The 42,202-nt window shown below is 60.4% G+C and carries 30 protein-coding genes and 1 tRNA gene; 14 read left to right on the top strand and 17 right to left on the bottom strand.

What is annotated here, in order from left to right:
• Positions 1-107: 107 nt before the first annotated feature.
• Positions 108-1,826, bottom strand: coding sequence for a S8 family peptidase (locus tag HMPREF2928_RS00580; protein WP_049327450.1), 1,719 nt, complete (start codon positions 1,824-1,826; stop codon positions 108-110).
• A gap of 606 nt (positions 1,827-2,432) precedes the next feature.
• Between HMPREF2928_RS00580 and HMPREF2928_RS00575 the strand changes: the two genes are divergently transcribed.
• On the top strand, positions 2,433-4,358 hold the full coding sequence (locus HMPREF2928_RS00575; protein WP_070686971.1) for a S8 family peptidase: 1,926 nt from the start codon (positions 2,433-2,435) through the stop codon (positions 4,356-4,358).
• Positions 4,359-4,454: 96 nt separating this feature from the next.
• Here HMPREF2928_RS00575 and HMPREF2928_RS00570 read toward each other — a convergent pair whose 3' ends face one another.
• The 5 genes from HMPREF2928_RS00570 to HMPREF2928_RS00550 form a co-directional block, all read right to left on the bottom strand.
• Entirely contained in the window at positions 4,455-6,386 is a 1,932-nt protein-coding gene (locus HMPREF2928_RS00570) for a S8 family peptidase (protein ID WP_070686969.1), read from the bottom strand.
• Between the two features lie 641 nt (positions 6,387-7,027).
• Entirely contained in the window at positions 7,028-8,173 is a 1,146-nt protein-coding gene (gene purM, locus HMPREF2928_RS00565) for a phosphoribosylformylglycinamidine cyclo-ligase (RefSeq protein ID WP_070665959.1), read from the bottom strand.
• Positions 8,173-9,924, bottom strand: a complete 1,752-nt coding sequence (gene purF, locus HMPREF2928_RS00560) for an amidophosphoribosyltransferase (protein WP_070686967.1) — start codon at positions 9,922-9,924, stop codon at positions 8,173-8,175. Before purF ends, purM begins: the two co-directional genes overlap by 1 nt.
• A 240-nt stretch (positions 9,925-10,164) precedes the next feature.
• Positions 10,165-10,581, bottom strand: coding sequence for a sterol carrier family protein (locus HMPREF2928_RS00555; protein ID WP_049349865.1), 417 nt, complete (start codon positions 10,579-10,581; stop codon positions 10,165-10,167).
• Positions 10,582-10,619: 38 nt separating this feature from the next.
• Positions 10,620-11,747: an asparaginase gene (locus HMPREF2928_RS00550; protein WP_070686965.1), complete on the bottom strand. Its 1,128-nt coding sequence runs from the start codon at positions 11,745-11,747 to the stop codon at positions 10,620-10,622.
• Positions 11,748-12,318: 571 nt separating this feature from the next.
• Between HMPREF2928_RS00550 and HMPREF2928_RS09210 the strand changes: the two genes are divergently transcribed.
• From HMPREF2928_RS09210 to HMPREF2928_RS00535, 3 genes are all read left to right on the top strand, one after another.
• Positions 12,319-12,660, top strand: coding sequence for a hypothetical protein (locus tag HMPREF2928_RS09210; protein WP_171840176.1), 342 nt, complete (start codon positions 12,319-12,321; stop codon positions 12,658-12,660).
• Positions 12,661-12,811: 151 nt separating this feature from the next.
• Positions 12,812-14,095 (top strand): phosphoribosylamine--glycine ligase, encoded by a 1,284-nt coding sequence (gene purD, locus HMPREF2928_RS00540; protein WP_049340963.1) that lies wholly within the window; start codon positions 12,812-12,814, stop codon positions 14,093-14,095.
• Between the two features lie 259 nt (positions 14,096-14,354).
• Entirely contained in the window at positions 14,355-15,281 is a 927-nt protein-coding gene (locus HMPREF2928_RS00535) for a phosphoribosylaminoimidazolesuccinocarboxamide synthase (protein ID WP_070686963.1), read from the top strand.
• 118 nt (positions 15,282-15,399) lie between these two features.
• Here the strand turns inward: HMPREF2928_RS00535 and HMPREF2928_RS00530 are convergent, their stop codons facing one another.
• Positions 15,400-16,248 (bottom strand): FadR/GntR family transcriptional regulator, encoded by an 849-nt coding sequence (locus HMPREF2928_RS00530; RefSeq protein WP_070686961.1) that lies wholly within the window; start codon positions 16,246-16,248, stop codon positions 15,400-15,402.
• Positions 16,249-16,469: 221 nt separating this feature from the next.
• Complete coding sequence (locus tag HMPREF2928_RS00525) at positions 16,470-18,143, bottom strand: L-lactate permease (RefSeq protein ID WP_070686959.1); 1,674 nt, start codon at positions 18,141-18,143, stop codon at positions 16,470-16,472.
• An 844-nt stretch (positions 18,144-18,987) separates the two neighbouring features.
• Here HMPREF2928_RS00525 and HMPREF2928_RS00520 point away from each other — a divergent pair.
• Genes HMPREF2928_RS00520 through HMPREF2928_RS00510 form a run of 3 tightly spaced genes read left to right on the top strand, consistent with a single transcriptional unit; the run spans position 18,988 to position 22,071 of the window.
• On the top strand, positions 18,988-19,782 hold the full coding sequence (locus tag HMPREF2928_RS00520) for a (Fe-S)-binding protein (protein WP_005504630.1): 795 nt from the start codon (positions 18,988-18,990) through the stop codon (positions 19,780-19,782).
• A gap of 16 nt (positions 19,783-19,798) precedes the next feature.
• Positions 19,799-21,427 (top strand): lactate utilization protein B, encoded by a 1,629-nt coding sequence (locus HMPREF2928_RS00515; protein ID WP_070593815.1) that lies wholly within the window; start codon positions 19,799-19,801, stop codon positions 21,425-21,427.
• Positions 21,427-22,071, top strand: coding sequence for a LutC/YkgG family protein (locus HMPREF2928_RS00510; protein WP_049347182.1), 645 nt, complete (start codon positions 21,427-21,429; stop codon positions 22,069-22,071). Before HMPREF2928_RS00515 ends, HMPREF2928_RS00510 begins: the two co-directional genes overlap by 1 nt.
• 214 nt (positions 22,072-22,285) lie before the next feature.
• Here the strand turns inward: HMPREF2928_RS00510 and HMPREF2928_RS00505 are convergent, their stop codons facing one another.
• Both HMPREF2928_RS00505 and HMPREF2928_RS00500 read right to left on the bottom strand, forming a co-directional pair.
• Positions 22,286-23,845 carry a molybdopterin-dependent oxidoreductase gene (locus HMPREF2928_RS00505; protein WP_070686956.1) on the bottom strand — a complete coding sequence of 520 codons (1,560 nt, stop codon included), beginning with the start codon at positions 23,843-23,845 and terminating at the stop codon, positions 22,286-22,288.
• Between the two features lie 609 nt (positions 23,846-24,454).
• Positions 24,455-26,038, bottom strand: coding sequence for a cation:proton antiporter (locus HMPREF2928_RS00500; protein ID WP_070686952.1), 1,584 nt, complete (start codon positions 26,036-26,038; stop codon positions 24,455-24,457).
• A 360-nt stretch (positions 26,039-26,398) separates the two neighbouring features.
• On the opposite strand from HMPREF2928_RS00500, the gene HMPREF2928_RS00495 reads away from it, so the two are divergent.
• A complete protein-coding gene (locus HMPREF2928_RS00495) occupies positions 26,399-27,532 on the top strand; it encodes a hypothetical protein (protein WP_070686950.1) in 1,134 nt (377 codons plus the stop codon).
• 139 nt (positions 27,533-27,671) lie between these two features.
• Here HMPREF2928_RS00495 and HMPREF2928_RS00490 read toward each other — a convergent pair.
• From HMPREF2928_RS00490 to HMPREF2928_RS00470, 5 genes are all read right to left on the bottom strand, one after another.
• A tRNA-Pro gene (locus tag HMPREF2928_RS00490) sits at positions 27,672-27,745 on the bottom strand.
• Positions 27,746-27,855: 110 nt separating this feature from the next.
• A complete protein-coding gene (locus HMPREF2928_RS00485; RefSeq protein WP_070686948.1) occupies positions 27,856-29,736 on the bottom strand; it encodes an ABC transporter ATP-binding protein in 1,881 nt (626 codons plus the stop codon).
• Positions 29,736-31,775, bottom strand: coding sequence for an ABC transporter ATP-binding protein (locus HMPREF2928_RS00480; protein WP_070686946.1), 2,040 nt, complete (start codon positions 31,773-31,775; stop codon positions 29,736-29,738). The genes HMPREF2928_RS00485 and HMPREF2928_RS00480 overlap by 1 nt, the downstream gene beginning before the upstream one ends.
• Complete coding sequence (locus HMPREF2928_RS00475; RefSeq protein WP_070686944.1) at positions 31,775-32,794, bottom strand: metallophosphoesterase; 1,020 nt, start codon at positions 32,792-32,794, stop codon at positions 31,775-31,777. Before HMPREF2928_RS00475 ends, HMPREF2928_RS00480 begins: the two co-directional genes overlap by 1 nt.
• 40 nt (positions 32,795-32,834) lie before the next feature.
• Complete coding sequence (locus HMPREF2928_RS00470; protein ID WP_070686941.1) at positions 32,835-34,979, bottom strand: transglycosylase domain-containing protein; 2,145 nt, start codon at positions 34,977-34,979, stop codon at positions 32,835-32,837.
• 166 nt (positions 34,980-35,145) lie between these two features.
• Between HMPREF2928_RS00470 and HMPREF2928_RS00465 the strand changes: the two genes are divergently transcribed.
• The 3 genes from HMPREF2928_RS00465 (at position 35,146) to HMPREF2928_RS00455 (ending at position 37,185) form a co-directional block, all read left to right on the top strand.
• Positions 35,146-35,349, top strand: coding sequence for a DUF4177 domain-containing protein (locus HMPREF2928_RS00465; RefSeq protein WP_070686939.1), 204 nt, complete (start codon positions 35,146-35,148; stop codon positions 35,347-35,349).
• Between the two features lie 185 nt (positions 35,350-35,534).
• Entirely contained in the window at positions 35,535-36,017 is a 483-nt protein-coding gene (locus HMPREF2928_RS00460; RefSeq protein ID WP_049340984.1) for a RidA family protein, read from the top strand.
• Complete coding sequence (locus HMPREF2928_RS00455; RefSeq protein WP_070686937.1) at positions 36,010-37,185, top strand: NUDIX hydrolase; 1,176 nt, start codon at positions 36,010-36,012, stop codon at positions 37,183-37,185. Before HMPREF2928_RS00460 ends, HMPREF2928_RS00455 begins: the two co-directional genes overlap by 8 nt.
• Positions 37,186-37,331: 146 nt before the next feature.
• On the opposite strand, the gene HMPREF2928_RS00450 is transcribed toward HMPREF2928_RS00455, so the two are convergent.
• Positions 37,332-38,009, bottom strand: a complete 678-nt coding sequence (locus tag HMPREF2928_RS00450) for a Crp/Fnr family transcriptional regulator (protein ID WP_005504653.1) — start codon at positions 38,007-38,009, stop codon at positions 37,332-37,334.
• 487 nt (positions 38,010-38,496) lie between these two features.
• Here HMPREF2928_RS00450 and HMPREF2928_RS00445 point away from each other — a divergent pair, with 487 nt between their 5' ends.
• On the top strand, positions 38,497-39,675 hold the full coding sequence (locus HMPREF2928_RS00445; protein ID WP_049340988.1) for a MarP family serine protease: 1,179 nt from the start codon (positions 38,497-38,499) through the stop codon (positions 39,673-39,675).
• Positions 39,676-39,755: 80 nt separating this feature from the next.
• Here the strand turns inward: HMPREF2928_RS00445 and aroQ are convergent, their stop codons facing one another.
• Positions 39,756-40,196 (bottom strand): type II 3-dehydroquinate dehydratase, encoded by a 441-nt coding sequence (aroQ, locus tag HMPREF2928_RS00440; protein ID WP_005504658.1) that lies wholly within the window; start codon positions 40,194-40,196, stop codon positions 39,756-39,758.
• Between the two features lie 130 nt (positions 40,197-40,326).
• Between aroQ and nth the strand changes: the two genes are divergently transcribed.
• Both nth and HMPREF2928_RS00430 read left to right on the top strand, forming a co-directional pair.
• Complete coding sequence (nth, locus tag HMPREF2928_RS00435) at positions 40,327-41,262, top strand: endonuclease III (protein WP_070686935.1); 936 nt, start codon at positions 40,327-40,329, stop codon at positions 41,260-41,262.
• A gap of 45 nt (positions 41,263-41,307) precedes the next feature.
• A complete protein-coding gene (locus HMPREF2928_RS00430; RefSeq protein WP_070686933.1) occupies positions 41,308-42,108 on the top strand; it encodes an NUDIX hydrolase in 801 nt (266 codons plus the stop codon).
• Positions 42,109-42,202 lie beyond the last annotated feature (94 nt).

Here is a 42,202-nt window from a genome sequence, read left to right as displayed (position 1 = left end):
TGCGTCCAAGTTTCGGGGCGCAGTTCAAAACTCAACGGGGGCTTTTTGTATGTGGCATCCTTCAGAAGCCTATTGGCTCACCGGCTTCCGAGCTGGCAACATGCCGATTACTGACCGGGAATCAGGCCGTGAGCAGTAATCAGGAACGGCGGGTTGTGGTTAACAGCCGGGTTAGTCACGTAACCAACACGAGCCGCACGGGTCGGGTGCTTGGGTGCACGCTTCGGCCAGGGCTTTGCCTGCGGGTTCGGGTCCTTCTTGCCCTGCACCATAGCCAGTGCGCTCGCGGCGTTCACAATGCCGGAACCGCAACCGTTCACATCGCAGGTGAGCGGCTTGGAGCTCTGCTTCAGAATCTGCTTTGCACGCTCAGCGTTCAGCGAGGGATCCACGGACTTCATCAGAGCAATCACGCCAGCAACCTGGGGTGCTGCCATGGAGGTGCCGTCGTACTCGGTGTAGCCTGCGCCGGTGGACACGGTGGTACCCAGATCCACGGTGGACATGATGTTGCTGCCGGGAGCGCTCACATCAACAATCTTGCCGTAGTTGGAGAAGTCGCTACGCTTACCGTTCTGGTCGGTAGCGCCCACCACGATCGAACCGCCGCAGTTAGCCGGAGCGACCTTGGAAGTGTCCTGACCATCGTTACCAGCAGCGACAACGAGAATCGCGCCGCGCTTGTTCACTTCAGCAATAGCCTTGGAGTAGGTTGCGGGGCAGGTGCCTTCGCCGCCGAGGGAGAGGTTAATGATCTTGGCGGGGTTGGAGTTCGCAGGAACGCCTTCAACGGTGCCGCCGGCTGCCCAAACCATTGCATCCGCAATGTCGGAGTCGTAGCCGCCGCACATGCCCAGGGCACGCACGGGCAGGATCTTGGTGGAGGGTGCCACGCCGACGATACCGCGCTTATTGTTCATAATCGCCGCGATGGAGCCGGCAACGTGGGTGCCGTGCCAGTTCGACTCGCTTGCCTCTGCATCAGCACCGCAGACGCCCGCTTCTTCCCAGTTGCCCTGGTCGGTCGGGTCGGAGTCGCGGCCGTTGCCGTCACGAGCAATGGAGGGCTCGGTGATGAAGTCGTAGCCGGGCAGGACGTTAGCGTCCAGGTCGGGGTGCTTGACGATGCCGGAGTCAATCACAGCAACGGTCACGCCGGCACCCTGGGTGGTCTTCCACGCTTCGGGGGTAGCCAGACCCTTGGTGCCGTGCAGGTTCCACTGCTGCGGGTAGAGGGTGTCGTTCGGCGCCACAACCTGGTTCGACGCCTGGGCAGCCTGGGCTACCTGAGCGACCTTGGAGTTTGCGGCGGTACGGGTGCGTGCGTTGGAGCGGCGCAGCAGGTCGGGCTCAACCGACGCGACGGAGGGGTTAGAGCTCAGCGCCGCCATGTACTTCTCTGCCTGCTCCGCGGTGAGCTTGGAGGAGAGAGTCACCACGGTTGCCTTCTGAGCGGTGGTGCGTACGTAGCTGGTCTTGATTTTGAAGAGGTCATCGACGCTCTTCACCTCGGAGGTGAGACCCTGGTAGAGGCCGTCGTTCCAGGTGGCAACCTGGGTGCCTGCGGGGCTTGCCCAGTTGATGCCACCTGCGTTCAGAGCGCTGTCGGTGTAGGTGATAACGAATCGGTTGAAGCCTGCCTTCTGCTGTGCGGAGCTTAGGGAGGAAATGGTGGTGTGCGCCTTGGCGCGCTCGGCTCCGTTAGCCTTGGCGGGTGCCGCGAAGGATGCGGGGGCGCCCAGGGTCGTGACGAGTGCTGCGGCGGTGCCCAGGCTCAGCGCGGTGCGTGCGACACCGCGCGCTGAGGGGTGAGTGGTAAAAGACATCGGGGTCCTTTGCGTATGTGAGTGCCGGAAGCGGCAAGTGGGTTGGTCATCCACTCACATAAATGCACCTTCGAGAAAATATTTGCATTCTTTTGCATATTTGCTTGTGAGGAGCGAATAGAAAAAGAAAATGCACATCACTGCATTGATGTGTATTTTTCTCTAAACCCCCGTGCGGGAGTTCATCGGAAGTAGTTTATGTGGTGAGATATCGCTATCCTAGCACCTTTTTCTATGTTTGGCGGGGCTAAAACTCGATAGTGTGGCGTAAATAATGAGATTTTTCTTTCATGTAAATGCAGATAAAGAAATGCCTAGTCGGAATATTCTCGCGACTTAAAGTAGTGATTTAAGTTTTACTCATCTATGCATAAAATGACCTGCATCACAAAGGTTATTTTATTCATAAAGTAACTGAAAAAGGGTGCTAGAGTATCTCACGGTGCGTACCCGTGCACGCACATTGTGGAACCACTTCACAGCACACACAATGCACCAACACCTCACTCTTCCGTATTCACTCGTACCGAGCACACGCCCTCAACGCGAGACGGCAACGCTACGCCGCATCGTGCGCACCCGGTACCACTCACCTCAAGGACGTCCATGCTTCGCATTGCTCGCCCCTCGCAGGCACGCTCCTCACAGCGTTCCCTGCTGAGCTTCGTCACCGCAACCTGCCTGCTCTCGGCAAGCGTGATCCCCGCCGTGGCGGCACCCACCGCGCAGGCTACCCACGCAACCCAGGCTTCTGTGGCGACACAGGCTTCTAACACCACCCAGTCCGCGCCCGTGGCATACAACCGCTTCATCATCACCTACACCGATGAAGCGAAGAACGCCGCCTCCGCTGACGCCACCGCAGACCAGATTGATTGGTCCGCAGCCGCCGGTACCCAGCAGGCAACCTGGAGCGACGCACTCTACGCGGGCATCAGCTCCGAGGTGCAGAGCATTGACGAGCTGCTGAACATTAAGACCAGCTACGTCCGCTCCACCGCGCTGGATGCCAGCGTGGTCACCACCTCCGCGGAGCTCACCCCCGCGCAGGCGCAGCAGTACATGAACGCCCTGAGCGCGAACTCCAAGGTCGCCTCCGTGTCGCCCGATATGCGCCGCTACGCCACCGTGGACAACACCTCGGAGACCGTCAAGATCAACGACCCGAAGATGAACCGCATGTGGTCCCTCACCGGTGAGAAGGGCGTCTCTGCGCTGGAGGCGTGGGGCACCACCCGCGGTAAGGGCGTAACCGTGGCGGTGCTGGACTCCGGCATTACCGCCCACCCGGACTTGGACGTTAACGTGCTGCCCGGCTACGACTTCATTGCCGAGTCGGCGTTCTCCAACGACGGTAACGGCCGCGACTCCGACCCGACCGATGCCGGCAACTGGACCGTAGACAACCAGTGCTTCACCGGTTCGAAGGCGACCGCCTCCGACTGGCACGGCACCCACGTGGCGGGCACCATTGCCGCTATCGCGAACAATAACGAGGGCATTGCCGGCGTGGCACCCGAGGCGAAGATCGTGCCCGTGCGCGTTCTGGGCGCCTGCGGCGGCTTCGACTCGGACATCACCGACGGCATTATTTGGGCTGCCGGTGGTAGTGTGCGCGGTGTCCCCGCAAACCAGAACCCCGCCCAGGTCATTAACATGTCCATCGGTAGCGAGGGCACCTGCACCACCCCGTACCGCCAGGCGATTGCTCAGGCGAATAAGCGTGGCTCCATCGTGGTCGTCGCAGCGGGTAACAACAACTTTGATGCCTCGAAGTCCAGCCCCGGCAACTGCGAGGACGTCATCAATGTGGGCGCAACCGATAAGAACGGCAAGCGCTCCTACTTCTCCAACTACGGCTCCCGCGTGGACGTGAGCGCACCCGGTGGCGACCGCCGCTACTGGGGTGGCGGTATTCTCTCCACCCTGAACGCCGGTAAGACTGCTCCCGGTAAGGCCGACTACGCCGAGTACCAGGGCACTTCCATGGCGGCACCGCATGTTGCCGGTATTGTGGCGCTCATGAAGTCGGTCGACCCGAAGCTGACGTATGCTCAGGCGAAGAAGGCTCTGCAATCCACCTCTCAGGGTGTTGAGTGCGACCAGTCCGCGTGCGGTTCCGGCATTGTGAATGCGGCGCGCGCGGTTCAGCAGGTCCGCTCCGACCGTGAGGCTGCCGATGCCGCCGCGGCTGAGGCGGCACGCAAGAAGGCTGAGGAGGAGGCCGCACGTAAGAAGGCGGCTGAAGAGGCGGCACGCAAGAAGGCTGAAGAGGACGCTAAGCGTCAGCAGGCCCCTGCACCGAAGGTAACCCCTGCACCGAAGGTGACCCCGGCTCCGAAGGCCAGGACCCGCCCGTCCCGCCCGGTGACTCGCCCCTCCTACCCGTCGCGTCCGCGTCACGGCCACACCCCGCGTTACCGCTCCTGGTACGGTGGTGCATCTGCGAACACCTACCCGAGCAGTACTTACCCGAACAATGGCTACCTGAACAATGGTTACTTGGGCTTCGCGACCGGTAATCACCGCTAGTCAAAACTGATTTTAGATACGAAAAGCCCCCGATGAGTTCTCTCATCGGGGGCTTCGCTCTGCCCGTGAACCGGGTCTGGCTACGCTATGGGTAGCTTAGTGCTGCTCGTCTGCCTCGCGGGGCTTCTGCGCGGGGTTGGTGACCAGCGGTTCGTCCTGGGTGACGGGCTCGGCGTCACCGTTCAAGTCGTAGACCTGGGCATCTTCGGGGATTTCCATGGCGGGCGCGCCGGGAATTCGGTCGTAGTCGCCGGTGAGGCTCTCGCCGTTGGCTCCTGCCGTGAGAGCTTCTGCTGTCGCCTCGGCTGCCTCGTCGGTGGCGGCCCTGTCTGCAATCTTGGTGTTGGACGCTCCGGCGCTCAGGCCCTTAGAAATAATCTTGCGCGGTCGCAGGTAGGTCACCCTACCGTTCGCGTCCAGGTTTCCAGCCTTTTTAGCCAGGTTGAAGCTGTTGATAATACCTCGGCTGCAGAAATACTTATCGCACTTGATGCGGTTTCCCCCCGCGAGGGTGAACGCCTCCTCGACCTGCTTAGTGGTCATGGAGGTGCCGTTGACCAGCTGCTGCGCCAGCAGGGCGGAGACGTGCGGTGCCGACATGGAGGTGCCGCTCTCATAGTCGTAGCTGAACTTAGTGTTATCAGGGCGGTCGAGGCTGTTCATGGACAGGGTGAGGATGTCCTCACCCGGTGCCGAGATGTTAACCCTCGTGCCGTAGTTCGAGAATGATGCTCGCGTGCCAGCCTTGGTGGTTGCACCAACCGTGATGACGCCCATGCAGTTGGCGGGCGCGTACTTGGACGCCTCCGTGTTGCCGTTACCTGCCGCGGCGACCACGATTGCGCCCTTGGAGCGTGCAATGTTGATGGCGCGCTGGTACGCGGCGGGGCATTGGGTTACGGTGCCGATGGACATATTGATGATCTTGGCGGGGTAGGCGTTGTCCGGTACTCCGTCAACGTGTCCGCCGGCAGCCCAGATGATGGCGTCGGCAATGTCTGAGGTGCGGCCACCGCATCGGCCCAGTACGCGCACGGGCTGCACGCGGGCGAGGTCGGCAACGCCGACGATGCCCATGCGGTTATTGCCGCGGGCACCGATAATGCCAGCAACGCTGGTGCCGTGCCAGGTGGAGGTGTGGGCGTTCGCCTGGTCCTTGCAGAGGTTGTAGGGTGCGTAGTCGCCTTCATCCCTGGGGTTGGGGTCGCGGCCGTCGCCGTCGCGGGCGCTGAGCGGGTCGCTGACGAAGTCGTAGCCGTTCGCCATGCCGGTAACCAGGTCGGGGTGCGGCACGTAGCCGGTGTCAAGTACGGCGACCTTCACGTTTGCGCCGCGGCGCAGGCGCGCGTTACCGGTGTTCTGAACGCCGGTGGTGGGGTTGGTGAGGTTCCACTGCTTGCTGTACTGCGGGTCGTTGAACTGGAAGGTGATGTCGCCCTCTGCGGCGGGGTAGTTGATGTAGTCGGGCTCGACGGAGGCTACGTCCGGGTCGGAGGCGACCTTCGCCATGAACTCCTTCGCCTCGTTTTTGTTGAGGGTTTTGGAGGTCTGGATGACGGCGTCATCGGTGGAGGTACTGCGCAGGATTTGAGTGTCAACGTTCAGAGATTCACTGGCAACATCAACGGTGTCTTTAACGTCATTAGCAATGTCTTGGATTGCATCCCGATTGCCTTCGTTCTGCTGCTTACGCTGCTTGGCTTCGTTGGTGTAGGTGACGATGAATCGGTCGAAGTTCTGCTGGGGGAGCGTGCCGGGTGCCGCCGCGGTGGGGGTGGTGGGGCGTGCTACGCCGTTGCGTGTGAGGGTGAGGGGGCTGACGGGGCCTTCAACCTGGGGCGCTGCCTGAGCTGCTGCCAGGATGGCTTCGTCGCTGGGTGCCTGCGCGAGGACGGCGGGCAGGTCGCCTCCGAAGAGGATGGCGCCGGCGGCGAGCAGGCTCATGGCTGCGCGTGCGGGGCGCTTGCGGCGGGTGCAGGGGCGAGGAGGTGTTTCGGTGCGCTGCGCGCCGATGTATGGAAGCCTCATCTGGTTCTCCTGATGTAGGTGGTATGCGGACTGTGTGATGTGTACTGGTGTTTCCGTCTGTAGGTGCGCGAGGTGCGTATAGGGTTTTTACGGGGCAGTAAAAGAGGCCTTTTTGGGCGCGCTGAAGTAATGAATGGGGTGAGGGAATAGCGTTTCTTTGACCCTTTTTCGTACCGAAAGAACTCTTTTTTGGACGGTGTGCAACGTACATTTCTAAGGTATCACTTCAAGGTGAACTTGAGGGATTTTTGAGGTGCTTTTCACGGGTTAATGTGCAGAAAATCAACCTCTGGAGGCTGAATAGTGCCCAATGGTTGAGGGTTTATGTAAGTAAAGCTTGAGGGTTGGAGTATACGAGGCAGGATATGCGGCACCTCTTGCTGACAGGGGAGAAAAATAAATGTTTTAACACTATGGTGTAAGCACTGAAATGCATTAAAAATGCAGTTGATAGCAAAAAATAAAAATAGCCCAAAATACGCGTGAAAATAAATAAAAAGCTGGCATCAAACACACGGGACAGCACGCCCCGCCGGTAGACACACAAAGACCGGGGCGGCCACCGCATGGGTGACCGCCCCGGTCTATAGAATCATCAGCACCAGCAAGCTGGCGCTCGCTACCTACTGGAGAAAGCGTCCTTAGGAAGCGTAGGAGCCCAGCAGGCGAACCGCGCCGCCGTCCACGCCCTTAGCGCCCTGCACGTAATCGGGGTTGTTAGCCTCGGGTTCACCGGCGGCAACAACGTCACCCATAATCCAGGAGGGGATACCGCGGTCGTTCAGACGCTTGGTAGCAGCCTCAGCCACGGAGGGGTCAACGATAGCAATCATGCCCACGCCCAGGTTCAGGGTGCGCTCCAGGTCGGCAAGGGGCACGTTGCCCAGCGAACCGATCAGGGAGAAGATGGCGGGAATCTGCCAGGTGGAGCGGTCCACACGACCCTCCAGGCCCTGGGGCAGAACGCGAGCCAGGTTAGCAGCCAGGCCGCCGCCGGTCACGTGCGAGAAGCCGCGTACACCGCTGCCGGTGGTGCCGTCTTCGCCGTTGACGGGGAATGCTGCCGCCAGGTCCAGGCAGTCTGCAGCGTACACGCGGGTGGGTTCGAGCAGCTCTTCACCGATGGTGCGGCCCAGCTCGTCCACCTGGCGCTCCAGACCCCAACCGGCAACGTTCAGGACCTTACGGACCAGGGAGTAGCCGTTGGAGTGAATACCGGAGGATGCCATAGCAATCAGTACGTCACCCTTACGCACGCGGTCCGGGCCGAGCAGCTCGTCAGCCTCAACCAGACCGGTTGCCGCGCCCGCAACGTCGTACTCGTCTTCTGCGAGCAGGCCGGGGTGCTCAGCGGTTTCGCCGCCAACCAGGGCGGTGCCAGCCTGTGCACATGCGCCAGCGATACCGCGCACAATGTCAGCGATACGCTCGGGAACGACCTTGCCGGTGGCAATGTAGTCGGTCATGAACAGCGGCTTAGCGCCGCAGACCACGATGTCGTCCACGACCATGCCGACCAGGTCGTAGCCGATGGTGTCGTGAATATCGAGTGCCTGCGCAATAGCGACCTTGGTGCCCACACCGTCGGTGGAGGTAGCCAGGTAGGGCTTGCGGTACTTGACGAGCTCGGAGACATCGTACAGGCCCGCGAAGCCGCCCACGCCACCAACGACGGAGGAGTTGTGGGTCGCCTTGATAGCGCCCTTCATCAGCTCAACGGCGCGATCGCCAGCCTCTACGTCAACACCTGCGCTCGCGTAGGTTACGGTGGTGGTGTTCTCGCTCATTAGGATTCCTTCGGGGTAGCGGTAGCGGAGGAGTTTGCGGGGATGCGGTCCTGCTCGGTGAGCAGTGCCTCGAGGTCGGCGTCGGGGCCGGGGTTGCACATGCCGATACCGGCATCGTCTTCGGCAATCTGTACTGCGGAGGGGTCGAACTTCGTTTCGAGAGTTTCGGTGCCTTCGCGGGTTTCAATAGAGACTGCCTCGGCGTGCTCGGGCTTGGAGGGAACGGGGCGCTCCACGGTCACCTCAGCCGCCTTACCGGCGAGAGGTCCGCCCTTGCCCTTTTCTCCAGCGTCGAAGAGGGACTTGCCGCGTCGTTCCTCGCTGGGCAGCTCAATCGGGTATTTGCCGGTGAAGCATGCGGTGCACATGTTTTCGGCGGGCTGCTCGGTGGCTGCCATCATGCCTTCCTGGGAGATGAAGCCGAGCGAATCGGCGCCCAGGGAGGAGGCGATTTCGTCCACGGACAGGCCGTTAGCGATCAGCTCCGCGCGGGAGGCGAAGTCAATACCGTAGAAGCAGGGCCACTTCACGGGCGGGGAGGAGATGCGCACGTGCACTTCCTTCGCGCCGGCTTCGCGGAGCATACGCACGAGGGCGCGCTGGGTGTTACCGCGAACGATGGAGTCGTCAATGACGACGAGGCGCTTGCCAGCAACCACGGACTTGAGCGGGTTCAGCTTCAGGCGGATACCGAGCTGGCGAATTGTCTGCGAAGGCTGAATGAAGGTTCGACCCACGTAAGCGTTCTTGACCAGGCCGTTACCGTAGGGAATGCCGGACTCTTCGGCGTAACCAATCGCGGCGGGAACACCGGATTCGGGGGTGGGCATGACCAGGTCAGCTTCAACAGCGTGCTCACGAGCGAGCTGGCGGCCCATTTCTACGCGGGATTCGTAGACGCTACGGCCGGAGATGGTGGTGTCCGGGCGAGCGAGGTAAACGTACTCGAAGACGCAACCTGCGGGCTTAGCCTCTGCGAAGCGCTGGGAACGCAGGCCGTTCTCGTCAATGGTGAGGAATTCGCCGGGCTCCACTTCACGCACGAAGGACGCGCCGACAATATCAAGTGCCGCGGTTTCGGATGCGACAACCCAGCCACGCTCCAGACGACCGAGCACGAGGGGGCGTACACCCTGCGGGTCGCGTGCAGCGTAGAGGGTGTTCTCGTCCATGAAGGTGAGGCAGAAAGCACCGCGCAGGGTCGGCAACAGGTCGAGTGCTGCTTCTTCGAGGGAGTCGAAGTCGTGCTCCGCCAGCAGGGCGGTGACGAGTGCGGTGTCGGTGGTGTTACCCTGAGCAAGCTCACCGTGCTTGGGGGGCTTGCCACCGTTCTTTTCGAGAATACGCTCGTAAAGGTCAGCGGAATTGGTGAGGTTACCGTTATGCGCCAGGCAGAGCGTGCCGTGCGGGGTGGTACCGAGAGTCGGCTGTGCGTTAGCCCAGTGGGATGCGCCGGTGGTGGAGTATCGGGCGTGGCCGATAGCGTGGTCGCCGGGCATGGAGCTGAGAGTGGCTTCGTCAAAGACCTGGGAGACGAGTCCCATGTCCTTGTACACGTGGATACGTTTGCCGTTACTGGTTGCGATACCTGCTGATTCCTGGCCGCGGTGCTGGAGTGCGTACAGGCCGTAGTAGGTTAGCTTTGCCACGTCCTCGCCGGGTGCCCAGACGCCGAAGACGCCGCAGGCGTCCTTGGGGCCGTGGTCAATCGGATCGAGGTCGTGAGTGAGTTTTCCGTCGGGGCGAATCAATTCACTTCTTTTCGACGTTGGGACTGCGGATGCGTCTGCGCAGGCGCAAGACGGACGTGTGTTTCTGTACTCGCACCTGCCTGTGTGTGCGGTAGCATACACCAGACCTTTAAAAGTGTACCGGGTTTCAATGTAGACGTGGTGAAGGATACGCTAAATACCTCAGTATGGACCACTAGAACAGGCAACAAACACGCCAAATTACGAAAACTGCGTGGACCTGCGGGCTCGTAGCAAATTCTAGAAGAGCGGAAGAAGCGCCGATAAATCACTGCGCTCGCCCGACGCATCAAGCGCACCGGCACCCACCGCCTGCTCCCACGAACAAGCACCCAACACCAGCACCGCCCACACGAGCGGGCGCGCCTCCACCACGGACGGCGGGGTGCCGCGCGTATGGCGAGGACCCGCCACGCACTGGGTCACGCCCAGCGGGGGCACACGTACCTCCACACTATTGCCGGGGGCGAGGGTCGCCAGCTCTTCAAGAGTGAAGCGAACGAAGGTCGCGCGCACCGAACGGGGGAGCGCGGCAAACGCCTGCGCCACCTCGGGGCTGTTCAGCAGGTACCCGCCTCGGGCATGTAAATCCGCAGGCTCACCGGCTGCCGCACGCTGCGCCTCAAAGAAAGCACGCACTTCGCGTACCGCCGCCATGCCGTCTGCTTCGGAAGTTTTACGTCGAATCGCCACGATTAGTCCTCTTCCGGGGCGCCGGGAACCAGACCCTCGCGGGTGAAAAGCTCCTCGTGTACGCGCAGCTCGCCCACCTCAACCGGCTTGCCGTCCACGTAGCCGCCGGTCACCGGGTGAACCACCAGCGCAAGTAGGCGCTCGCATTCTTCAGCGCTCAGGTAGCCGCCAGCGGCGAGAGCGCGCAGAGCCACGGCGTACATGGCGCGGTGCGAACCGTCGCTCATCTTCACCACCACGGACGCGCCCGAACGCAGACCAATGCAGAGCACGCCCTCCGCGCCGCCCTTGACGATCGCGTCCAGTTCTTCGCTGAGCACGGTGTCGGGGGATCCGGGTGCCTGAATCAGCTCGGGGTAATCCACCATGGCGGTCGCGACCGTGGAGGCGCGCGCATCCGCCCCGAGGTTGCGGATTGCCGCACCGAGGGTCGAGTAGGCGCGTGCGGTACCGGCCAGGGAGACGGCGTGCACGGGCGCACCGCAGCCGTCAACGCCGATTGCGGCTACGGGCTCGCCGGTGAACGCCTCAATTTCTTCGGTGATGACCTGCTGCAGCGGGTGGGTGGGGTCGAGGTAGTTGTGCAGTGTCCAGTTCTGCGAGCCCTCTTCGAGGTCGCCGCGCTCAAGCTTGGCGGTGCATGCCCACAGGAATGCGGCGTGCTTGCCGGAGCAGGGGTGCGCCAGGGCAGTAGCGGCAAGGTTCGCCTGAACCATTGCCTGGCGTGCCTGCTTGTCGGAGGGGAGCGTGGGCTTGAGCGCCAGGTTTGCCGGGGTGAGCGGGTTGGCTTCGGTGCTGCCCTGGGTGAGTACGTCCTGCACGGCGCGCATCTGCTCGAAGGTGCCTCGATGCGAGCCGCAGGCGATGGCGACCTGGGAGCCGCGCAGGGGTGCGCCCGCCTTCATGGATCCGATGGCCTGCAGCGGCTTGGCGGCGGAGCGCAGGTAGAAGGGCTCGTGAATGTCGCCGAGGGCAAGCTGTACTTCGCCGTCGGGGCCCAGCAGGATGAGGCGGCCGCGGTGGCGTGCCTCAATGAAGTTGTTGCGGGTGAGCTGCGCGAGTTCTACGTCGAAGGTGCTGCTGTGGTCGGTGGTGTGAGTGGTTACCTGTGGGGTGGTGCTGTTGGTCATTCTTCTAGTTTAAACGGGGCGTGCGGCTTGACCCTATTTGTCTCTGGTGGCGCGGAGCTAGGATGGGCTGGCACCGTCGAGGGAGAGCCCTGTGAAGAGATTCACGTTTACTGCGAGTTGAAGCTATGAGTAATTCATTTTTATAATTGAAGTGTGCTCAAGCGCAACGGGTAAGACTAAGGTAAGTGAGTGAGGCGCAGCCCGCACGAACCGAAAAACCCAGCACCGCATAGGACCGACCACGATTGACGCCCGACGAACCATTCTGGCGCCTCGACGTACCGCCTCATGAACATGGCGATGACCAAGGCAGCGGCAGATGAGCAAAACCCCACCCCGTCAATCGATGAGCTATGAGTGTATCCACGGTTCATCATCTCTGACATGCCCCAATATGCAGTCTGAGAACGGGCGTAATGTATCCAGTACGCAATTGATGCAGTCCCGGGGCCTCTATATCTAGGCGAAACTAGTTAGACGTGACCCGGTACGAGTATGCATCGCTTAATGCCCCTTACCCCTCAACTCACTCTTGATTGGTGAGCGGCAAACCATGTAAAGGAGTACATCCATGGCAGAGCAGAACAACACCTCCGCAAACACCTCCGCACAGAACGTCTCCCCCAAGGGTGGCGTGGGCGTGGATTCTGAATTCCACGCAAAGTTCTTCCCCATCCTGGCTCGCGTTGCTTCTGTGACCGCAGTGCTCATGTATGTCTTCTACTTCCCGCAGATTATCGGTAACCTGAACGGTCACAAGGGTGACTGGATCCAGCCGCTGGTCGCTGCGGTGAACTGCACCCTGTGGGTTCTGTACGGTCTGTGGCGCCCCAAGAAGGATGTTCCGATTATCATCGCGAACCTCCCGGGTATTGTCTTCGGTGGTGTGGCTGCCATTACCGCCCTCATCTAGTGCTTTTAGCTTGATTCGGTAGCTTCGGTTACCGCGCTGTGCGGCTCTTCTCTAGCGTGCATTCTTACGAATGTGCCGCTACATGAGAAGAGCCGCATTTTTAGTGAGCCCAGCTCACGTTTTTAGAGTGATACCGGGTACCCTGAATAGCATGAAGGTTTTGGTACTGGGCCCCGGCGGCCGCGAACACGCAATTATTCGAGCGCTTCTGCGCGACCCTGAGGTAACCGAGGTGCACAGCGCCCCCGGCAACGCCGGCATTGCCCAGGATGTTCCCGTCCATGCAATTGATGCGAATGACCCCGCCCAGGCAACCGCCCTGGCACGCGAACTGAACGCCGACCTGGTCGTTATTGGCCCGGAGGCGCCGCTGGTCGCCGGTGTTTCTGACGCACTGCGTGAGGCGGGTTTTGATGTTTTCGGCCCCTCCGCAGCTGCCGCTCAGCTGGAGGGTTCTAAGGCTTTCGCTAAGCAGGTCATGGAAGAGGCTTCCGTGCCGACTGCCCGCGCTTACGTGGCAACGAATGCTGCTGAGGCGCAGGCTGCCCTGGACGAGTTCGGTGCACCCTATGTGGTGAAGGACGACGGCCTGGCAGCAGGTAAGGGCGTTGTGGTGACCGAGGACCGCACCGCAGCACTGGAGCACGCTCAGGCTTGCTTCAACGCTGGCGGTACCGTGGTCATCGAAGAGTTCCTGGACGGCCCCGAGGTGTCCCTCTTCGTCATTTCTGACGGTAAGAACGTTCTGCCGCTGTCCCCGGCTCAGGACTTCAAGCGCATTTTTGACAACGATGAGGGCCCGAATACCGGCGGTATGGGCGCCTACACCCCGCTTCCCTGGCTGCCCGAGGGCTTCGTGCAGGAGGTCGTGGAGAAGGTTGCCCGCCCGACCGTGGCTCGTATGGCTGAGCGCGGCACCCCGTTCGTGGGTGTGCTCTTCTGCGGCCTGGCTGTGACCAGCCGCGGCGTGCGCGTTATCGAGTTCAACGCCCGCTTTGGCGACCCGGAAACCCAGGCGGTTCTGGCGCGTCTGCGCACCCCGCTGGGTCAGCTGCTGCGTGCGGCTGCTCGCGGTGAAATTTCTGAGGGTACCGAGCTGGATTGGGATCCCCGCACCGCAGTGGACGTGGTTATGGCTGCTGAGAACTACCCTGACACTCCCCGCAAGGGTGATGTTATCTCCGGTCTGGATGAGGCGAATGCTCTGGAGGGCGTGCACGTGATTCACGCGGGCACCGTGGTTTCCGGCGAGGAAATCCACACCGCCGGCGGCCGCGTGCTGGCCGTCGTGGCGCTCGGTGAGAACCTGGGCGCCGCCCGCGACGCCGCCTACGAGGGCGTTCGCGCTATCTCCTGGGCTGGCGCGCAGTACCGCACCGATATCGCGCTGAAGGCTGTGGAGAACCGCATCCACATTCCCGCTCCGCGCGGCTAAAACCTAAGGTGACCGGCTTCCCCGCTTGAGGGTGGGGAAGCCGGTCGCTTCTTTGCCACTCGCTTCTTGCCGCCTCAGCTTTTCCCGGGTTCATTTCCTCAGCTCGGGGTGTTGTCGGCGGCGAACGGGGTAGGTTGGGCTCTCAAGATTGTGCCGTATTGATGACTGATGGCACTATCGGGAGCCGCGCCTGTCGCGGTATTGTAATTACACAGACTTTTTGCATCCACATCACACCACCTCATCAGGAGAAATTCTCATGACTTCTCGTTCTAACCCCGTGGAAATCCCGGGCTGGACTCACATTTATTCCGGCAAGGTCCGTGACCTGTACGTTCCGAATGAGGAACGTTTTGACGCTACCGGCTTGACTGTCAATGATGACGCTGAGCTGCGTGCCGGTTCGGTCATGGTTGTTGCCTCGGACCGTATTAGCGCGTTTGACCGTATTCTACCCACCGAGATCCCGGATAAGGGCAAGATTCTGACTCAGATGTCCCTGTGGTGGTTTGAGCAGCTTAAGCAGGTTCCGAACCACGTGTTGTCCACTGACGTTCCGGATGTTGTGGCTGGTCGAGCAATGATTTGCCGCTCCCTGAACATGTTCCCGGTGGAGTGCATTGTGCGCGGTTACCTGACCGGTTCGGGTTTGGCTGTGTACAACGAGACTGGTGAGATTGCTGGCGTGAAGCTGCCTGCGGGTCTGGTGGATGGTTCCCGCCTGGACACCCCGATTTTCACTCCGACCGGTAAGGCTGAGGTGGGTGAGCATGATGAGCTGGTGACCCGTGAGGAGCTGTACGCTGAGGTTGGTCAGCCGGTGGGTGAGCGCCTGGAGGAGCTGAGCCTGAGCCTGTACACCACTGCGGAGAAGATTGCTCGCGAGCAGGGCATTATTCTGGCGGATACCAAGATGGAGTTCGGTACCGATTCGTACCGCGGCGAAATCACCCTGGGTGATGAGGTGCTGACCCCGGACTCTTCGCGTTTCTGGGATGCGACCCAGTACGAGCCGGGTCGTGCACAGCCGAGCTTCGATAAGCAGTATGTGCGTGACTGGCTGCGTTCCCCGGAAGCGGGTTGGGACGGTTCGGATAACGTGCCGCACCTGCCTGAGGAGGTTGTGGAGAAGACTCGTGCCCGTTACGTTGAGGCGTATGAGCGTCTGACCGGCACGAAGTTCTAAACTCAATATTTCGGACCGAATAAGTCTTTGAGATAGCTAAAGGGCGGTGCCCCGGAAGGTCATTCTTCCGGGGCACCGCCCTTTAGCTATGTGGGGTTATGAGGTTGAGTGGCACATCCTAGCCGGCGTGAATGTTCTCGTGGCACAAATCTTCGTGCAGAATATCCCGCGCCGGATGCTGCCGCGCCCGCTCTTCCGCAGCACGGTCAGACAGCGAATAAAACCACGTAATGTGCTCGCACACCCGCTCATAGGCTGCCTGCTCATCGTGAGAGGCAATCGCCTCAATAATGCCGTAATGCTGCTGCTGCAACGTGCGCTTGACCGCATCCCAATCCTTTAGGAAAGGAACCGCCTCCTGCACATAACTCATCGTCGCCATGTGCAGAGAGTCAATAACCGTATCAAGCACAATATTGCCGCCGAGCTTCGACAGCTCATAGTGAAAACGCGTATCGCAGAAGTGGAAGCGCTCATCGCTGATCTGCTCATCCATCTCTGCCAGATGCACGCGCGCCCGCTCCAGCGCCGCCGCACGCTCCGGAGTGTCCGGCGCGGCAGCTGCCGCACGCGCCGCAGGGCCCTCCAGCAGCAAGCGGGTTGAGACAACGTCCTTCACCGGCAGGCTACGGGTCGCAATGTGCATGCGCAGCGCCCAGCTGAGCGCATCCGACGGCTCAGAAATGATAATCGCGCCCGACTTCGGTCCCGAACCCGTGCTGGAACGAATCAGACCCAGCGCGTTCAGAACCCTCAAACCCTCACGGACCGAGGGGCGGGAGATACCGTGCCGTGCCGCCAGCTCACGCTCGGAGGGGAGCTTATCGCCCACACGCAACTCACCCAGGCGCAGGCGCCGCTCAAAGGTCTCCAGAATGATGCTGTAGCTGCGGTCCGCCAGAATCGGCTGGCGCTCAACCACAGGGGGCGCCTCTGCAGGCTGGGTGTCGTCAAAAGAACGAGGCATACTCTCTCCTGATAACGAGGCGGATAACGAAAAGAAGTCTCGACTCAGCATGTTCTCCCAAACTATTGGGGCAACCTATCGAGTCATAAGGGGCATAAAAAGCGGGGCGGCGATACCGGAAAGGTACGCCGCCCCGCTGTGGCCTCCGGTCAAACCGGGGCGAATGTCCTACTGTTCGTGAAGCGGATGCTTCAGGAACTCTCTAAAACCTGAGCTTCAGATTAGGGAATCATGAAGGACAGCACGTTGGTCTGCAGGAAGACCAGGACGCAGACGAACAGGAGCATAGCGAAGGACCAGGGGAGGACAGCCTTGAGGATGTCGGATTCCTTGCCTTCCATGTCCACGGAGGTAGCAGCAATAGCCAGCGACTGCGGGGAGATCATCTTACCGACCACACCACCGGTGGTGTTAGCAGCCAGCATGAGCTCGGGGGTTGCGCCGTGGATACCTGCCTGCTGCAGGTTCTCAGCAGCAGATACCTGCAGCTTGGAGAACAGTGCGTTCGCGCTGGTGTCCGAACCGGTCACAGCGGTACCAATCCAGCCCAGAGCCGGTGCGAGGAATGCGTAGACGGTGCCCAGGCCTGCCAGGTAGGTACCCATAGCGATGGTCTGACCGGAGAAGTTCATGACGTATGCCAGTGCCAGAACCGAAGCAATGGTCAGGATGGACCAGCGCATGCGGTAGACAACGGAACCGAATTCGGTGAAGATCGCCGGGAACTTGAAGGCGTAGCGGCCCTTCTCGTTGAAGAAGAAGTAGATAACAGCAACAACCAGGCCGGAGATGATCAGCAGGGTGCCGGGGTTGGACATCCAGGTGAAGTTGTAGACAGCGTCCTTGACGGGCTTGCCGTCAGCGGTGACGAGGCGGGAGCTCAGAGCCTGGATGTCAATCTTGATGACGAAGCTCTTCAGCCATGCCTTCAGGCCGGCGTGCAGGTTAGCAATACCGAAGATTGCGACAACGATGACGTAGGGCAGCAGTGCCATCCAGACGCGAACGGCGGGCAGAGCTTCCTTCTCTTCAGCCTGTGCGGGCAGACCGTAGCGTTCACGAACGCCTGCGACGCCGCGCGGCTTCCAGAACTGCAGGAAGACAACAGCAACACCCATGGAGACGATGCAAGCAACAACGTCGGTCAGGTTGTATGCGGGGGTAGCAGCGGTGACCCACTGTGCAATTGCGAAGGAGACACCGATGACCAGTGCGGGCAGCCAAGCGTCCTTCAGGCCCTTCATACCGTCGAGGATGACGAGCAGGATGAGCGGAACGAGCATTGCCAGGAACGGAGCCTGGTGACCAACGATGGTTGCGATAACGTGTGCGTCCTTGCCGCCAACGTCAGCTGCGGTGGTAATCGGGACAGCAACTGCGCCGAATGCCACGGGTGCGGTGTTAGCGATCAGAACGGTGACAGCAGCCTTAAGGGGCTTAACGCCCAGGGAGAGAATCATGGTTGCGGTAATTGCAACGGGAGCGCCGAAGCCAGCCAGTGCCTCGAGCAGACCGCCGAAGCAGAATGCGATGAGGATAGCCTGGATGCGCAGGTCGCCGCCGCCGAGGCGGTCGAAGACGCGGCGCAGATCTTCAAAGCGGCCGGAAAGGACGGTGATCTGGTAGAACCAGATTGCACCGAGGATAACCCAGCAGATGACCAGGCCGTAGATGCCACCGCGGACGGCGCTCAGACCGGCGAGGTCAGCGGGCATGTGGAAGCCCAGCGCTGCTACGAGGATGGATGCTGCCAGTGCCACGAGTGCGGACCAGTGAGCGCGTGCCTTAACGCCCAGTAGCATCACAAAGAAGGTGAGGAGGGGAATGGTTGCCACGAGCGCGCTGAGGCCGAGGCTACCTCCCACTGCATTGGTTACAGCGGTATAAGTTTCCACTGGAACTCCTTTGGTTCAGGGTGTGTCTTGTGTGTGGTCAGACCATAGATAATCCCGCTGGGGAACGGGTCATTGTTTCCCATGCGGGGATGTGGTCAGACCATTGATCGCATGTTTAGAAGAGTACCGGATAATGTGGTGTTTCACCAAAAGTGACCTGACTCATTTTTGTGGAAGGCGACCGGAACCTGGGCTCGCTTCCAGTGAAACTGCCGAAATATTGCGGTTCTGATAGTTAATTCCAGGTTCTGAAACTCGAATATTTTCAGATACATCACGAGTTGGGTGTATGGGTCATTGGTTTACCCAGGGGAGAGTCTTCATTTGGACGCATATACCCGAAAAGAATGTTGTTTTAAAAAGGAAAAGCCCCATAAAACAACCATAAAATCTTCAGAACGGCGGATTTCTAGGGGGTTTATGGTCCACTTCTGTGTGTTTGATAAATGTTCAATCTGCGAAAAGAATATAGGGGTCTTACGGGGGGTGCATGGGAGATGAGGTCACATGTACCGGAAGGTAGGGAAATATACCTTAAGGTCAGGTCGACCTAACCGGTTATTTAACAAGGAAAGTATGTGCTATTCCAACTAGAGAAAAGCCGCCCAACGGTGTTAAATGGCTAGAAAGATAAAAGACATCACCACGGTTTCTGATCCCACCGCATCCCACCTCCACTTGGGGCGCGCACATTAGCCGGAACCATCCGGCCCAGCTTCCCCGACTCAATACATCTGAGTCGCTTCTTTGGAAGACCGAACTTGTTCGGACTGTGCCCCGCCTGCCCCAGACGCAGGCGGTGAGACCGAGAAACTCTGAACACAGAGGAAAGGACGGACAAGTCATGCGCATTGCACTCTTCTCCACGTGCATCGTTGACGGCATGTACCCCCGCGTAGCACGCGCCACCGTCGAAATTCTTGAGCGCCTGGGCCACGAGGTTGTCTTCCCCCCGAACCAGACCTGCTGCTCTCAGATGCACGTCAACTCGGGCTACTTCGATGACGGTTACGAAGTCATCAAGAACCACGTTGAAGCTTTCGACTCCTGGGACTGGGACGTAGCTGTTGCACCCTCCGGCTCCTGCGTTGCTTCCCTGCGTCACCAGCAGGCAATGGTCGCACGTAGCCGCGGCGACGAAGCGCTGGCTCTGAAGGCAGAGCAGATTGCTTCCCGCACCTTCGAGCTTTCCCAGCTGCTAATCGACATCCTGGGCATCACCAACGCTGCCGAGCAGCTCGGCTCCTACTTCCCCGAGCACGTCACCTACCACAGCTCCTGCCACGGTATGCGTATGCTCGGCCTGGGCACCCGCCAGCAGGACCTGGTCCGCACCGTCGAAGGCATCAAGTACACCCAGCTCGAGGGCATGGACCAGTGCTGCGGCTTCGGTGGTACCTTCTCCTTCAAGAACGCTGACGTCTCCGGCGCAATGGTCAACGACAAGGCAGACAACGTTGAAGCAACCGGTGCTTCCGTCTGCACCGGCGGCGACTGCTCCTGCCTGATGAACATCGGCGGTGCGCTGATGCGTCGCGGCTCGGACGTTCAGACCATCCACTTCGCTGAGATCCTCGCATCCACCAAGGAAAACCCGCTCAAGATTAACTCCGAGCGCGTCGAGCTCTCGATCGGCTAAGGAAAGATAAGACCTCATGACCGCTATTCAGCTTGGTATGCCCAAGGTCGTTCACTACGGCGAGGGCAACATTTTCGAAGAAACCCCCTTCCCCAAGTACGCGAAGGAAGAGCTCAAGAACGAGCAGCTACGCGCCAACCTGCGCTTCGTGACCCACGCGATCCGTAACAAGCGCGCACGCGTCACCGCAGAGGTGCCCGACTGGCAGGACCTGCGTAACACCGGTGAGTCCGTCAAGAACTACGTTCTGGCGAACCTGCCCGAGCTGCTCGAACAGTTCGAGCGTAACTTCACTGCCGCAGGCGGCCACGTGCACTGGGCACGCAACGCCACCGAGGCGAACCAGATTGCTCTGGACCTGATTCGCGAGCAGGGCGTGGACGAAATCATCAAGATTAAGTCCATGGCAACCGCAGAGACCGGCCTGAACGAATTCCTCGAGGAAAATGGCATCAACGCTATTGAGACCGACCTCGCGGAAGAAATCGTCCAGCTCGGCCACGACCGCCCCTCCCACATTCTGGTGCCCGCAATTCACCGCAACCGCCGCGAAATCCGCGACATCTTCCTGCGCGAAATTGAGGGTATTAACCCGGACATCACCGATGAGCCGGCAGAACTGGCAGAGGCATCGCGTAACCGTCTGCGTAACAAGTTCCTGAACACCACCGTGGCAGTCTCCGGCACCAACTTCGGTATTGCCGAGACCGGTACCCTGACCATCGTGGAGTCCGAGGGTAACGGCCGTATGTGCCTGACCCTGCCCGACACCCTCATTACCTTCATGGGTATTGAGAAGATTCTGCCCACCTTCCAGGACTACGAGGCATTCCTGCAGCTGCTGCCCCGCTCCTCCACCGGTGAGCGCATGAACCCCTACACCTCCATGTGGACCGGTGTGACCCCCGGTGACGGCCCGCAGAACATGCACGTCATCCTCATCGACAACGGCCGTACCGCCGTTCTGTCCGACGAGCTGGGCCGCCAGGCACTGCGTTGCATCCGCTGCTCCGCTTGCATGAACGTGTGCCCCGTATACGAGCGCGCAGGCGGTCACGCCTACGGCTCCACCTACCCGGGCCCCATCGGCGCGATTCTGTCCCCGCAGCTCTCCGGTATCGAGGCTGCAGAGAACAACTCCCTGCCGTACGCATCCTCCCTCTGTGGCGCATGCTACGAGGTCTGCCCCGTGAAGATTAACTTCCCCGAGGTCCTCGTGCACCTGCGCGCTAAGGACGTCGAGTCCAAGCACGCTATCCGCGAGTTCGAGGGCAACAAGAAGGCTCCCTTCTCGCAGATGGACGGCATGATGCTCGGTGCGAAGAAGCTCTTCACCTCCGGCAAGATGATGTCGATTGCAGAACGTGGTCTGCCCATGTCCCGCCTCATTAGCGGCCGCAAGCACAAGATCACCGCTGTTCCCGGTATCGTCGGCGGCTGGACCGCTTACCGCGACATCCCCGAGCCCCCCAAGGAATCCTTCCGCAACTGGTGGAAGAAGGAGAAGGGCCAGGCTCCGGCACGCGATAACGCACAGCGCGTTGACATTCAGGCCCTCATCGAGGCCAACAAGGGTAAGGCAGCTGAAGCGGCTGCAAACGCTAAGGCTGCTCAGGAAGCCCGCGAAGCTAAGGAGAACAACTAATGTCCTCTGCTAAGGAAGATATCCTCGCACGTATCCGCTCGTCCCTGGCTGACGCACCCGTCGCCCCCGAGCCCGTACGTAACTACCGCCGCGTCAGCGAGCTGAACGAAGAGCAGACCATTGAGATGCTCGTCGACCGCCTCATTGACTACAAGGCAAACGTGTTCCACGCGAACAAGGAGAACATCTCCGAGGTCATCGCAGAACGCCTGGGTGAAAAGTCCACCTACGTGGTTCCCGAGGGCCTGAACATGGAGTGGCTGCCGGCTGACACCGCTGACCGCAAGCGCGTCACCGACTCCGGTAGCACCCTCAAGCCCGGCTGCCTGTCCCTGAAGGAACTGGACGCAGTTGACGCTGTGGTGACCGGTTCGACCGTCTCCTGCGCAGAGACCGGCACGATCTTCTTGAACACCAACCCCGATGAGGGTCGCCGCGCCATCACCCTGGTGCCCGACCACCACATCTGCGTGGTGCCCCGTTCCACCGTGGTGGAGCTGGTTCCCGAGTCGATCGAGCGTATCACCTACACCCGCCCCGTGACCATGATTTCCGGTCCGTCGGCAACCAGTGATATCGAGCTGATCCGCGTGGAGGGCGTGCACGGCCCCCGTACCCTGGACGTCATCATCTACGACGCCTAAGGTAAAGCGCCAGAAGGCAAACCTCTAAAGAAACCGCCCGAGAGCTAAGGCTCCCGGGCGGTTTCTTTATGCCCTCTCGGCTTCTGCATCTTTCAGAGCTAGAGAGCGGCGGAGAAGATAAGCGAACGGTGGCGGGCCCATGTTTCCCGCCACCGTTCTGTGCTTTATAGGGTGGTGTATCGACGGTTAGCGTCGTAGCGCCCCGTGAGGGTGCTTAGGCGCGTGCGTCGAAGTGCTGCAGACCGGAGTCCTCACGGCTACCGCCCTGGCCATCGCCAACATCGTGGTAGTCCTTGATCCACTCGATCTTCTGAACCCACTTGACCATCTTGTAGCCGTGCATGGAGTCCGCACGCAGACGGAGCGGGCCACCGTACACATCGGGCAGGGGCTTGTCGTTCATACCCCACGCCAGGATGGTCTCATCTTCCATTGCCATGGAGATGTCCAGGCACTCGTAGTAGGGTTCGGTCGGGCGGCCGTCGTAGGTGTGGCCCACGTGGCCGAAGGAGGTCACCATAACGTAGCGTGCCTCGTCGGTCTTCTCGACCAGTGCGAGAACGTCGCGCAGGCGCACGCCCTCCCACTTGGCGATGCCGGTCCAACCCTGCATGCAGGTGTGCATGGTGATGTTGACTTCCTTGCCCAGCTGCTTGAGCTCGTCAATGCTCAGGGACTTGGATTCCTTCACCAGGCCGCCCAGCTCCAGGCGGTAGTCAACGAACTCGTGCTCCTTCAAGCGGTTCCACTCGGTGCTCTCACGCTCTGTCGGCGGGCGAGTGTTAACCCAGTGGAAGGGCGAGATGTCGGCATCGGTGAAGGTCTTCTTCTGCACCTGACGGGAGGTGATACGGTCCAGCAGGACGTTACGAATCGGCTGGGTCAGACCCCAAATGAAGGTCTGGGTGAATCGCAGGTCGCGCAGGGACCAGTACGAAGCGAAAATCCACAGGGCCACAGCGAAGACAACGCCGCCAATGAGCATGGTGACTGCCTGAGCGAACTGTGCTGCGTCGACCTCGTTGTAGGGCTTGTTCAGCATCATGTGGGCGATGTTGTACTGGGGGTGAACCACGAACACCAGCGCCACGTGAATGACGGTGAAGACGCAGTAGAACGCCATGCCCAGGAAGTGGATGGAACGTGCGGTCTGGCGGTTACGGAAGAGGCGCACGTAGCCGGGGAAGCGGCCGCAGAATGCCGGGCTCATAATCGGGCCGGTTGCAATCATCAGCGGTGCCACGATGAACACCACAGTGAAGTACATGATCTGCTGCAGAGCATCGTACGGCTGGAAGTGCTCAATCGAGGGAATCTGGAAGCCAGCGTAAATCTGGATGGATTCCCAAGCCTGCGGGATGATGTCCCAGCTGGTCGGGACGATGCGGCGCCACTGACCGGTCAGGAACAGCAGGGAGACATATACCAGACCGTTAACGATCCAGATGACGGTGACCAGCGCGTGCCATGCGCGGCCCAGACCAATCTGGGCTTTACCGGGCAGAGAAATCAGGGGAGACAGGGTGCGCTGGTCATCGCGCGCAGTAAATGCGCCGGGGGTGGTAGGGACCTTGTCCTTGGTGAACTTAATCCACTCAGAACCCGGGGTGCAGTGGTTGTTCCAGTACAGGCGGGGGTGAGAGGCGAGAACTTCCCAACCTGAACGAATCAGGAAGCCCATCATAATGAAGTTGATAAAGTGCGTAATTCGGAGCCAGGCCGGGAAGTCCAGCTCTACGCCACCAGTGCTCGCGGTGAGGAGTAGTTGGTGCATGATATTTCCTTCGGAAATGACTGTGTGTGCAGACAATCTTTAGGATTCAGTGCGAGGCCTTTGAGATGTGAGGTTAGAAATAATTACCTTTCTGACCCATATGATCCTCCTCCGTGGTTGGGAGCCGCCGGGGGTATCGTCACGGATACTCCCGAAAGGGGCGCCTCCCGTGTGTGAGAGGGGAGGTGCTCCAGCTCCCGCTGGGGCGGAAGCGACTCTGTGTATGTATGTTGGTTTATGTGTGTTTTAGGGAAATTCCCTGTCCGCTTTCAATTTTATAGGACAAAGTGTCAGTCGTGAAAGCTAAGACACGTCATGTTCTGTAATATTTGCATAAAAAATCCGAATTTAAGGAAGATTCTCATCTTTCCGCGGTTTATAGGGTCTTTCGGGTGCAAAAAACCCACCGCAGCCTCAAGAGAGGATGCGGTGGGTTTTGATCCTATATGTGGGATGCATGTTGGTTTACAGGGCTTTAACTGCCTGGTATTGTGTGGTTTTATAAATTCAATCCCACATAAGGTTGGGGTGACTGTAAGCGGGATACCCGCTCAAACCGGTTCGTACCCGATCTTGAAAACGCCGAAGGCAACCGTACCGTAGCCGCTACTAGATCTCTGCAGAACCCGTATTTTCCGCAGAACCCTTACGCTTCTTTGCCTCAGCCCGAGAGGCTGCTCGGGACGCAACACTAGAACCAGCGGAAGTGTCCGTAGCCTCGGCAGAGCCGGGCTGAGCATCGGCCGGGGATTCAGAATCGGGCTGGGACTCAGAATCGGGCTGGGTCTCGGAATCAGCCTGAGACTTCAAACGAACCACCGGAATCATGCCCGTGGCAAGCTTCGTCTGAGCATTACGCTGAGCCTTCAACGCATTCATCTGCTCCTTACGGCTCGGCTCCTGCTGCGCCGGCTGACCAGAACCAAATGCCTGACGAATACCCAACGCCCACAGCGGGAATAGCAGAACCGTCAGCGCGCCGCCAGCCACCAGCAGCGACGCCGTGGACTCCTCCAAAAGATCCGAACTGGTCGCAACCTCCGTCACCGCCACAATAATCGGCAGACCCGCAGCCGAATACAACGCCAACTGCGCCTTCTGCGCGCGAGTAGTCAACCCCGAACGGGTATCGAAGAAATGCTCCGCCAAAAGAACCGGAACGCCGCGGCACAGCAGAATACCCACCACCACAGCAAGCAGACCCAAAGGATTAGCCACCACAGCAGAGACATCAATGCCCATACCGCTGACCACAAAGAACAGCGGAATCATGAACGTAAAACCAACCACCTCAAGGCGGCGAGTTATCATATGCAAAGCCGCCGGAGGGGTCAGAGTACGCAGAATCAGGCCCGCCGCGAACGCGCCCAGCACCGCATCCAAATCAAAGAGGGCAGTGCACATAATCAGGGTCGCCAGCAGGAACATCGCAAGACGCAGAACCGTCTGACCGGTCGTATTCGCCTCCGCAGCCATAATCTGACGCAGACCCGGCACATGCGCAAACAGACGGTGAGGAATCAGCGCCACAATCACCGCCACCACCATAAACGCCAGCAACACCACAATCGCCATGCCCGGCGAACGCGACGACAGCAGCAGCGAAATAGCGAAAATCGGCAGAAGCTCACCCACAGCGCCGTGCACCAGCACCGCATTACCCACCGGCGTACCGGCAGCACCGTGAGACTTCAACATCGGCAACAGAGTGCCCAGCGCCGTAGAACTCAGCGCCACACCCACCGCAACATACGTATTCAGCTCACGCGAGAACGACGTAATCACCGCCGCACCCGCCATACCCAAGGCAAAGCACACCACCCACGTGGCAATAGCGCTATAACCCTGACGGCTACGCAGCGACGACACGTTAATCTCAAAGCCCGCAATCAAAAAGAGCATGCCCAAGCCCAGCTCCTTCAGTAGCGGGATACCGCCCTCACTGCTGGCAAGGTTGAGCATATTCGGGCCAATGAGCAGACCAAAAATGAGCAGGAAAACCACATCCGGGATCTTCTTACCCGTCAGCCGCGAAAGAATCGGCGACAGCAACGCAACCAACGTAATCCAGAAAATGGACACAAACTGTCCGCTATCGTGGCTCGATCCATCCGACAGAGTCGTACCCGAAGCAAGAAGAGCACCAGAAGTCCCCAAATCCGTCAAGAAAAGCGGGGAAAAAGTCGAAAACATAAAACCTCAACGTGGTGTGTGCAGGTGGGGCGCGTTTGGGACAGTAAAAGGAGCGAAATTATGCTCCCGCGGGGTTGCTCCACCTTTAAGAACGTACCAATGGTACACACCTACCCCCACACAACAACACTTGAACAGCACTCACCGGGGGTGAGAGGCTCCGGCCAGCAGCCGACAGAGAAGCGGCATGAGAGCAAAACCTCCGCGCCACCGCCGGACCAGACACAGCTTCCACCGTTACACTTAACACCTATGCCAGCGCATCCGGCACACACCACCGGATGCGGCGATACCCTAGCAGGGCACACACCCTGGCAGGGCGCACAGACTCTCAAACACGGCACTACAAGGAGCGAGGACATGGCAGCAGGGCGCACACAACCCATCCCCACCGTCAGTAGCGGGGCACGCGCCGCCTCCCTCGGAGGTACCCGACGCGACCTCGGGCTCGACCTTGCTCGCGCCTTCGCCGTGCTCAGCCTGCTCATCCCCTTCGGATACTGGCTGCAACTGATCCCAGTGTCCTGGAAGTTCTGGATTCCTCAGACCCTCGTACCTGCAGAACCGCTCTTCGCCGCAATCCTGGGTGCCGCCGCCTGGCGGTACGCCCGCACCGCGAACTTCCCACAACTCTTCGCCGGAACCATCGTGCGATTCCTGGCGCTGCTTCTGCTGGGCGTGGCGCTCATGCAGGGCATCACCTACCTGCCGCAAGCTGGCGTGACCGTACCGGCGCAGGGCTTCGCATACTCTCTGCCCTTCGACATGCTTGTGCACCTGGCGCTACTCACCCTGCTGACCCTATTCGTCGTGCACCTGCCCCTGTGGGCAATCGCAGTGCTAGCGGTAGTCACCAGCCCCTTCATTACCTGGACCTACACCCTGCTCATGGACGTAGCCGCCCAGGCAGATGCGTGGACCGCCGTCCAGCTACCCTTCCTCGCAAGCCACGGCGTCAACCACGCCCAAAGCGCCCAGCTCATCTGGGTCATGTGTCTGGGCATCGTACTCGTGCGCCTCTACGACAACCTGCAGGCAAAGCTCGCAATCCCCGTAGTACTCGCCGTGCTGGCGCTCGCCGTCTACCGCACCTTCAACCCCTACACCGAGCTCGGCTTCCTCAACAGCCCGCAGGTGCTGCTAACCCTAAACCTCGCGGCAACCCTCTACTTCTGGGCCGAATGCGCGCGCCTGCTCTCCGCACAGGCGGGAATGCTCACCCCCATCGCCCGCCTGGGCCAGATGTCGCTGAGTGCCTCCATTGTGCTGAGCGGAATCATCATCTACGCCGGACCCACCATCAAGGCATTCACCGTCGGCGAGCACTACGTCGCCACCGGAGGCTGGGGCACCGCCGTGTACTGGAGCGCCTTCCTGCTGCTCGGCGCTGTTATCGCCCTGGGCTTCTGCACCCTCTGGTCACGCATGGCACGCTCCATTGCCGGACGCGGCCCCCTGGAGGCGATTCTCGCCCTCATCTCCGGGCGCGGCTAAACGGAACTGAACTCAAAACGAAAGCGACCCCCTCCCTGCGTTCCTGCGCGGGGAGAGGGCCGCTTTTATACACTCAAACTGCGCAGCAAAAATACTGCGGGTACGACAAAGCCCCGGTCCAGAGGACCGGGGCTATCTGTCGGGATGACAGGATTTGAACCTGCGACCTCGTCGTCCCGAACGACGCGCGCTACCAAGCTGCGCCACATCCCGATGTTGACCTATCAGCGAATACCGTAGGCAACTCACCTAGGATAACCCAAAAAAATTCAGAACGCAACACAGTGGCACGCCACCGCTCGGAGGAGGGGCAGATAAAGCTTCTAGGCGTCAGCCTCCTGAACCTGATTCAGCTCATCCCAGGAAGCGTACATCGCCGCAAAACGACCGCCGGAAGCAATCAGCTGCTGCGGGGAGCCATCCTCCACCACAGAGCCCTCATGAATCACCAGCACACGATCAGCACCCAGAACCGTCGAGAGGCGATGCGCAATCACCAGCGCCGTACGCCCCGCCAACACGGTTCGCAGCGCCGCCTGCACCGCACGCTCACTCGGAATGTCCAGCGAAGCCGTCGCCTCATCCAGAATCAGCACCCGCGGATTCGCCAAGAACACGCGAGCAAAGGACACCAGCTGACGCTGACCCGCCGACAGGGTAATACCGCCGCGGCCCAGCTGCGACTCGTAGCCCTCACGCAGACGCTCAATGAACGCGTCAGCACCCACCGCCTTCGCGGCAGCCTTCACCTGCTCATCGGACGCCTGCGGGTTACCCATGCGGATATTCTCCAGAATCGACGCGGAGAACAGGAACACCTCCTGGGTCAGCATGAGCACCTCACGGCGCAGCTGCGCATCCGCCAACTGGCGGACATCCACGCCGTCAATACGCACCTGACCGGCTGAAACATCGTAGAAACGAGCCACCAGCTTAGCGATAGTCGACTTACCGGCACCCGTAGCACCCACCAGTGCCACGGTCGTACCCGGCTCAATGCGCAGGCTTGTCTCCTTCAAAGCGTGACGGTCCGAAGTGTACCCAAAGACCGCCGAATCCAGCTCCACCAGAGCACCCTGAACCGTGCCGGACGCGCCCTCAGCAGCACTAGACTTAGATGCAGACTCGGCGGCAGACTCTACAGCCCGCTCATGCGGATGCTCCGGCTCAGCAACCTCCGGCTCCTCAGCCAAGAACGACGACAGCTTCTCCAGCGCGGACATCGCCGACTGGAACATGTTGTAGAACTCAGAGAGCTGCATAACCGGCTCAAACACACGGTTCGCGTAAATCACCAGCGCCAGCAGAGTACCAATCTGCATGGTGCCGCCCAGCACTGCATAACCACCCAGCACCAACGCACCGGCAATAAACACATTGCCCAAAAGCATCAGCACGGGTGAGTAGACGCCGAAAATCTTAATGGAATCCATCACCGCAAGGCGGTAACGCTCCGACGCCTGAGCGTACTCATAACGCATCTGCGCCTCCGCACCAAACGCCTTCACCGCGCGGATACCCGTAAAAGTCTCCACAAAACGGCTCGTCAAATGCGCAGACTCGGTACGCATCGTACGGAAAACCGGCACCGCAGCCTTCTGGAACCAGCGCGTCAAAAAGTAAATCGGTACGCCCATGACCAGCATGAACAGACCAATACGCCAATCCAGAAGGAAAATAGCGACCGCAGAAATCACCATGGACAGCAAGGTAATCGCCAACTGGCTGATGCCGCTGTCCAAGAAGCTGCGGACCGTATCAATATCGCTGGTCAAACGCGAAATGACCTTGCCCGAGGTGTACCGCTCATGGAACGAAACACTCAGCGACTGCGCGTGACGGAACACCCGCTTACGCAGGTACACCACCACACCCAGCGACACACGCACCGTGTACGCCACATTGACCCACGAAAAAATCGCGGTCACCGCGGTAGCCACCACAAAAAACGTCAGCAGAGTCAGCAGGGCAGAGGCGTCACCCTGCCTGAGCGGCTCAATGGAACTATCCAGGACGCGGGCAATCAGAATCGGCGCAACCGCCGAGGAACCCGACACCAAAAGCACCGAAATAATCGACAGAGCCAACGCCCCACGGTGCGGGCGCAACATCTGGCGGAGCAGAGCCATCGAGCGTTCACGGGTCTCCGCGCGCTCCTGCGGGCTCATCTGCTCCCGCGGCTCCGCCGGACGATGATGGGCCATTAGGCCTCCTCCATCGTCATCAGCTGACGGTACTGCTCCGACGACTCCATCAGCTCAGCGTGAGTGCCCTCGGCGACCACAGCACCATCAACCATCAGCAGCACACGGTCCGCCAGAGCTACCGTGGAGGGGCGGTGCGCCGTCAACAAGGTAGTAGCGCCACCCAGGCCCTCCAGGCCCTCACGCAGGCCGGTAATAATACGCTCCTCGGTGTTCACATCCAGCGCCGAGAACGGGTCATCCAGCAGCAGCACAGAGGGGCGCTTCGCCAAAGCACGCGCCAACGACAGACGCTGACGCTGACCACCCGAAAGGCTCAGACCCTCCTCACCAATGACGGTATCCAGACCCTGCGGAAGCTCCGCCACGAAATCGCACGCAGCCAGCTGCAGCGCCGTCTGGAGGGGCGCCTCCAGCTCTTCTGCGGCGGGGTAGTCCTCATCCTCGGTGCCGCGCTCGTACTGCTCAGCAACGCCCATCAGCACGTTCTCGCGGACCGTGCCTGAGAAGAGCACCGCCTCCTCAAAGACGAACGCGGTCTGGGCGCGCACCTCCTCAATAGACATGTCGGCGGTATCTCGGGTGCCAAAACGCAGGGAGCCGGAGGTCGGCTCGTAAAAACGCGGAACCAGCGACAGCACGGTCGACTTGCCGCTACCGGTTGCACCCACCAGCGCCAGAATCTCGCCCGGGAAGACCTTGAAATCTACGTCCTTCAGCACGGAAACCTCGGGTGCCTTCGTCTCAGAAGCAACTTCAGAATTCGCCTCAGTGGTAGCCTCCGCCGACGCCTTGATAGCGTCGTAGCTGAACTGAACGTGATCGAAAGTGACAGATACTGCGCCACCGCTGGGGTACTGCATAGTTTCCTTCCCGGAGCCGCCCTCGGCAGATACTCCAGCTACTGTTGACGAATCAGAAGCACCCTGCGGATGCTCGGGCCCAGACACAGCCGCGGAGCCACGAACCAGCGGCACCGCCTCAAAGCCGGGCTCGTCCATGACCTCGTTGTGGCGTTCCAACGCCACCTTATAGCTCAAATAGGCAGACATCAGCGCGGTCGAGCGCGTCACGTGGCTGAGCACGGTCGTCTGCACCGCAAAGTAGGCGGTCATCGCACCCAGGCTCAAGGTGCCTGCCGCAACCTGCGAAGCGCCCACAGCCAGCGCCACCGCCGTAGAGACACCCACGATCAGGCCCTGGTACAGGGCAACACGAGCCACCAGCATCGACCTGCCGTACTCGCGCACCTGCAGGGCGTCCACCGACTCGGAATATTCCTGAATCTGCTCGGGGGAGCGGCCCAGCGCCTTAATCACGCGGATGCCGCGCACCGACTCCTCAATACGGGTGGAGAGGTCGCCCGTCATCTGCTGAATCTCATGTGAAGCGCGGTAGTACTTGCGGGTGAAGTTCACCAGCGACAGCACCAGAATAGGCACGGTCACCACGAACACCAGCGCCAGAGACGGCGAAGAACGCAGCATGAAGAAGCCACCGACCAGGAACATCACCGCAACAGTCAGCATCTGAACGATACCGAAAGACAACCAACGGCGAATCGTCCCCAGATCGCTCATGGAGCGGGTCAGCAACTGACCGGAGGGCCAACGATCCAGCAGAGAAAGCGGGGCGCTGAGCAGGCGGTCAAAGAAATTCATGCGCATGGACAGCTCAATCGTGGAGGTCGGGTCCACAATCAGCCAGCGCCTCCAATACATGAAGGAGGCGTGCGCAATACCCAGCAGAAGCACCAGGCCGCCGGCAATCCAGATGGCGCTCTCGGTGGTGCTCTGCGAGAGATGATCCACAATAATCTGCAGTACCTGCGGGATGGAAATCTCAAGGGCACCGGCACCGAACGCCACGAGCAGACCCACGCCCCAGCGCACACGAATCGGACGCGCATACGCGGCGAGGGTGTGCGGGGCACGCTGACCGTGCGCGTAGTCGATCGGGTCGGGGGTCGGTTCGCTCGCCGTCTCCAAGAAGGGGTTACGGCGGCGCTTAGCCGTGTGTGCTGTAGAAGCCTCAGACATTAGAGACGACCACCCACTGCGGTAGCGGAGGCACCCTGCTCCTGACCACGAGCTGTGAGGGTCACCAGGATTGCCTCCGGCGGGCAGAACAGACGGACCGGCGCAAAACGAGAGGTGCCCAAACCGGCAGAAACCTGAACCGGAATACCGGACTGCTTACTGACACCCTTCGCACGCGAAGGCGGCAAATCGCAATTGCTGACCAGGGCATGACCGCCGGGCAGACAGACCTGACCGCCGTGCGTATGACCGGCAAAAATAGCCTGCGCACCGTCCTGCACGAAGCGATGCAGAGTACGCATATAGGGGGCGTGCGCCACGCCGATACGGACGCTCGGCTCAGCACTCTCGTCAAAGGCGCCGGGGGCGAATCCGGGGTGCTCATCGTAACGCAGATGCGGGTCATCCACACCGGAGAACTCCAGGCGCAGACCCTTGAGGTTCAGCGTATCGTAGCGATTGATTAGACCCGTCCAGCCGCGCGACTCGAAGGCGTCGTGCATCCGCTCAATGGGCAGGGCTACACGCGAGCCTTCCTCAATCATCTGCGGGGTGCGCGGCTGCCACAGGTAACGCGCCGGGTTCTTGAAGACGGGCGCGAAATAGCAATTCGAGCCGGGCACAAACACGCCGGGGAAATCCATGAGCGGGTCGAGCGCCTCCAGTAGCGGACCCATACCGTCCACGTGGGAGAGATTATCGCCCGTGTTCATCACCAAATCTGGCTCCAGGGCAGCCAGCGAGTGCATGAAATCAATCTTCTTCTGCTGGCCCGGAATCATGTGCATATCCGAAATATGCAGAATCCTGAAGTCGGGGCTACCGGCGGGCAGCACCGGCAGGGACTCGGTGCGGAGCTGAAAATTGTTCAGCTCAATAAAATGCCCATACGCCGCCGTGGCGGCCCCCAAGGCTGCAGTGGCGGCTACCGCCCCCGCTACCTTCTTTAGGAGCGGGGAGGAGCCGCGTGCGCCGGGGACCGCCACGGGGACGCGGGCGTTGACTGCGTTTTCACACATTATCAATCGCCTTTCAGGCTTCAGCTGATGAGCTGTGATTCTAGCTGTACGACAGAATCTTATCGCTGGGGGCAGTGAAGTCCTTCGTGTTGTACTTCGGTGCCATCGTCTTCATGAACGACTGCCACTGTGCACCCGCGTAGGTTGCACCATCGACGTACTCGAGGACTCGACCGTTAATGCCCACACCGTTCAGGGAGCGGAAGCCGAGGTTGTTAGAACCAACCCAAGACGCGGTGGACAGGCCACGAGTGTAGCCAACCTGCCAGGTCTGGGAGGAGTTATCGTTCGTACCGGTCTTCGCAGCCGAACCGTTCGGCAGACCAATACCGCGCTGGGATGCGGAACCGCCAGGCTGGATAACGCCCTTCAGAACCCAGCTGACACCGTTCGCGATGTCCGGATCCAGGACCTGCTCACACTGGTTCTGGTATTCCTTCATGGTTTCACCGTTGGTCTTGGTGATCTTCTCGATGGGGCGCGGGGTGCAGTACTTACCCTCAGAAGCGAAGATAGCGTACATGGATGCGCTGGTCAGCGGGGAGATACCGTACTTGGTACCACCAATGTTGGTACCCAGGTCGGGGATGCTGTGCAGCGGTTCGCCGGTACCGTCCAGGGCGTGCATCTTAATCGACAGGTCGTGCACATCGCACAGGTCAAGCTGGGAGAGCATGCCGTACAGGTACGAGTTCAACGACTGGCGAATACCATACGCAGCGGTACCGTAGGTCAGACCGCCGTTGACTGCGTTCTTATAGGACCAGCCGTTCGGCTGACCGGTGTAGTAGTACTTACCGCCGTCGTAGCACTTGGCGTTCCAACCGAAGCTGGTGGGCCAGAACAGCTGGGTACCGTTCACTGTAGCGTTAGCGCCGCGGCCGCTGATGAGCCACTGAGCCAGAATAATCGGTTTGAACGTCGAACCGGGCTGGAAGCCGCGGGTACCACCGTAGGCGCTATCAACGTTGTAGTTGTACTCGGTCTTGGAGTGGTCGTTTGCGTCTGCGGGGCTACCGAGCTCGGTGTTCTGCGCCATCGCGATGACGCGACCGGTACCGGGCTCAACACTGGTCAGGGCGGAGTTCACGTCGTTCCAGTTGGTTGCTGCCGGCTGGGTGGAGTCAACTGCCTGCTTAGCCGCGGTCTGAGCCTCGGGGTTGAGGGTGGTCACGATCTTCAGGCCGCCACGCTTGATGGCGGTGTTACGCAGCTCAGCGGTTGCGCCGAGGGACTCATCCTGCAGCAGGTAGTTGACCACGTAACGGCAGAAGAACGCCTTGTCGCCTGCCAGGGAGCAACCCTGGGACTTGGTATGGACGTTGAGCTTAATGTCGCTGGCGATGGCGTCGCTGTATTCCTTGTCGGAAATCTTGCCGTCGCGGAGCATGGTGCCCAGAACGATGTCGCGGCGTTCACGGGCGAGCTCGGGGTTCACGGTCGGATCGTACACGTTCGGTGCCTGCACCAGACCGGCAAGAAGCGCGGACTGAGCCACGTTCAAGTCCTTAGCGGAAATACCCCAGTAGTACTGTGCAGCAGCCTCAACACCGTAGTTCGAACCACCAAGGTTCACGATGTTCAGGTAGCCTTCAAGGATTTCGTCCTTAGACTTGTTCTGCTCCATAGAAATCGCAAGCTTCATCTCGCGAATCTTTGCGGCGTAGGTCTTGTTACCGTTCAGGGTTGCGGTTGCGTCCTCACCACGAGCCACAGCGGAGTCAACAATGAGGTTGTTAACGTACTGCTGGGTCAGGGTGGATGCACCCTGACGGCGGCCGCTGTTGGAGTTAATGATGTTGTTCAGGAACGCACGACCGATACCGATAGCGGAGACAGCACCGTGGTTGTAGAAGTCGCGGTCCTCCACCGAGACGATAGCGTTCTTCATGTGCTGAGAAATCTGATCCAGCTTGACCGGTTCACGGTTCTCTTCAAAGAAGGTTGCGATTTCGGTCTTGCCGTCAGCAGCGTAAATAGTAGAAGGACGGGAGGAGATGCCATCGGCAATGTCGTCAGGAAGGTCCTGGAACCATGACATCGACGCGTTCGCGACCATACCGGCACTCACTGCCGGGGGTACGACAATAATTGCCGCGAGGAAACCGGCAATCACGCTGAACGCGAGGAACTGCAAAAAATCTCCCGGGCGGCGACGCGCACGGGTTTTCTTAGATGAAGCCATTCATTCAGTTTATCCCATGAAGCTGTGAGAGAAGGCCCGTCTCGGCACCCCACAGGGAGGTGGGCACCTCAGCCCTGAGAATAAAGCCCCCAAAAGCGCCGGACATTGACCGAAACCATAGTAAATCCCTTTTACTTATTCGACCCTGAAAGCTAGTCTAGAGGGTATGAAGAAATGGGAATACGCAACTGTACCGCTGATGATCCACACGACCAAGGCAATCCTCGACAACTGGGGTGAAGACGGCTGGGAGCTCGTCACCGTTCTCCCCGGCGCATCCGCACCGGCTGGCGCAACCCCCGCGTCGAACATGGTCGCTCTGACTCAGGGCAACCCCATCGCCTACTTTAAGCGCGAGAAGGCTGACTAAGAGCAGCGTACCCGGCGGTCACCTCGCTATCCCGGCCCTCCTATAACTAGGGGAGCGCGGGAATAGATGAGGAAGACCGCCGGTTAGCCATTTAACAGCTGCCTGAATATCAGTAGCGTTTAGATTTACAGCATTTCCCCTATCACCGTTTGGGTGCCAGCACCCGCCATCCTTCTGGAGTAATCATGACTGAATCCCGTATTGAAGCACGTATCCGCGAACTCGGTTACGAACTGCCCGTAGCACCCGCCCCCGTTGCAGCCTACGTTCCGGCTGTTACGTCCGGCTCCTACGTGTACACCTCCGGTCAGCTGCCCTTCGTTGAGGGTGCTCTGCCCGAAACCGGTAAGGTTTCCGACTCCGGCGCTGAAGGCTTCGTGACCCCCGAGGATGCGAAGAAGTACGCGGGTATCTGCCTGCTCAATGCCCTGGCAGCGGTCAAGTCCGTCATTGGCGACCTGGACCGCGTGCAGCGCGTCGTGAAGGTTGTCGGCTTCGTGGCATCTGAGGTGAACTTCACCGCTCAGCCCGCCGTCATTAACGGCGCCTCCGAACTGCTCGGCGAAATCTTCGGCGAGGCAGGCCAGCATGCCCGCTCCGCCGTGGGTGTTCCTGTTCTTCCCTTGGACTCGCCCGTAGAGGTCGAGATCATTGTTGAATATGTCTAATCTGTACACCGGCGCGCTGCCGCTGTCTGCTATTCGTGCTGCCCAGGCTCAGCGGGCAGCGCAGGACGCTCCTGACAAGACTGCATACACCAAATCCGCACAGGACAACGGCACCGCCCAAAACATCAAGACTCTACCCCTGCCGGTGCAGGAACGCCGCTTCGGCACCCCCACCCCGGCTGAAGGCGTGGAGCGCCCCCGCATGTTTACCGGCCGCCAGTCTGCGGCTAACCCGCGAACCTCCTGCATCCAGCGTCTCTACACTATTCCCGAGTTCATGCGCACCGCCGCCGAAAGTTGGCGTGAAGGCGGTAACGAAGGTGCGACCGGTTGCACGATGCGCCAGGCGGCATCCGTCATTTTTGTGCGCGATGGTGACAACGGCCTCGAAACGATTCTGACCTACCGCCCCGGCACCTCTCCGCTGGGTGTGGTGGCTTTCCCCGGTGGTACGGCTCTTCCCGGTGATGATGAGTCTGCATCCTGGGTCGGCCCCGGTGCCGAATACTGGGAAGAGCAGTTCCACTTCTCTGACGTAACTCAGGCACGCCGCAGCGTCATGGCTGCCGTGCGTGAGTCCTTCGAAGAGACCGGCATTCTGCTCGCTGGCGAGGACGATCAGGACGTGGTGGAACGCTCCAGCACCCCCGAGCTCATGGCGTGGCGTGAAGCGGTTGCCGAGCAGGACAAGAGCTTCTCTAACTTCTTGACCTCCAGTGGTCTGAGCGTGCGCGCCGACCTGTTGCGCCCGGTCGCGCGTTGGCAGTCGCCGGACTTCTTCCTCAAGCGCTACGATATCGCCTACTTCACCACGGCGCTACCCGTAGGCCAGGACCCGAAGCTGCTGCTCGGTAAGGGTGTGTGGGGCGACTGGCTGAACGTGCGTGAACTGCTCGAAGCTAAGGACACCAGCGAACTCGGTGACCGCATCGGTCAGTCCAATACGGTGGGCCGTACCCTCGACCAGCTCATCACCCCCGGTGTGATGTGCATGCTCGAATCGCTGGCGAAGGCTCAGACCTCCGTGGCGTGGCTGTCGAAGCGCCGCAAGATTGAGGTGAAGAAGCCCGTGCTCGTCACCCACAATGGTGCGTGCATGCTCTCCTTCACCGAGGTGGTTCCGGCTACGACCGGTTCCATGTACACCGGCGCAATGGGCGTGCTCTAGCGAGCTGCCGCCTACACTTGCTTTCGAGATGAAGCGTTAAAGAAATCAGGAGCCATTTCCCCATGCAGAGGGAAATGGCTCCTGATTTATTTAAGTCGTGCGTCTTTTAGCGAGGGCGTCCTAGAATGCCCTAACTCAAAGAGACCTTAGCGGGAACGCTGGCGCAGGCGGGGCAGGTCCAGAATGACAACTGCGCGTGCCTCCAGGCGGATCCAGCCGCGAGAAACGAACTCGGCAAGAGCCTTGTTCACGGTCTCGCGGGATGCGCCAACCAGCTGTGCCAGCTCTTCCTGAGTCAGCTCGTGAGCAACGAGCACGCCGTCGGTTGCGGGGCGGCCGAAGCGGTCAGCCAGGTCCAGCAGTGCCTTAGCGAGGCGGCCGGGAACGTCGGAGAAGACCAGGTCAGCCAGTGCCTCGTTAGCGTGGCGCAGGCGGCGAGCCAGAGTCTTAATGACCTGATCGGAAATCGAGGGATCCAGCTGCTGTGCGCGCTTGAAGGACTCGTGCTTGATGGCAGCCAAGCGGGTCTCAGAAACAGCCACAGCGTTGGTCGAACGGGGCGAGGGGTCGAAGAGAGCCATCTCGCCGAAAACATCACCGGGACCCATAATCGCGACCATGTTCTCGCGGCCGTCAGCGGCGGTACGGCCCAGCTTGACCTTACCGGAGAGCACAGCGAAGAGCTGATCGTCCTGGTCACCCTCGTAGAAAAGGACAGCGTTGCGGGAGAGGTCAATCTCCTGAATGTCATCGGTCAGCAGAGCGAAAGCTGCGTCGTCGAGGTTAGCAAAGAGAGGGGTACGACGGAGGATCTCGAGATCCATAAAGTTCTCCTAGATGTGAGGTGATGAGCCGAAGCTCGTAAATGTTCAGTGAGTGAGCCCGAACCGGTGCCATGCGTCTCAACATCTGAAATGTGAGAAGGCTCAAGCTAGTGTGACATATTCAACTGATATGAGCGTACCCTAAAAAAGCTGTTTGTGCATTCCGATAGGGCGAGCTTTACAGCAAAAGTTATTTCTTCCGAGAAAATTCAAAGCTTACCCACAGGTTCAGCACCTAATATCAGGCATTCAGGTGTGTACTTTTTTCGGTACCAAGCACGCAGACACCCTCATGACCAGGAGGCGCACCGCCTCCACACACGGTACGATGCGACGAGGCAGAAACCCGAGCCCAAAACCCCGGGAACACAAGCCCGCCGCACCCACCACTGGGTGTTAATGCGCCGCCACACTCACCGGGCACAGCCCGCACCAACCACAATGGGCACACCGTGACCACTTCTACCCACCAAGGAGGCAATTAGTCGTGACGACTGGCATCAACCTGCTTGATATTGCTATCCCCATCATTCTGCTGCTCTACTTCCTCGCCGGAGTCCGCAGCGGATTCTTCACCACCCTCGGAACCTTCCTCGGCCTGGGCCTGGGCGTCTGCGCCGCAGCCTGGCTCGTGCCCCTCGCCGTGGCATCCGTGGGATCCCAGTGGAGCCTCATTACCGCCGTCGGTGTGCTCGTCATCTGCCTGACCATCGGACAGTGGCTCGGTATCCTTGCCGGGCGCACCATCCGCCGCGTCACTGACATCACCCCGCTCAAGGGCATTGAACGCTTCTTCGGCGGCGTGCTGAACCTCGCCGCCTGCGCCCTGGTCATGGTAGTGCTGACCATCTCCATGCGCACCGTACCCATCCCGCAGCTCAACACTGCGCTCAGCGAATCCAAGACCCTCTCCTGGATGGTCGCCTCCACCCCCGAGGTCGTCAAGGACCGCATCAACACGGTACGCAATGACGTGCTCGCCTTCGGAACCATCCCGGAAGTCAGCCAGCTCATCGCCCCCGAAACCAGCGCCCCCACCCAGACCGTAGAATCCGCGGCACTGGACCGGGCGGCTGCCTCCGTCGTTGAGATTCTGGGTGCCGCAGAGCAGTGCGGCTACACCTCCACCGGCTCCGGCTTCGTGGCGGACAACGGCCTGGTCGTCACCAACGCCCACGTGGTCGCCGGCGTGACCTCCCCGGTCGTGCAGGACTCCCGCGGCCGCACCTGGCCCGGCACCGTCGTCTACATGGATACCGAACAGGACCTCGCCTTCATCAGCGTGCCCAAGCTGCCGCTCGAACCGCTGACCATCGGCACCAACGCCACCGCAGGTAGCCTTGTAACCTTCATGGGCTACCCCAAGGGCGGCCCGTTCAAGGCACTGCCCGCCACCGTGCAGGGCATCGGCAACACCCAAACCATCGATGCCGACACCGGCCGCGCCAACGCCATGCGCCAGGTCTACCAACTGGCAGCCGACGTGCAACACGGCAACTCCGGCGGCCCCGTCCTCGACGAAAACGGCAACGTGGTCGGCGTGATCTTCGGTAAGGCAACCACCGGCCAGACCGGCTACGCCATCACCGCAAGCACCCTCAAGCAGGCACTGGCTGAAGGTGGCGACAACACCGCCGCAGTCTCCACCGGCACCTGCCGCAAGTAGCTAACAAAAACATTCAGGCTCCCGAACCTCTAGCGAGGAACGGGAGCCTGAACTATTTAACGAAAGGAGGCGGCGCGCTGTTATTCCGCCAGATGCTGCGCCAGGAAATCAACCGCCATGACATAGCCGTACGCACCCGCACCGGCAATCACCGCGGTAGCCTGCGGCGACACAAACGAATGATGACGGAACTGCTCACGACGATGCACATTCGACAGATGCACCTCAACCACCGGAAGCTCAGCCGCCTCCAGTGCATCATGCAGCGCCACCGACGTGTGGGTGTACGCCGCCGGGTTGATAATAATCGCCGCGCCACGAGTACGAGCACGCTGAATCTCATCCACCAGCGCGCCCTCATGATTCGACTGCATAAACTCAACATCAAAACCATGATCCGCCGCGCGCTCACGCACCATACGCTCAATATCGTGCAGAGTGGTGTAGCCGTACACCTCGGGGCGGCGCTGCCCAAGCAGGTTCAAATTCGGTCCATTAAGCACAAAAATCGTATCTGACATAAAACCAGTGTGGCACAGCGAGCGCCCGCTGAGCGCTAGCCGACGCGAACTGCCCAGAAAATGATGGGGAGCGGGCCAAGTACGGTGAACCTCGCTACCGCCCGCACCCAAAGCCCGGTACCCTCGCGCTATGACCGAGAACGCCACCCGCACCGAAGTAGAGAACACCACGGCACAGAACACTGCGGCAGAAAACAGCGCGGCAGAGAACACCGAATCGCCCCTGCAGATCCGATTCGTCCCCGAATTCAAAGCCGCAGCCGCCGCACGCCGCCTCAACGCCCGCGCACCCGAAAGCCACCTCGCCACTGTGCGCCGCGCCCGCAAAATCAACCGCATCCTCGGCGAAACCTACCCCTACGCCGTCGCAGAACTCGACTTCGACAACCCCTTCGAACTGCTCATCGCCACCGTGCTCTCGGCACAAACCACCGACGTGCGCGTCAACTCCGTCACCGGTGCACTCTTCGCACGCTACCCGGACGCCGCCGCACTCGCCTCCGCACGTACCGAAGAAGTCGAACCCTACATTCAGTCCCTCGGCTTCTACCGCGCCAAGGCACGCTCCATCGTCACCCTCTCCCAGCAGCTCGTAGAACGCCACAACGGGCAGGTTCCCTCAACCCTCGAAGAGCTCGTAGAACTCGCCGGTGTCGGTCGCAAAACCGCGAATGTGGTCCTCGGAAACGCCTTTGACATGCCCGGACTGACCGTAGATACCCACTTCGGCCGCCTCGCCCGCCGCATGGGATTCACCACCGCAGACGCCCCCGAGACGGTCGAAAAAGACGTTGCCGAACTCATCGAACGCAAAGACTGGACGCTCTTCTCACACCGCATGGTCTACCACGGCCGCCGCATCTGCCACGCCAAAAAGCCCGCCTGCGGCGTATGCCCCGTCGCCGACCTCTGCCCGTCCTATGGCGCCGGGGAGACGAACGAACAAGCAGCACGTAAACTCATGAAATACGAAATGGCACCCGGTCGAGAAGACCTGCACCTGCGATTCCTGCAGGGCGCAACCCGCCGCGAACTCATGGCAGAAGGCTACCCGCTCAGCGCCTAACGGCACCTGAACCGGAATGCAGCCGCGCAGAAGAGAGGTACACAGATGAGCGCACCCGAGCAGTCGGTACAACCCGGACCAGCGCAACCCGAACCGGCGGGGCAGGATGCACAGCACCCCGCCCAGCAGGCACTGGCGGCTCTCGCAGAGGGCGGCGTGGAATTCGACGTCCAAGCCCTGCTGCGCAGCGCACCCGCCAGCCCCCTGAGCAAAGAAGCCGCCGTGCTGATCCTCTTCGGCGTGCTCGATAACTCGCCCTCCACCGGCGAATTTGACGGCTGCCCCGACAACGTCAGCGCCGACCTGGATGTACTGCTCCTCGTACGTGCCGCAACCCTGCGCTCACACGCCGGTCAGCCCGCCTTCCCCGGCGGCAAAATCGACCCCGAAGACTACGCGCTCGCCGAAACCACCGGCGAACCCGTCGCCCACATCGCCGCCCTGCGTGAGGCGGTCGAAGAAACTGGGCTCGACCCCGCCGGCGTGCAGATCCTCGGCCAGCTGCACACCCTGCCGCTACCCATCAGCAACTTCATGGTCATCCCCGTCATCGGCTGGTGGAACAGCCCCGTGCCCGTCGAAGTCGTCGACCACAACGAGTCCGCACTCATCGCCCGCGTGCCCGTGCGCGACCTGCTCAACCCCGCCAACCGGCACACCGCCTACGTCAAACGCGGCCGCACCTCACACCGCACCCCCGCCTTCGAGGTGCGCATGCCCGGCGGCGAAGAATTCACCGTCTGGGGATTCACCGCAATTCTGCTGGACCGGATCTTCGACTCGCTCGGCTGGACCGTGCCCTGGGATCAGAAAAAGATGCGCCCGGCACCCGGCTACGAGGAGTAAAGCTCATCGCAAAATAAAACGCCTGACCAGCGGATATAGGGATCAGAATAGTGCGCAGATAGGGGCGGCGGGTAGCTTGAACGAAGCTACCCGC

The organism is Rothia sp. HMSC072B04 (assembly GCF_001813725.1).
Lineage (GTDB): Bacteria > Actinomycetota > Actinomycetes > Actinomycetales > Micrococcaceae > Rothia > Rothia mucilaginosa.
This window is presented reverse-complemented; position numbering and strand designations above follow the sequence as displayed.

Excerpts from the sequence above, each read along its gene's own strand:
- HMPREF2928_RS00580 (WP_049327450.1), bottom strand. The coding sequence starts at position 1,826 with ATGTCTTTTACCACTCACCCCTCAGCGCGCGGTGTCGCACGCACCGCG.
- aroQ (WP_005504658.1), bottom strand. The coding sequence starts at position 40,196 with ATGTCAGATACGATTTTTGTGCTTAATGGACCGAATTTGAACCTGCTT.
- HMPREF2928_RS00465 (WP_070686939.1), top strand. The coding sequence starts at position 35,146 with ATGAAGAAATGGGAATACGCAACTGTACCGCTGATGATCCACACGACC.
- purM (WP_070665959.1), bottom strand. The coding sequence starts at position 8,173 with ATGAGCGAGAACACCACCACCGTAACCTACGCGAGCGCAGGTGTTGAC.
- HMPREF2928_RS00575 (WP_070686971.1), top strand. The coding sequence starts at position 2,433 with ATGCTTCGCATTGCTCGCCCCTCGCAGGCACGCTCCTCACAGCGTTCC.
- HMPREF2928_RS00450 (WP_005504653.1), bottom strand. The coding sequence starts at position 38,009 with ATGGATCTCGAGATCCTCCGTCGTACCCCTCTCTTTGCTAACCTCGAC.
- HMPREF2928_RS00530 (WP_070686961.1), bottom strand. The coding sequence starts at position 16,248 with ATGCCTCGTTCTTTTGACGACACCCAGCCTGCAGAGGCGCCCCCTGTG.
- HMPREF2928_RS00510 (WP_049347182.1), top strand. The coding sequence starts at position 21,427 with ATGTCCTCTGCTAAGGAAGATATCCTCGCACGTATCCGCTCGTCCCTG.
- HMPREF2928_RS00470 (WP_070686941.1), bottom strand. The coding sequence starts at position 34,979 with ATGGCTTCATCTAAGAAAACCCGTGCGCGTCGCCGCCCGGGAGATTTT.
- HMPREF2928_RS00555 (WP_049349865.1), bottom strand. The coding sequence starts at position 10,581 with ATGGCGGCGGTACGCGAAGTGCGTGCTTTCTTTGAGGCGCAGCGTGCG.
- HMPREF2928_RS09210 (WP_171840176.1), top strand. The coding sequence starts at position 12,319 with ATGGCAGAGCAGAACAACACCTCCGCAAACACCTCCGCACAGAACGTC.
- HMPREF2928_RS00520 (WP_005504630.1), top strand. The coding sequence starts at position 18,988 with ATGCGCATTGCACTCTTCTCCACGTGCATCGTTGACGGCATGTACCCC.
- HMPREF2928_RS00505 (WP_070686956.1), bottom strand. The coding sequence starts at position 23,845 with ATGCACCAACTACTCCTCACCGCGAGCACTGGTGGCGTAGAGCTGGAC.
- HMPREF2928_RS00550 (WP_070686965.1), bottom strand. The coding sequence starts at position 11,747 with ATGACCAACAGCACCACCCCACAGGTAACCACTCACACCACCGACCAC.
- HMPREF2928_RS00430 (WP_070686933.1), top strand. The coding sequence starts at position 41,308 with ATGAGCGCACCCGAGCAGTCGGTACAACCCGGACCAGCGCAACCCGAA.
- HMPREF2928_RS00485 (WP_070686948.1), bottom strand. The coding sequence starts at position 29,736 with ATGGCCCATCATCGTCCGGCGGAGCCGCGGGAGCAGATGAGCCCGCAG.
- HMPREF2928_RS00535 (WP_070686963.1), top strand. The coding sequence starts at position 14,355 with ATGACTTCTCGTTCTAACCCCGTGGAAATCCCGGGCTGGACTCACATT.
- purD (WP_049340963.1), top strand. The coding sequence starts at position 12,812 with ATGAAGGTTTTGGTACTGGGCCCCGGCGGCCGCGAACACGCAATTATT.
- nth (WP_070686935.1), top strand. The coding sequence starts at position 40,327 with ATGACCGAGAACGCCACCCGCACCGAAGTAGAGAACACCACGGCACAG.
- HMPREF2928_RS00515 (WP_070593815.1), top strand. The coding sequence starts at position 19,799 with ATGACCGCTATTCAGCTTGGTATGCCCAAGGTCGTTCACTACGGCGAG.
- HMPREF2928_RS00480 (WP_070686946.1), bottom strand. The coding sequence starts at position 31,775 with ATGTCTGAGGCTTCTACAGCACACACGGCTAAGCGCCGCCGTAACCCC.
- HMPREF2928_RS00455 (WP_070686937.1), top strand. The coding sequence starts at position 36,010 with ATGTCTAATCTGTACACCGGCGCGCTGCCGCTGTCTGCTATTCGTGCT.
- HMPREF2928_RS00495 (WP_070686950.1), top strand. The coding sequence starts at position 26,399 with ATGGCAGCAGGGCGCACACAACCCATCCCCACCGTCAGTAGCGGGGCA.
- HMPREF2928_RS00475 (WP_070686944.1), bottom strand. The coding sequence starts at position 32,794 with ATGTGTGAAAACGCAGTCAACGCCCGCGTCCCCGTGGCGGTCCCCGGC.
- HMPREF2928_RS00500 (WP_070686952.1), bottom strand. The coding sequence starts at position 26,038 with ATGTTTTCGACTTTTTCCCCGCTTTTCTTGACGGATTTGGGGACTTCT.
- HMPREF2928_RS00460 (WP_049340984.1), top strand. The coding sequence starts at position 35,535 with ATGACTGAATCCCGTATTGAAGCACGTATCCGCGAACTCGGTTACGAA.
- HMPREF2928_RS00570 (WP_070686969.1), bottom strand. The coding sequence starts at position 6,386 with ATGAGGCTTCCATACATCGGCGCGCAGCGCACCGAAACACCTCCTCGC.